Annotated in this window: 37 protein-coding genes and 1 pseudogene; 10 read left to right on the top strand and 28 right to left on the bottom strand. The window is 44.8% G+C overall.

The window, feature by feature from the left end; all coding sequences use genetic code 11:
* A partial coding sequence (locus AC5RDS_RS11245; RefSeq protein WP_494222346.1) for a hypothetical protein occupies positions 1–193 on the top strand: 193 nt, incomplete at its 5' end.
* Between the two features lie 103 nt (positions 194–296).
* On the opposite strand, the gene AC5RDS_RS11240 is transcribed toward AC5RDS_RS11245, so the two are convergent.
* From AC5RDS_RS11240 to AC5RDS_RS11165, 16 genes and pseudogenes are all read right to left on the bottom strand, one after another.
* Positions 297–998, bottom strand: a complete 702-nt coding sequence (locus AC5RDS_RS11240; protein ID WP_013611486.1) for a phosphoadenylyl-sulfate reductase — start codon at positions 996–998, stop codon at positions 297–299.
* Between the two features lie 74 nt (positions 999–1072).
* Positions 1073–1903 (bottom strand): phosphate ABC transporter ATP-binding protein, encoded by an 831-nt coding sequence (locus AC5RDS_RS11235; protein WP_113028748.1) that lies wholly within the window; start codon positions 1901–1903, stop codon positions 1073–1075.
* 90 nt (positions 1904–1993) lie between these two features.
* Positions 1994–2842 (bottom strand): PstA family ABC transporter permease, encoded by an 849-nt coding sequence (locus AC5RDS_RS11230; protein ID WP_013611488.1) that lies wholly within the window; start codon positions 2840–2842, stop codon positions 1994–1996.
* 16 nt (positions 2843–2858) lie between these two features.
* Positions 2859–3785 (bottom strand): phosphate ABC transporter permease subunit PstC, encoded by a 927-nt coding sequence (pstC, locus tag AC5RDS_RS11225; RefSeq protein WP_013611489.1) that lies wholly within the window; start codon positions 3783–3785, stop codon positions 2859–2861.
* Positions 3785–4798: a PstS family phosphate ABC transporter substrate-binding protein gene (locus tag AC5RDS_RS11220; RefSeq protein WP_013611490.1), complete on the bottom strand. Its 1014-nt coding sequence runs from the start codon at positions 4796–4798 to the stop codon at positions 3785–3787. Before AC5RDS_RS11220 ends, pstC begins: the two co-directional genes overlap by 1 nt.
* 347 nt (positions 4799–5145) lie before the next feature.
* Positions 5146–5310, bottom strand: coding sequence for a rubredoxin (rd, locus tag AC5RDS_RS11215; RefSeq protein WP_013611491.1), 165 nt, complete (start codon positions 5308–5310; stop codon positions 5146–5148).
* A gap of 404 nt (positions 5311–5714) precedes the next feature.
* On the bottom strand, positions 5715–7226 hold the full coding sequence (locus AC5RDS_RS11210) for a beta-helix domain-containing protein (protein ID WP_118404569.1): 1512 nt from the start codon (positions 7224–7226) through the stop codon (positions 5715–5717).
* Positions 7227–7251: 25 nt separating this feature from the next.
* Positions 7252–10077 carry a TonB-dependent receptor gene (locus tag AC5RDS_RS11205; protein ID WP_041557225.1) on the bottom strand — a complete coding sequence of 942 codons (2826 nt, stop codon included), beginning with the start codon at positions 10075–10077 and terminating at the stop codon, positions 7252–7254.
* Positions 10078–10199: 122 nt separating this feature from the next.
* A pseudogene (locus AC5RDS_RS11200) lies at positions 10200–13322 on the bottom strand (ATP-binding protein).
* A gap of 160 nt (positions 13323–13482) precedes the next feature.
* Positions 13483–14091, bottom strand: a complete 609-nt coding sequence (locus AC5RDS_RS11195) for a flavodoxin family protein (protein ID WP_013611494.1) — start codon at positions 14089–14091, stop codon at positions 13483–13485.
* A 76-nt stretch (positions 14092–14167) separates the two neighbouring features.
* On the bottom strand, positions 14168–15016 hold the full coding sequence (locus AC5RDS_RS11190) for a TIGR01777 family oxidoreductase (RefSeq protein WP_013611495.1): 849 nt from the start codon (positions 15014–15016) through the stop codon (positions 14168–14170).
* A gap of 260 nt (positions 15017–15276) precedes the next feature.
* On the bottom strand, positions 15277–16065 hold the full coding sequence (locus AC5RDS_RS11185; protein WP_013611496.1) for a M48 family metallopeptidase: 789 nt from the start codon (positions 16063–16065) through the stop codon (positions 15277–15279).
* 60 nt (positions 16066–16125) lie between these two features.
* A complete protein-coding gene (ung, locus tag AC5RDS_RS11180) occupies positions 16126–16788 on the bottom strand; it encodes a uracil-DNA glycosylase (RefSeq protein WP_195305945.1) in 663 nt (220 codons plus the stop codon).
* A 177-nt stretch (positions 16789–16965) separates the two neighbouring features.
* Positions 16966–19770: an FAD-binding and (Fe-S)-binding domain-containing protein gene (locus AC5RDS_RS11175; RefSeq protein WP_118122175.1), complete on the bottom strand. Its 2805-nt coding sequence runs from the start codon at positions 19768–19770 to the stop codon at positions 16966–16968.
* A gap of 1 nt (position 19771) precedes the next feature.
* Positions 19772–20146, bottom strand: coding sequence for a DoxX family protein (locus tag AC5RDS_RS11170; RefSeq protein ID WP_494222345.1), 375 nt, complete (start codon positions 20144–20146; stop codon positions 19772–19774).
* Positions 20147–20196: 50 nt separating this feature from the next.
* Positions 20197–20412, bottom strand: a complete 216-nt coding sequence (locus AC5RDS_RS11165) for a hypothetical protein (RefSeq protein ID WP_147349906.1) — start codon at positions 20410–20412, stop codon at positions 20197–20199.
* 557 nt (positions 20413–20969) lie between these two features.
* On the opposite strand from AC5RDS_RS11165, the gene araJ reads away from it, so the two are divergent.
* Together araJ and AC5RDS_RS11155 are read left to right on the top strand one after the other, a co-directional pair.
* Complete coding sequence (gene araJ / locus AC5RDS_RS11160) at positions 20970–22127, top strand: MFS transporter AraJ (RefSeq protein WP_046402997.1); 1158 nt, start codon at positions 20970–20972, stop codon at positions 22125–22127.
* Positions 22128–22144: 17 nt separating this feature from the next.
* Positions 22145–22534 carry a VOC family protein gene (locus tag AC5RDS_RS11155; RefSeq protein WP_494222344.1) on the top strand — a complete coding sequence of 130 codons (390 nt, stop codon included), beginning with the start codon at positions 22145–22147 and terminating at the stop codon, positions 22532–22534.
* Here the strand turns inward: AC5RDS_RS11155 and AC5RDS_RS11150 are convergent.
* Positions 22531–22806, bottom strand: a complete 276-nt coding sequence (locus AC5RDS_RS11150; protein WP_013611502.1) for a GNAT family N-acetyltransferase — start codon at positions 22804–22806, stop codon at positions 22531–22533. The two genes, AC5RDS_RS11155 and AC5RDS_RS11150, sit on opposite strands and share 4 nt — an antisense overlap.
* Before the next feature lie 135 nt (positions 22807–22941).
* Here AC5RDS_RS11150 and AC5RDS_RS11145 point away from each other — a divergent pair, with 135 nt between their 5' ends.
* The gene (locus AC5RDS_RS11145) at positions 22942–23334 is read left to right on the top strand and encodes a hypothetical protein (protein ID WP_013611503.1); all 393 of its coding nucleotides are present in this window, start codon (positions 22942–22944) and stop codon (positions 23332–23334) included.
* Here the strand turns inward: AC5RDS_RS11145 and AC5RDS_RS11140 are convergent.
* Positions 23324–24838, bottom strand: coding sequence for a bifunctional metallophosphatase/5'-nucleotidase (locus tag AC5RDS_RS11140; RefSeq protein WP_013611504.1), 1515 nt, complete (start codon positions 24836–24838; stop codon positions 23324–23326). The genes AC5RDS_RS11145 and AC5RDS_RS11140 overlap by 11 nt on opposite strands.
* Before the next feature lie 136 nt (positions 24839–24974).
* Here AC5RDS_RS11140 and AC5RDS_RS11135 point away from each other — a divergent pair, with 136 nt between their 5' ends.
* Positions 24975–25478 (top strand): flavin reductase family protein, encoded by a 504-nt coding sequence (locus AC5RDS_RS11135; RefSeq protein WP_022159692.1) that lies wholly within the window; start codon positions 24975–24977, stop codon positions 25476–25478.
* 124 nt (positions 25479–25602) lie between these two features.
* Here the strand turns inward: AC5RDS_RS11135 and crcB are convergent, their stop codons facing one another.
* From crcB to AC5RDS_RS11085, 10 genes are all read right to left on the bottom strand, one after another.
* The gene (crcB, locus tag AC5RDS_RS11130; protein ID WP_013611506.1) at positions 25603–25980 is read right to left on the bottom strand and encodes a fluoride efflux transporter CrcB; all 378 of its coding nucleotides are present in this window, start codon (positions 25978–25980) and stop codon (positions 25603–25605) included.
* Between the two features lie 25 nt (positions 25981–26005).
* A complete protein-coding gene (locus AC5RDS_RS11125; protein ID WP_013611507.1) occupies positions 26006–27388 on the bottom strand; it encodes an MFS transporter in 1383 nt (460 codons plus the stop codon).
* Positions 27389–27403: 15 nt separating this feature from the next.
* The gene (gene yut / locus AC5RDS_RS11120) at positions 27404–28378 is read right to left on the bottom strand and encodes an urea transporter (protein ID WP_118104659.1); all 975 of its coding nucleotides are present in this window, start codon (positions 28376–28378) and stop codon (positions 27404–27406) included.
* Between the two features lie 18 nt (positions 28379–28396).
* Positions 28397–29314: an urease accessory protein UreD gene (locus AC5RDS_RS11115; RefSeq protein ID WP_013611509.1), complete on the bottom strand. Its 918-nt coding sequence runs from the start codon at positions 29312–29314 to the stop codon at positions 28397–28399.
* Positions 29311–29961, bottom strand: a complete 651-nt coding sequence (gene ureG / locus AC5RDS_RS11110; protein WP_494222343.1) for an urease accessory protein UreG — start codon at positions 29959–29961, stop codon at positions 29311–29313. The genes AC5RDS_RS11115 and ureG overlap by 4 nt, the downstream gene beginning before the upstream one ends.
* Before the next feature lie 22 nt (positions 29962–29983).
* On the bottom strand, positions 29984–30679 hold the full coding sequence (locus AC5RDS_RS11105; RefSeq protein WP_494222342.1) for an urease accessory protein UreF: 696 nt from the start codon (positions 30677–30679) through the stop codon (positions 29984–29986).
* A gap of 42 nt (positions 30680–30721) precedes the next feature.
* A complete protein-coding gene (locus AC5RDS_RS11100; protein WP_217774145.1) occupies positions 30722–31351 on the bottom strand; it encodes an urease accessory protein UreE in 630 nt (209 codons plus the stop codon).
* 86 nt (positions 31352–31437) lie between these two features.
* The gene (locus tag AC5RDS_RS11095) at positions 31438–33156 is read right to left on the bottom strand and encodes an urease subunit alpha (RefSeq protein WP_013611513.1); all 1719 of its coding nucleotides are present in this window, start codon (positions 33154–33156) and stop codon (positions 31438–31440) included.
* A gap of 2 nt (positions 33157–33158) precedes the next feature.
* Positions 33159–33668 (bottom strand): urease subunit beta, encoded by a 510-nt coding sequence (locus AC5RDS_RS11090; protein ID WP_118104655.1) that lies wholly within the window; start codon positions 33666–33668, stop codon positions 33159–33161.
* Positions 33669–33675: 7 nt separating this feature from the next.
* Positions 33676–33978 carry an urease subunit gamma gene (locus AC5RDS_RS11085; protein WP_013611515.1) on the bottom strand — a complete coding sequence of 101 codons (303 nt, stop codon included), beginning with the start codon at positions 33976–33978 and terminating at the stop codon, positions 33676–33678.
* Between the two features lie 724 nt (positions 33979–34702).
* Here AC5RDS_RS11085 and AC5RDS_RS11080 point away from each other — a divergent pair.
* The 5 genes from AC5RDS_RS11080 to tsaA are packed head-to-tail and all read left to right on the top strand — an operon-like array spanning position 34703 to position 40595.
* Complete coding sequence (locus tag AC5RDS_RS11080) at positions 34703–36754, top strand: TonB-dependent receptor plug domain-containing protein (protein ID WP_229039834.1); 2052 nt, start codon at positions 34703–34705, stop codon at positions 36752–36754.
* 12 nt (positions 36755–36766) lie between these two features.
* Positions 36767–37858, top strand: coding sequence for an ABC transporter substrate-binding protein (locus AC5RDS_RS11075; RefSeq protein WP_118122173.1), 1092 nt, complete (start codon positions 36767–36769; stop codon positions 37856–37858).
* Positions 37851–38906: a FecCD family ABC transporter permease gene (locus tag AC5RDS_RS11070; protein ID WP_494222341.1), complete on the top strand. Its 1056-nt coding sequence runs from the start codon at positions 37851–37853 to the stop codon at positions 38904–38906. The genes AC5RDS_RS11075 and AC5RDS_RS11070 overlap by 8 nt, the downstream gene beginning before the upstream one ends.
* Before the next feature lie 19 nt (positions 38907–38925).
* Positions 38926–39681 (top strand): ABC transporter ATP-binding protein, encoded by a 756-nt coding sequence (locus AC5RDS_RS11065; RefSeq protein WP_494222340.1) that lies wholly within the window; start codon positions 38926–38928, stop codon positions 39679–39681.
* Between the two features lie 56 nt (positions 39682–39737).
* Positions 39738–40595, top strand: coding sequence for a tRNA (N6-threonylcarbamoyladenosine(37)-N6)-methyltransferase TrmO (tsaA, locus tag AC5RDS_RS11060; protein ID WP_118104689.1), 858 nt, complete (start codon positions 39738–39740; stop codon positions 40593–40595).
* The last annotated feature ends 132 nt before the right edge of the window (positions 40596–40727 follow it).

Here is a 40727-nt window from a genome sequence, read left to right as displayed (position 1 = left end):
TGATAACGTAAGTCGGAGGTGTTCGTGTTCGGGGACCATTGGAGCTCTGGCGAGTGTCGTCTTGCTTTTTCTGAACGCCCGACCGGTGGTGTCTGACGAACGCAGTGAGGAGTTCCGCCGGTCAGTGAAAGAAAAAGTTAGACGACCGACAGAAGCGACCGGGTCCCCAAACACGATCACCGAAGACGAATAAATAACAAAATAAACCTACATTTAGAGTAAACATGTATATAAGCACCTTTCATTATTAGGTCCGGTAGAAAATTTTCCGACCATCAAGGCAACGAGAAATCCGGTCATTTATGTAATCCACATTCTTTGTGTTCAGGCGACTCCCACCACCAACGTCCGGCCCGGATATCTTCGCCGGGCTTAACAGCCCGGGTACAGGGCTGACAACCGATACTCGGAAATCCCTGATCATGCAATTTATTATAAGGTACGCCGTGCTCACGGATATACTCCCATACCTCGGTTTCTGTCCAATCGATCAAAGGATTCACTTTTATCAATCCGTTCATCCCGTCCCACTCTACCAACTGATTTCCTGTACGGGTAACCGATTGTTCGTGCCGCAATCCGCAAATCCACACTTTCATTCCCTGGAAAGCACGTTTCAGAGGTTCCAGTTTACGGATATGACAACATAACCTCCTGTATTCAATGCTATCGTAAAACAAATTCACCCCATGTTCCGCCACCATTTTTTCCACTTCGTGATAGTCCGGGAAAAATACCTGAATCCGGATTCCATATGTCATATTTGTCCGCCCGATCAGACTATATGTTTCAGGAAACAACCGCCCGGTGTCCAAAGTAAAAATACGGGTAGTCGCATCGATCCCGCAAATCATAGCAGTCAACACCTGGTCTTCAATCCCCAGACTCGACGCCAGAGCAATATGTCCCTGGTATTTTTCCAAAAAATAATCCAATACCTCTTCCGCCTTCTTGCCTTTCAGCTGCTCATTCAACCGTATTACATCCTCTTTCATCATATCCCAATCGATTTTTACTTTCCTCCCCAGCTCCAAGCCCTTAGCTTATAGCTTTTTCCCACTTTTTACTTTTTCTAACTAAATACCCCGGCCAAATATTTCTGTGTCAACTCCTTTTGTGGATTTTTAAAGATTTGTTCTGCCGGTCCGGCCTCGATGATCTCTCCCATATACATAAAGATCACATAATCGGCAATTCGTAAGGCCTGACGCAACGTATGCGTCACCAATACGATAGCATATTCCTCTTTAAGTTTTAAAAACAGATCCTCGATGGTTTTACTCGATATAGGATCCAAAGCCGAAGTCGCTTCGTCTGCCAGGATAAACTGGGGTTCGACAGCTAATCCCCGGGCCAGACAGAGGCGTTGTTGCTGTCCGATAGACATCCGACCTGCCGGAGTATGCAAACGATCTTTCACCTCTTCCCATAATCCCACAGCCTGCAGGTAATGGCGTACGATCATATTCAGCTTCTTCCGGTTACGTATACCATGAATCCGGCAACCGTAAGCGATATTATCATAAACAGACATCGGTAGCGGACAGGGACGTTGCGACAACAATCCCATCTTACGCCGTATATGTGTAATCTCTACTCCCGGAGCATACAATTCTTCCCCGTCTACCAACACACTACCCGAAATATGAACCTCTTCATTCGTATCCAACAGACGGTTCAAGCTCTTGAGCAAAGTCGACTTTCCACAACCCGAAGGACCGATAATACAGGTAATCTTCCGGTCCGGAATAACTGCCGACACCTCTTTCAGAATATGATTGTGCTGGATAGTGACATTCAAATGGTCTACGACAATGTTCGATCTTTTGGAATCATCGGTACAAAATTTCTGATTCGGACGAAAAAAACCTTTTTTCAATTCTGTTTCATTCAAATCGGACATATTATACCATTTGATTTTCTTACCTAAAAACGGAATATTCATATATAGTTACCAGATTACTAAGTTACTCAATTATTTTAATCACGATGATTACTGAATTTTATTCCTGGAGAAACGGTTCGTAATAATCCGTCCCAGGATACTCAATATCAAAACAATAATAGTCAATATCAAAGCGGCGGCATACGCCCTTTCCTGAACTGCGGGTATAGGGCTGCTCAGCTGAAAAAATACGGCCAGAGGCAAAGTGGCTGCCGGCTGTCCCAGGGAAGTCGGGATATTATCCGTATACCCGGCAGTGAACAACACCGCAGCAGCATCTCCGATCGCCCGGCCGATAGACAACAAAGTAGCTGTAGCGATACCCGGAGCGATCTGCCGGACAACCACTTTGATCGTTTCGTAACGCGTAGCTCCCAGGGAATAAGAAGCATTCAGCATATCCTGCGGCAATTCCCGGGCAATCTCATCCATCGAACGGATAAAAATCGGAATGATCAATAGCGTTATGACAATAATACCACCGGCCAAAGAGGTCTTCAACCCCAAATAGATCATGATGGTAAAAGCAAAAGCCCCGTATACGATCGAAGGGATTCCGAAAAGCACATCATACGCCAGTCGGGCGAACGAACCCCGTTTCGAATTTTTTTTCAGATATACATTCAGATAAAACACGACAGGAATACTCACCGCCAGACCCAATACCGTAGAAGCTCCCACAATATACAACGAACCGACGATAGCATTCAGCAACCCTCCTTCTTTGCCGATGTAAAACCCGCCTCCCGGCAAAGAGGAAATCATTTCCCAATTCATGGCTCCCCAGCCGTTTTTGACGATGGTATATAAAATACTGCCTACAAACAAAAATACCAGTAATGTTGTCACCAACATCACCACTTTCATAGCCTTCTCTTCAATAAATTTCAATTTCATGACATCGGTTTTTCGATCATACCAAATTCCGTTCCAGCTTTCTAAGGATCAGGCGGGAAGCGATATTAAAGACAAATACGACCACAAACAAAATCAAAGCGGCAAACATCAATGCCGATTCATAAAGCGGCAATGACAACATTTCCCCGTAGTTATTGGCGATCAATGCCGGCAACGGATAACAACCGTCGAATAACGAGTCGGGAAGTTGTACAATATTTCCACACACCATCAACACGGCGATCGTCTCCCCCATAGCCCTCGAAATAGCCAGGGTCACCGAAGCTACTATCCCCGGGAAAGTCTTCTTCAGCAATACATATTTCGTCGTCTGCCAACGGGTTGCTCCCAAGGATAAGGAAGCTTCCCGGTATTCCTTAGGAACAGAAGAAAATAATTCCACAAACAAACTGATCAGCAAAGGCAGGATCATGATCCCCAATACAATACCGGCAGCCAGTGTGGAATAACCTGTAGAATATTCCACAAAGTGTGGAGCCAACCGATCGGAAATCCAGGGGACTACGACTAAAATACCCCACACTCCATAGACGACCGAAGGCAGACCGGCCAAAATATCGAGAGCCGGAAACACCACCCTTTTCACCCAACTCTTAGAATTTTCCGTCAGGAAAATAGCGGTAAATAACGAAACCGGTAAAGTCCAAAGGATAGCGATAGCCGTCACCCAAAGGGTACCCATAATAAACGGCAGGAAACCGAAATCCCCGCGCATCGGTTTCCATTTCGCTCCACTAAGTAACTCCCACAGGGATTTGTCGTGTAAAATAGGCAAAGATTTCAGCACCAGACCAATACCGATCAGCACGACCAACAACACAGACACTAACGTAAAAGTCAACATCATTGATCCGGCCATCTTATCTTTGATCAGGCGGATCCTGGAAGTTTTTTGTACAATCTTATCTTCTTCCTCCATCATTATTCCTGCAATTTGAATAATTCTTCTTCCAATATATCGGATGAAAGCCCGATATATCCCACTTCAGGAGCATATTGCTGCCCATCTGTCAAAATAAATTCGAGAAAAGCAAGCACTTCCGGTTTCATCGGTTTTCCATTCGAAACCAAAAACAGGTTCCGGGCCGGTGGGCTGGGATATTTCCCTTCTGCAATAGCAGCATTCAATTCTGTACTAGTGGCATAAAAATCTTCTTCCGGATCGATCTTTCCATTGCCGTTCAAATCCAAGGGAATCACTGCGATATGCCGATAAGGCTTTTTAGAATTGATATCGTAAGCATAGGCAATATTATTAAATCCGATCCCTACTTTGTCACGTTGCACCACAGAAGTGACTCCGGGATCTCCGAATACAGCGGTTCCTTCCAGATCCTCTTGTTTAGCTCCTAACCAGGCAGCAAAAGTTTCTGCAGCACCGCAAGCATCCGAGCGGGTATACACATGTACCGGTATCGTACTGCCCGTCCCCAGCACATCGCCCCAGGTCCGGGCTGTGGTATGAATCCACAGATCCTGAGCCACCTGTTGCTTTAAACCGGTCGCTAATATCTGATCGATCAAAGGATTATTCGAATTAATAGTAGGTACGACGGCATCCTTCACCACCGCTATCGGGAAAGCCCCTTTTTCCAGTTCCTGCGGATAAATATCCCGGGAGACCATTCCAAGGTCTACCACCTTAGCCAAAGCATCGGTAATTCCTTTACCAGCCCCACCGGCAGAAATATCGATCCTCACTTTAGGATGGATCTTACGAAACTCTTCCGCCCATTTCACAGCCATAGGATAAAGAGCAAAAGCTCCGGATAATTGAATCTCACCTTGCAACTCCCGACGTAATTCCCGCCTGTATCTCAATCGTTTAATCCATCCCTGTCTTTTCTCCTGTGCCTGTAATTCATCTGCAACTCCGGCAACCAATACAACAGATAAAGACAAAACTGCAAAAACTACACGTATATTCCGCATCATATTTTATTTAAAATACCAAATCTTCAACAATTTATATGCCAAACCACTATTATTCATTTACTTGGCATATTTATCGAAAAGCTATGCAAAGCTATTCATATTCTGTTAAATAACAATACCTATCCAACGCTATTTTAATAAGCTTTTTTACTTATTTCACACAAAAATAGCTCCCTTTCGGGGAGCTATATCCATGTATTATTTCTAACACATTCAATGAGGGATTGCCGACCTCTTGTATCTTTATGACTTTAACCGCCAAACGACCAGGTTACTAAATTTGAAATAACATGAAATAAAAACTATTTCAAGCCACAAGGTAAACACTATTTATTTACAATCCAAAATTATTCTTCATAGGGTTCGAATTCATCTTTACCGACCCCACACAAGGGACAGACCCAATCATCAGGCAAATCTTCGAAAGCTGTTCCCGGTTCGATGCCAGCATCCGGATCACCTTGTACCGGATCATAAACGTAATCACATACAGTGCAAATGTACTTTTTCATGGTTCTATGATTTAGTGATAAAACTATATTTCCTATATTATACGATCTATCGGTTAAAAAGATATATTTTGTCGTCTAACATCATACAAATATGCAAATTTCAATTGAAGAAAAACACAAAAAACGAAAAAGTTTCGAGCCTCACGGCGGGAAACTTTTCACTACTAACTAACCTAATACAAACTTATGAAAAAAAAATGTCTTCTAAATCTTAACGCCACAAAAGTAAGCTTGCAATATGACAAGTTCGTGACAAACTCATGACGTTACTGTTAAATGTTAAAACAAAAAGGATGCCGCAAAAGCATCCTTTTTTCAATTTCGCCGAAATATTACTACTTATTCACATCATTTACAAATTGTAAATCTACGGGAGTAAATTCGCCTGCAATTTTAACAATTCATTAATAAGAGGTATGTTGCGGATCAAAATTCGTCCAACCGCTCATCCAATTGTCCGCCTCCTTGTCACTGGCAAAAGCACCGATATAAGACACTTTGTCAAAACCACTGCTCAGCAAAACATCGGTAAAATCGGCAGCTCCCAGTAACGGACTTCCAGTCAGAGGGCCGTAATTCGGAGAAGCTGCCATACTATTGGGTTGGCTCAACTTCAGATCGGCAATAGCCGGATAAGCGACATTCACCGTAGCTGTATTAAAATAAGTCTCAGAAAATGCCGTCTGTGTGGCATCGATATTCGTACCGTCCGTACACAAACCTCCTTGCAGGCTCTTATTTTTATCACTTCCTAAAATTCCCATTCCTGCAAAAACGATATGATTCAGTTTAAAAACCTCGTTTTTAGCTGCCTCCTGAGTCTGAGAACCTTTATCGTTCTCGATCAAAAGTCCGACCGGATACCCCATAGCGACCGAATTAAAACAACTCAGATGAGAGTTGCGGCGAATTTGTATCGCAGCCTGGAATTGCCCTAACCGTGAACCGTTATTGGGGTTCAGGCCATTTCCTTTGATATACTCTGTGGTATTTTGAAAAGCAGGATCCTGCCCGACCGGTCCGACAAAAGTCACATTACTGAAAACTGTTTTTGTAAAAGGTTCCTGAGTCGTTCCATTTCCATTATTATCACTCTCGAAACCATTGGAAATAGACTGATCGGCAATACCCGGATTCCGTACTCCCAGACAAAACTGCACTTTCCCTGAAAAACCGTTATCGGTATCGAAATCATCATCCCATCCGTGATAGGCCACCAGATATTTACAATTTACCGATCCGCCGAACCATTCGAAGGAATCATCGTTCGAATAAGACACCTGTACATGGTCGACCTGCGTCCCCGATCCGACACTTCCGAAAGTCACCCCGTTGATTTCCTGGTCCGTATCAAAAGGATTACCTGCAAATTCGACCCGCACATAACTCAATACTCCTGAATTATCCGCATTGTCATTTCCTCCGTGCTCGGTACGCAATCCTCCTTCAATAGTCATTTTTCCCTGATTATTCACCGCTTTTCCGCACAGGATAATACCTCCCCAATCTCCGGGTTTACGCGAACCGACAGGTTCGTTGGAAGTAAACACAATAGGAGCATCCTGTCTACCCCTGGCAATCAGTTTACCTCCAGGCTCGGCAATAATCGCTGCTTTGGTGGCTTTATCCCCTTTTATGACCGTACCTGCTTCTATTTCGAGCGACGAACCATCGGTAATATACAACCACCCTTTCATCACATATACTCCCTTGGGCAACTTATAGTTTCCGTTTATCTCCATCTCATCCGCCCCATTGCCCAGCTGAGTACCGTTTTCAAACAGAATATCACTCAGATTATCTCCATCATCATCGCCGTTATCCCCATTACCGCCGTTATCATCACTACAAGCAGTAATTCCAAGGGTTAAGACAAGCATTAAAAGCATCTGCCATTTCTTCAAAATTGTTTTCATAACGATTAAAATTAACTTTTATAGATTACAAATGAATACTCACACTTAAGGTAAAGGATCTCCCCGGTGCAAAACGCTTTGTGGTTTGTTCCCTTTCCACGATCTGTCCATTCGCGTCTTCAAACCTGGGAAATTGTTTAAACACAGCATCCTGCCCGATGACGTCCTTCGCATTTAGTTTCACCTCTACTTGTTTTCCGAACTTTTTGCTCAATACAATATCGAGTGCATCATGAGGCATTTCGTACATATCCGGGATATCGTTATTGATAGATCCTCCCACACTCATATCCGACCGCCCGATTCCGACAATCCTTTTTCCTATCCGGTTATAAAGCACTCCGGCCATCACGCCTGCTTTTTCCGTCTGGTAAAACAACCCTGCATTCACCAGGTAAGGCGATTGGCCCTGCATCGGCCGGTCATGCTCCAGGCTATTCTCACTATCGAAAGAAACTTTACTCTTTATCCACGACCCATTCAGGTTCAACATAAAATTCCGCAAACCGATAAATTCCAAATCTTTACGAATATCTACCTCCACACCATAATTCCGGGCCTTATCGGCATTTTCAAAAGTATAGGTATAACTTCCGCCACCATCCCGGAAAGTCCATTCGATCGGATGCCGGAAATGCTTGTAAAACAAAGCTACAGATACCGATTCGCCACTAGCCGGATACCATTCGTAACGTAAATCCAGATTATGAATATAGGCCGGTTTCAAATCCGGATTTCCTTTTACATCACTGAACAATTCGAAATCTTCGTACACAGACGACGAAACTTCCCGAAATTCCTGCCGGTTCACCGACTTACCGTAAGCAAAACGGATCAATTGTTTATCTGTCAGATTATAACTGACATTCACAGAAGGGAAAAAATCGGTATTGTCAAAGTCAGTGTCTTTAGAAATCCAGGCATTCGAACTGATATAATTGGTCAGTGTCATATTCCTGTTTTCCAGCCGTACCCCTGCATAAACATTAAAACGCTGCCAGGGGATATTCAAAGCCAGATAAGCCGCATACAACAGATTATTCCCTTTATAACTATTTTTATTATCCGTATCATCATAGAGATAAAGCTTGTCAGCTCCGAAATTTTCTGCCTGCAAAATATTTTCCACCACCGGCTCATAAGCGAATCCTGCAGGCATATGATCTTCATAAAACCGGTAATAATAGGCCCGGTTTTTATAATCTCTCTTACAATACTCTCCATATACCCCCGCTTTCAGGGTCGGCGTAAATCCTCCGCTTTCATTGAAAAGATAATTGTAATTCGCACCGAAAGATACAATGTGTTCATCCAAACGCAGGAAATCCCTATAGATATCGTTTTGGTCGATCCTCATTTTTCCATAGTTCACATCCCCTACGATATCGTTTTGCTGACGCTCGATAATCCGCCTGTCCGGCTGGTTTTTATTTGCATACGAATAACCCAGATTCCAATCCAGTGTCCCTGCCGGCAAATCGTGGACTCCCGAAAATTGCCCACAATAGGTACTGCGGCTGCCATAAATATATTCTGCTTTTTCCTGAATATATAAAGAGCTGATATTCTGCCAACCACGACGTTCGGTATATCGGTTACTTCCCAATTGGTTAAAAATATTCCGGAAATAAAAACGGCTTTTACTCCCCGTAAAGGCCAGATTCAGCATCGCCCCCAACCTGGCGTTCCGGGTATATTGGTTATCGGTATATTTATACTGATAAATCGGCTCATCCTTTACTTTGTTATACACACCGAAACGGGAGTTTTCCATGCCGATATAACTTTTACCGGTATTGCTATAATTCAAGGCTCCGGTTAAAGCCAGTTTCCTGTCTTCTCCTCCCTTGAACACCTGGCCGAACATGAAAGAGAAACGCTGGTCGGGAAAGGGCTTTTTATGCCTCACTTTCCAATCATTGTTAAACCCCTGTTTTGTCATCTCTTCCACCGAAGCCGCATCTTCATTATCGAACACTCCTTTTATCCCCCCTTTTACCATTCGCATCCCATTGTCAAATCCAAGCCAATCGGTTGCACTTCCCTTATTGTATTTGAAATTCCTGAAATGAGTCCGATCATTCACACTAACCCCATAACTCAGCATATATTGATTTTTTTCAGGAGTATCTTTCGTACTGATTTTGATAAAACCTCCGGTAAAATCGGCCGGAATCTCCGGAGAAGGCGACTTCATGATCATAATATTCTCGATCTGGGCACTAGGAACGATATCGAAAGAAAAAGCCCTCGAATCCGCCTCCGAACTAGGAACAGCACTATTATTGATCCATACATTATTGTATCGCTGGGATAATCCCCGGGCAATAACGAACTTATCGTCGATAATCGATATTCCCGGAATACGTTTTACAACCTCCGAAGCATCCCGATCCTGGCTTTTGGTGATCAGCTGACTGGAAACCGCACTCATCACTACAGGCGAAGCCTTAACAGCATTCACCATGGCCACCTCGCTGTTCATCTTACGGACAGCCCGCACAGTCACTTCCTCCAATGCTTCGGTAGCAGCTTCCAGCACGATCTTCAGTTCCACGGTACGATCGTCCGTTATTTCAACCCCTTCCACCTTCAAAGTAGTATAAGACAGACAAGAAACATGCAGATTATATTTCCCTGCCGGTATCCCGGAAATCGAAAAGCTACCATCCAGATCGGTAGCAGCCCCTTTCAGCGTCTGCTCGAGCATAACAGCAGCACCGATCACCGGTTCCCCACTGTTTTTATCCAATACTGTCCCTTTTATAATCCCTTCAGCTTTCAACAATGCTGTGGGACAGGCCAACCCGATAAAACCAAACAAACAGACCTTAAAAAACACACTTGACATCCAATTCATCATTTGCAATATTATATCTTAAATTCCATTGCAAAGATGAAAAGAGGATGTTACAGACTTGTAACGAAGCTGTTAAGTAAAAATGAATAGAAAAACAGGATTTTTCCGATTGGTCACATAAAAACGACATGCCGTTGTAGTATCGAAGTAATCTTCGGCCGTAGCTGACCGGCATTTATAGGCTTAGACATATAGGCATTAAAACCGTTGTCCATAGCCTTCTGTTCATCCGATGCATAAGCAAAAGCAGTCACCGCAATAATCGGCACTTGCAAAGAGAACTTCCGGATCTCACGGGTGGCTTCATAACCGTCCATCACCGGCATATTGATATCCATCAAAATCAACTGCGGTTCGTATTCCCGGTATAACTCAATAGCTTCCTTCCCGTTCCAGGCATGCAAAAGATGGTAATCCTTTCCCAATATCGATTCGATCAGTTTAAAATTACTCCCGTTATCCTCAGCCACCAAAATAGTCAGGGTCTTTTGTTCGATCCGCATAGGCTCGATCTTTTTTTCCGCCTGAAATTTTTCTGCCGGAGCAATAAAAGGCAGGGTAAACCAAAATGTCGCCCCTTCACCGGTTTCTGACTGTAAGCCGATTTCTCCCCCCATATGCTCTACCAACATTTGGCAAATCGAAAGCCCGAGGCCTGTCCCCTGAGCAAAGCTGTTCAGCTTGACAAAACGTCCGAAAACAGCATCCTGCTTATCCCGGGGTATCCCACAACCGGTATCCCTGACGTAAAAATACAACTGCCCACTCTCCCACAGTTGATAGCCGAAGCGGATACTTCCCTCTTCTGTAAACTTAATGGCATTGGTCACCAGATTGATGATCAGTTGGGACAAGCGGTTTCGTTCCAAATGGACATAACATTCCTGTAAGCCGGGTTCGAAACAAAGTTGCACTTCTTTGGCCGGATCTAATTTTAAACGCAGGGAATTTTCCAGTTCGTCCATCACTTTATTCAGCTCAAAATCAGAATAAACAAACTCCATCGTTCCTGCTTCGATCTTTGATAGGTCCAAAATATCACTGATCAGTTGCAACAACAAAGCATTGTTGTTCTCGATGATACTCACATACTCTTGTTTTTCCTGTCCCTCTTCAGCAGAAGCCAAAATTCCTGAAAAACCGACAATGGCATTCAATGGAGTCCGGATCTCATGACTCATATTGGCCAGGAAGGCCGATTTCAAACGGTTCGATTCCTCTGCCCGTTCCTTAGCCGACAATAATTCGGCTTCTATTCTTTTCCGCTCGGTAATGATCAGCGAAGAGCCAACCAAAGTCAGAGGCTTCCCATATTCATCACGGGTTTCGACTGCCGCCTGAGCTTCAACCCAATCTATCCGGTAATGGTCATTCACTTTGTCGATCACCCGGTATTCCTCTTTCACTTTTGCAATACGCCCTTCGATCAGGTCGGCATAAGCTTTCTTCACTTTCTCCAGATCTTCCTTATGGATTTTTGAAAAATATTGCCAGTCCGGCACAAAAAGTTGCTCTTCATCCACCTCCGTCTCCTCCCTGCTTAATTCGATTGGCCGGTTGACATCACAGAGAATCGTATGAGCCTGTAAATCCCACTTCCAGGGCACAATATTCGCAACATCCAATGCCATGGAAAGCTTTTGGTTGGTCAAGCCCAACTGTTTCTGGGCATGATGAAGCTCCGTACTATCCACGCAGAATATATCTACCCCATGGCCGTCTTCTGTGACATTTACTACGACGTCGTAAAAAATATCGATTTTTTTATAGTAATAGGGGAAAGTCACCGACCGTTTCTCCCAAAGAGCTATATTCACAAAATGCAGAAATTACGGCATCGACTCCGGAAAGACCTCACTCCCCAGTTTCCCGATAATCTCTTCCCGTTTGAAAAAATTATTTTCAAAATAACGATTTATATCTAAATATCTCGTATCGACAACCTTTCCTTCTGCATCCTTAATCAGCTCTTCATGCATATAAAGGATCGGCATATTATCGATCAGATCCAAGTACCTCTCATTGGCCTGCAATTCTCTGCGTTGTATCATTTTTATCTTTTCCAGTACCCGCAAACGATGATATTGGAAAATTAGCAATACCCCCACTAAAAGAAAACCGATCCCGATCAGTATATACTTATATTTCTCCCAAAAGGTAGGCGGCATATTGTAAAAAACAGTTCCCGGCGGACACAACTCAGGATCGAGGTTACGCTGCAACAACGATTGATAATTAAACACAGGCGTCCCTTTCGGGCCATAGTAAAAAGGGATATCACGTGCCTGACGCCCACCGATAATCTCCCTGATCGTTTCGCAAAGATGAGCGACATAATCTGTTTTATTATAAATAAAACCTCCGATAATTCCTCCTTCCTCTTCGATTCCGACATTCTTAAAAGAAAACAACGGCACCGAAGAAGTGGCTATAATCCGATGGCTGTTAGCATACAACACGGTATTGCCGGCATAAACTCTTTTTTGAAACCAGGATGAAAATAAAATACCCGTTGTCCGGACATCTATCTGATTTAAAATAGTGAAAAGACTATCGATACCGATATCCCTGGAACATAGAAAACGGTATTTCAATTCAGGATATCCGGACTCCATCAAATGTTTCAGATCATAATCATTCTGCTGACAAATATAAGTTTCATCACCGATATACAATACTTCCTTCATACCGGGAATCAACCGTTTCATCAAATCCAGGTTTTCTTCGAAATAGACCTGGATCGGCATAGAGGTCATATTATATTTACCCTGCCAAGCGGTCAAGGGCATACGCTCTTCCGGAGTCAGCGGTTGTTTTTTCAACACCATATCCTTATTTCCGGCATAATCCCGCTCTCCACACAATATGATCGGGATATCCGGCCACTGACGATCCAAATCCTCACACAGAATAAAACTGGCTGTCCCCAATAATACAATCAGTTTCGGAGGACGGGTCTCAAAATCCTTAAAAATATTTTTCTCAAATGCAGCCAATTCCTCTTCACCATCCATCATCAACATATTCATATGCTCGGTATATACCCCCAATTTTTCATCTTGTGAAGCCATACTGACAATCGGATAAATCATGCTGTTACTCCAAGGAGTCGATTCCGTATAAGTATTGATTATCAAGACATAGTTAACATCTCCCTCAACATTTTTACCACACAAGGTATGCACACAACACAAAAGGCAGGCAATCCAACATGCCGTCCTGTAAATATTTTTCATAAAAATTTTAAATTTTCACCCTATTTTATATATCAGGATGCGTAAAAGTAAGGAGAAATAACCATACAGGCAAGAAAATACCCCAATATAAAAGTCCGGATACTTTAAAAAACAAGGACTTAAATGCTCGTCTTTCAAGTTACCCGAGGATTTAAAATTTTCATCGTATAAAATTAGTCATGACCCGAAGTTCCGGTTCCGGCCGTTCTTCCCGTTTCACTCCTTTCAGCAACCAAGCCATATTCCGGCCCAGCATACGCATAGTCTGAAGTCCTTCGGCATCCTCTGTTGCTTCTCCGGGCCGCATCCCATGAACGCTATTCCAGTATTGCGAAGAAACTACCGGCATATTCAGGATAGTAAAATATTTGTTCAACCGGTCGAAAGTGGCACTCGCCCCACCCCGGCGACAAACAGCCACCGAAGCTCCGGCTTTGTAAGCCAACAATTCCGAACAGGAATAAAACACCCGGTCGAGCAATGCACAGAGCGCCCCGTTCGGACCGGCATAATATACCGGCGAACCAACGACGATACCATCTGCTTCCTGCAATGCTTCTCTGACCTGATTATAAAGGGTGTCCTGAAATACACAATGTCCCAACTCTGCACACTTATTACAAGCAATACACCCTTGCACCGCTTTTATCCCAAGTTGGATTATCTCCGTTTGTACACCTTCTTTTTCAAGTGCCCCCGCTACTTCCGAAAGGGCGATAAACGTATTCCCTTTCCGGTGAGGACTTCCATTTATTAAGACGACTTTCATGGCTATTCATTTTTATACCTGCAACAAAATTAAAAAAGAATCATCGGTCTCTCCCATTTCAACCGAGATATTTACTCTATATACGCTTAAAAAAAGCCTCTACAGTAGGTGCCTGAAACTGAAATTCCTTTTCCAGCAAACGGGTAGGTTTCACACATTGGCCCTCGGTCAGCAAAACAGCCCCCTCCCCATAAAACAATCGAAAAAAAACAGTCGGGAGTTTTACGGTTAATCGGGCATGATACCGTCGGGCCAAAGCAGCGGTAAAAGCAGCGTTAGTCGTCTGCTCCGGCGTCACAAAATTAAAAACCCCACTCCATCCGGGCTGGTCGATCACAAATCCCATTGCCCCGATCAAATCAGTTAGAGCAATCCAGGTAAAAGGTTGATTCCCGGACCCGATCACCGTTGCCAATCTACTCTGCAAAGGACGGATAAGTTGCAGAAAAGCCCCACCCTCAGGGGATAATACCACCCCAAAACGCGTAATGATCAATCTGGCCGACTTCCGGATCAGTCCAGCCTCTGCTTCCCAAGCCCTACACAATCCGGCCAAAAAACCATCGCTTTTCACATGACTATATTCATCGTAACAGCCCCTGGAAGGGTAATATCCTACCGCCGAAGCCGAAATAAAAAGCCGAACCCGGTCAGTCCGGTTAATCGCATCGACCAGCATACGTGTAGGAATGATCCGGCTATCGTACAATTCCTGTTTATATGCCGTCGTCCAACGATGATTGACAGGGGCTCCTGCCAAATTAATAACGACATCCATTCCTTCCATCAACTTTGCCAAATGATCGGCATTTCCCCGACCGAACCATTTCCGTCCAAGTCCTGTCACTTCATGCCCCTGTCCCGATAAATAACGGGTTAAATGTGTACCGATAAAACCGGTCGCTCCACTAATTGCAATTTTCATCTGCTTGTTTTTCTGAGTTGAACGGAAATAACTCAGTAAAGTTTTTGAACAATCGTTATTCCGCAACTACAACCTCAAAAGAAATAAACAGACGAAAATATTTTTTATATTTTATCCATATGACCAACCTTGAAACACGCAAACCATCACAGTTCGTAACGGTATCTCCCGGAACAACAACAAAAGATCTTCGGGCACTTCATCAAACTCAATCATTTCTCACGCCACACCAGCCCCGGCCCCGCCGTTAGTCAGGGATTCTATTTATTCAGATAAGCATCCGCTTTCTCTTTCATCCGGGACGCCCGTTTGGCACTATCGGGATGACTAGAAAACATCTGCTGAAATTTAGATGCCTTTTGTCCCTCGGACAAATTATTCAACTTCTCCAGTGCATTAGCCATCCCATAAGGATCGAAACCATGTTTGATACAAAATTCAAACCCATATTCATCGGCTTCAGTTTCTTGTTTTTGTGAAAATTGAGCATTCGACAAGGCTTGGGCAATCTCCCCCAGTTGTGAATCGGTCAATTTTTCCAATACTCCTCCTGCAGCTCCTGCCGCGCTCTTTGCAGCAGCAGCCAAATAGGCATTTTTCATGGCATCCTTACTGTCGGTATGTACGACATGACCGATTTCATGACCGATAACTGCCATCAGTTCGTCGTCATCCATCAGGTCCATCAAGGCCGAAAATACCCGAATACTCCCGTCTCCGCAAGCAAACGCATTGATATCCACCACCTCATATACCTTATAGTTCAATTTCAAACCTTCTATCTCCCCTACTTTTTTCATCAGCGAATCCAAACGTTTAGAATAAGCCGATCCGGGGTCTGAAACCGGATTTTGCTCATCCATCCATTTCACCGACTCACGGCACAAAGCAGCTACATCCTCATCCGACAAGGTAATGGCAGAAGCCACTTCCGAAGCCGCATTCAACACTTTCTTCGTATTGATCGTACGGTTTCCGATTTTTATCTGAGCCTGTCCCCAGCTCACACTTCCGGCCAACACCAGAACCACTAACATCCATTTTTTCATTTCCTTCCTATTTTTCATATTAAACCGCACAAAAATATAAAATAGTTCTTATAATCAGAATCACCACTCGATTTCTGCCAATCCTTTACTCCGGAAATAGGCATTGGCTTTACTGAAATGCTTGCATCCGAAAAAGCCCCGGTCTGCAGACAGCGGGGAAGGATGGGGAGCCGTCAGTACACAATGCCGAGTACGGTCGATAAAAGCCCCTTTTTTCTGAGCATACGCCCCCCACAACATAAACACGATATGCTCCCGTTCATCATTCAGTCGCCGGATCACGGCATCCGTAAACTCTTCCCAGCCTTTTCCCTGATGCGAACCGGCCTGATGTGCCCGTACGGTCAGAATGGCATTGATCAATAATACTCCCTGATCCGCCCAGCGCTCCAAACGTCCCGAACAGGGAATAGGCTTCCCCAGATCGTTCTGTATCTCTTTGAAAATATTTACCAACGAAGGCGGGAAAGGAACTCCGTCCATCACCGAAAAGCAAAGTCCGTAATACTGCCCCGGCTCGTGATAGGGATCCTGCCCCAGAATGACTACCTTTACCTTTTCAAAAGGACAAGTATTGTAAGCATGAAAAATCCGACTTCCCGGAGGGAAAACCGTATAACGCGCATATTCCTCTTTCACAAATCCCACTAAATGCTCAAAATAGGGTTTATCGAACTCTTCCTGTAATTGTCTCCGCCAGCTTTCTTCTATTTGTACTTTCATAGTAATTTGAAATCACAGACACCACTACATATTTCATTTATTTTTGCAAAAATAACATAATAACCACAAATAAAAAAATGAATACAGGGAATCGGATCTGCATTCCCTGATTCGGTTGAAAGATCACCTTTACAAAGAAAAAAATGCTCCATGCATATTTACACCAGGACCTCATACCTACGTTCCCTGGTCCTGAATTGTCTCATCCACCAGATAAACGATCGACTCATACGGTTGTTCGATATGGTCCTGCATCGCAATCTCACAGGTCCGTGCCAAAGAATAACAACCGTCGAACGATTCATGGCCAATTTCATCCCGTTCATCCCGGGTTGCCGAATCAGACAACTCCGGAAAAATGAAACCGCGGTCACCGGAAGCCCCGCAACATCCCCAATTATCAGGTAATATAACTTCCCGGGCACATTTACGGGCAATATCGAGCAACACCGGAGTAAGTCCCATGATCTGACAGGAACAGGTCGGATGAAGTAAAATCCGATTTTTCGGGCGAATAACTTTGATTCGGGGTAAAACAACTTCTTTGAGCCATTGTGTGATATCCATGATTTTCAATTGCTTGTATTTCTCCCGGTTTTCGGGGGTAAGTATGTCCCCACCGGTTTCAAACAACAGTGTATGTGTACACGAAGTGGTATCACAGAATATCGGAATCCGTCCTCCGCCCGACCATTTATAAAAACTTTCTATCGTACGGTTGGCGGTCAACCGCTGTCCCGCAGGATTTCCCTTATGTTCCCAAATCTGTGAACAACACAACCCATGCGCCTCTTCTGGCAGACTTACCCGAATCCCGGCTTTACCGGCCAACCGCAGTACTACTGTGATCAAATCGTCTTTATGCAAACCCGAAGCACCGAAAATACGGGTGACACAAGCCGGGAAATAAACAAAATCGGGATTCGCTTCTTCCCGGTAATGTAATTTTCGGGGCATCGGAAAATGAGACGACCAATGAGGCACCTGATGCGATATCCTGTGTAAAAAATCGGTAGCCCAAAGCAGAGGATAAGGTGAAATAACCCGTTCCGTACCTACAGCCACCTTCAACATAGCACGCAGGTCGGTTTCCACCGCTCCGAAATGTTCTGCTCCGTAGTGCAGGATATCCGACTCTGCGGGAGTTGCCTTTTTAGCCCGGATAGCATCGGTGACCACAGCCGTGCTGATCCCCATAGGACAAGGCACCTGACACATCCCATCCGCCGCACAGGTCTGTTCGCCGATATAGTCATATTCTTTTTCCAGCTCCCTGCTACCGGTCCGTTCAATAATTCGTCGGGCCTGCAATCGCTGGCGAGGTGTTAGCGTAACATAACGAGAAGGACAAACATGCTCACAAAACCCACATTCGATACATGTATCGGCCTTTTTATAGTTCAACTCCCCGGCAAAAAGTGTCATCTTCTTGATCGAATGTAAATGGGCATCCGGATCTTCATTCAGGATCACTCCTTTATTCAGTATACCCTTCGGATCTGCCAGTCTTTTCAGTTCCTGCATCATAGCGTAAATTTCAGTTCCCCACTCCCGCTCGACAAAAGGGGCGACAGCACGCCCGGTACCGTGTTCACCTTTTAGCGAACCGTCGAGCGAAAGTACCAGTGTGACCATTCCTTCCATAAAGCGGGAAAAGTTATTGACCTCGGTTACAGTCTCCATCCCCGAAGTCACCAAGGGATGTACATTTCCATCGCGGGCATGTCCGAAAATAGAACCTTCATAACCATGTTTTCGGAATAACTGCTGTAATCCTCCAACCAGATCAGCCAGTTTTCCAACCGGAGCAGCCACATCTTCGAGTACCACGGCATTACCCGGAATACGAGCCCCTGCAACACAAGGAAAAATGCCGTTACGGACCTCCCACAGCTTTTCCCGCTCGCTCACCGTATGGGTGAACTCTTCCATATCGACCATACCATCCAATTTCTTCAGCCGGGGCTGTAGACGTTTTACCATATCCTGCATTTCTTCCGGCGACTGTGCACCATAATCGATCAGCATAGCTGTCGTCCCCCGGGGTAATTCCGGACGGTTTCCCAGGCTGCTGAGGGCAGCATAATCCATCATCTCTACCGATACCGCCCCACTTTCTCCGAGGAGAGCTGCAGAAGCCGCCGCTTGCGTAGCATCCTTGAAATAAAGCATCGCCGAACTATACACAGGCATCAGCGGCAAGGTGTTCAACTCCGCCGAAACGATAAATCCCAAAGTACCCTCCCCACCGATCAGCAGATGAGCGAAAATATCCATCGGGTGTTCGAAATCGACGAAAGCATTCATGCTGTACCCGGTTACATTCTTGATCTTATATTTTTCGATAATCCGGTTACGGATTTCATCGTTCTTCAGGATTTGTTCCCGTATCCGCAACAACCCCTGACATAACCATTCTTCCTCCTGCTCAAAGCGTTGCCGATCAGCAGCAACACTACTATTGTAGCGATGGCCGTTAGCCAACATAAACTCGATAGCACTTAAAGTATGGTAGGAATTATAACGCGTTCCGGTCTGCATCCCACTACTGTTGTTCGAAAGTACTCCCCCCATCATGGCCGCTATAGCCGAAGCAGGATCCGGCCCGATTCTTGTCTGGTATTTTTTCAATATCATATTGATCTGATGAGCGGTCAACCCCGGCTCAAACCAGATTTTCCGTCCATGATCACGTACCTCGCTTTTCTTCCAGGCCGTACGCAATTCACAGATAATCCCTTCATTAACACTCTGTCCCGACAACGAAGTCCCTCCGGTACGGAAAGTGACGTTCACCCCGGCTTCCGAAGCGATAGCCAGCAACTGTTGTACCTGCTGCGGGGTATCGGGCCGAACGATGATTTCCGGTTTGATATCGAAGTAAGAACCGTCCCGGGAATAAATCTCCCGGTAAAGATCGGAAGCGAGAATCTGGTGGGTATCGAATATTCCACCCAAGCGATGTAAAAGTTGTCTGTTCATATCATCCCCGATTTTTACGCCTATACCACATTTCCCCATAAGCAGCTACCTGTAACGACCCGCCGATCAGCCCCAACACCGAAGCCATCGAAAGCCAAGAACTAACCCCATGGAAATCAGGCAAAATTGCAAAAAACAGAACAAAAAACAGCAAGACCGATGCCAGTACTCCGCTCAAACGCGTCAGAATATTGGTAAAAAAACTCAGTGCTACCGCCCACCAACAGATTCCGATCAAAATCACCCATACCACCGGACGTCCTACGCCCTGAGGTACCATAGCCGCATCTGCAGCAGTATGTGTAAAATGCAAATACCCATAAACAACATAGGCCAAACCTAACATAATCCGGCCAAAACTTAAAACAGGTTTCATCGATATCATATTTACTATTTACCGATTAAACCCATTCTCCTCCCGATTTGTTACAGCCCATCGTAAAAAAATACTCCAAATCCATCTACTTCGATTTCAATTTTCGGACAGACAATTTTACCTCCGTTAACGCAGATACCTCTCAAAGTTACCTGACTATCCTTCACATTCAAGTGAACCAGAACTCCATCAGCGGTGAGTCGGCAATCGGCCGACCAAGAAATAACCAAATCAGCTCCAGCCGCCTCTTCCGGAAAGAAAGCCATCTTCTCCCACTCACAACTATCGCAGATCGTCAATAAATCGGTTTAACATGATTATTTTCCATCCCTTTGCCGATTAGAATTCACATTTACAAAAAACATATTCACCTATCGTGTGATGAAATTATATTCCTAAACCGAAGATGTCTTTCACTTATTTAAATCCCCCCTGAGGACCAGATTTAATAATCCAATTCCACCCTACCAAACTATAAAATAAGTCGCAATATCAAGAAAAGAAGGATCTATTTTATCACTTCCGATTTTTTTAATTTTAGGTTTTGTATAAAATCACAGGGACTGCGTATATCATTATAATCCCCTACCCCGACAAATCAAGGTTATTGGTACGTTTTAAAAGCGTCTAAACCAATCCCCTTCCCTAATCACAACCACCCCGGCAAACTTCAGAACCCCTTGCTTTCCCTGTAACTAAAAACCATACTTCTATCCACCATCCGGAGTATACCAAACACTTAGATACAACTTTATTTTTTGATATAGATCAAATTCTTCTGTAAAGAAACGTATTATTTTTGCACTCCGAAAATTTGATTACAATGAAAAAGAGTCTTATCGCTTTAGCTTTCGGCACATTAGGATTAGGGATTGCCGAATTTGTCATGATGGGCATTTTGCCCGATGTTGCCAAAGCTTTAAATATCAGTATCGCTACTGCAGGGCATCTGATATCGGCTTATGCGATCGGGGTATGTGTAGGCGCTCCGCTTCTGATCATCGCCCGCAAATATCCGTTGAAAAATATTCTATTGGTATTGGTGAGTATGATTATGCTGGGAAATATCATTGCAGCTTCTGCGCCCAACTATTGGATTTTGATGTTGGGGAGATTTATCTCAGGTTTACCCCACGGTGCTTATTTCGGTGTCGGTTCTATCGTTGCTGAAAAACTCGCCGACAAAGGAAAAGGATCGGAAGCCGTATCGATCATGATAGCCGGTATGACGGTGGCTAATTTATTCGGTGTACCCCTGGGCACTTCGCTGAGTGCAGCGATTTCCTGGAGGATGACTTTTTTATTGGTAGGCGTTTGGGGAGTGCTTATCCTCTACTATATCTGGCGCTGGGTGCCTCAGGTAGAAAAACTACCCGATACCGGTTTCAAGGGACAGTTCCGTTTTTTGAAATCACCGGCTCCCTGGTTAATCTTAGGAGCGACCATGCTCGGTAACGGAGGTGTATTTTGCTGGTATAGCTACATCAACCCCTTACTGACTCACGTGTCCGGCTTTCGTCCTGAGAGTATCACGCTATTGATGGTATTGGCCGGCTTCGGAATGGTCGTCGGCAACCTGGTCAGCGGCCGGCTTTCCGACCGTTTCACCCCGGGACGGGTAGCAGCTTTCACGCAGGGCAGTCTCTCCATTTTACTGTTACTGATCTATTTCCTCGCTTCTATCTCCTGGTTGTCGGTCATTTTAATGTGCCTCTGTACTGCCGGACTATTCGCCCTTTCGAGTCCTCAGCAAGTTTTACTCATCCGTTTCTCCCCCGGAGGAGAAATGTTAGGGGCAGCCAGCGTACAGGTCGCTTTTAATCTTGGAAACGCTATCGGAGCATATTGCGGAGGATTACCGTTACAAGCCGGTTTAAGTTACCGCTATCCGGCATTGCTCGGAACCTTCTTTGCCCTCGTCGGTTTTATACTACTGGTCCTTTTCTCCAGAAAATATGAAACTGCCCGGCAACATGTATAAAATAATTTCAACACACCATGAAAATTACACACATCGGAATCTGGACCAAACAATTAGAAGTATTGAGGAGTTTCTATACCACCTATTTTCAAGGGAAGTCCCATGCAAAGTATATAAATCCGAAAAAAGGTTTTGAATCTTACATGCTTCATTTCGAAGGAGGATGTACATTGGAAATCATGTCCCGGACAGATGTAGACCAGGTACGGAATAGTGAAGACCGGGAATTCATCGGTTTAGCCCATCTTGCCTTTTCAACGGGGAGTAAAGATCAGGTCGATCGACTGACAGAGCGTCTCCGGCAGGCAGGGTACAAGGTCATCGGAGAACCCCGCACAACCGGAGACGGTTTTTACGAAAGTGCGATTCTGGACCCGGACAACAACCGGATCGAAATCAGTGCTTAACTGATCAAATCCCGATAATTCGTATGCCTCAATAAAAAGGCTTGAGCAAAAGCACAGTTCGGGATCACACTATAATGGTGATCCCGGGCATAATCCAGTGCGTACTTCATCAAAGCCGATCCAACTCCCATACCTTCCATCGGTATCGGAACAAGGGTATGAAATATATCCATCACTCCATCCTCCAGGTCGTACTCTACAAAAGCCATCAAGCCGTTTCGGTCGTATTCGAAACGATGGCGCTTCTCATCATGCTTCACATTATATTCCATAGCTTCTCTTTTTAAATAAGTCACACTGATGATACGTTTTCTACCCTTTACTGTTACACGATATTCCGTCAAGAAACGCCGGCAACAGAAATGAAAGTTTTCCGTATAACAAAGAAAAAAGGATAAAACGAGACTATGAATCCAGGAATCGATATTGGGGAGAGAATACGGCTTGTGTTTAAAAAGACAGGGTGGTCTGTAGCTTATTTCGCTCAGCAAATTCAAAAAGACAGAACCATCGCATACAACATTTTTAAACGAAAAATCATAGATACGTCATTACTTTACGATATTTCCATGGCATTAAACACGGATTTCTTTCAATATTTTTCCGATTGCCTGGCAGAAAATAACAAACTTATCCGCATGGAAAAAGAAAAAAAATCTTCTCCTCATCCGGTAAAAAAGAAAAAAATCCTCTTAGAACTGGAAATCACGGAAGAAGAATACGGACATTTCATGAACCATATATTGAAAGCGGGACAAAATCCCGGTTCTGCCCAAGAACCTGATTCTTCTAATCGGTAAATTTGATCCGACCATCCACCCGGGGGATTATTTTTCCCTTCGTCTGAATATATTCGATCAGCACATCCGATAGAGAGCGGGAGGTATTTTCCCTCCCTGTAATATTTTCCAATCCAGCCTCATAGCCATCTTTCCCGGCCGCAACATAATCACAGGTAGCCATATAATACATTTTATCGTCTTCAATAGGCCGGCCGGCTATCGTCAATGTTCTCACCCGCCCGGAATCGTAAACCACCCGTACCTCACGGGACACCTGAGCAAAAGCTCCGTTGCCCAAAGGGATAGAGGCGATATAATCGAACAATCGCCGGACTTCACTACCGGATAAGGCTACCACCTCGAGGACGTTATCAAAAGGTAATACGGCCAAAACATCTCCTTTGGTTATTTTACCGGCAGGCAGGCTTTCCCGGATACCACCGGAATTAGTCAAAGCAAAATCGACCTTCAGATTCAACTTCCCGGCCTTCCATTTTAAAGCATCGGCTACCAGATCTCCCAAAGCCGTCTCGCCATAACGGGCCAGATTCTCTCCATCCTGAAAAAGGGAAAATTCTTCGGTAGCCTCCCCTACGACGGTTGCCAAATCCTTCTCCGCCGCTTCGACATAAGGCCGCAATTGCAGGCTCAAAACAGAATCCGGCTGAAATCCTTTTATCAATACCGGTTTCCAATAAAATCCTACAAAACGTCCTTTTTTCATTCTTATAATACCTTCACCGACGTATCTTCCACTCTGATTAGCCGTAACGATCGTCGTCTTATGGATATGCTCCGGCCGCTCGATAAAAGAATGTGAATGTCCGTCGACCAAAATATCGATACCGTCTACTTCCTGTGCCAATCGGTAAGAAGTGATAAAACCGGGTGCCGACTCGGTAAATCCGAGATGAACCAGACCGATAATCAGGTTTACCTGTTGCTTTTTCAATAACTTAACCACTTTCCGCGCCGCCATCACCTCATTTTCGAAAGTCACTTCCCCGGCATGGATACTGACATTTTCTGTATTCTTCGTAGTCAATCCAAAGATTCCTATTTTCACTCCTCCTATTTCTTTGATCAGATATTCTACTCCCAACGGAGTTCCATTCCGTTGGATATTAGACGTCACAAAAGGAAATTCGGCCCATTGCATCTGCTTCAACAAAACGTTCAGGGGTTTATCGAATTCATGATTCCCTACAGTAACAGCATCATATCCCATGTAATTGTAAGCCAAGATATCGGGCTTTGCATCCGCCCTATTCGAAATAGCTTGCCCGGTATTGATATCCCCGGCATCGACCAGGAGCACATAAGGATTCTTCTCCCTCACCATCCGGATAAAAGTAGCCCGCTCAGCCATTCCCCCCACACTATCCACAGGCAAAATGCTACCGTGACTATCATTGGTATTCAAGAGTATGATTTGATACTCCCGGTTATTTTGATAAATATACAGTCCTAAAACGGCAATGACTACCACCATAGTCATCCCCCATATCTTCAGCGCTCTCATTATTTTTACTTTAATCGGTCATTCGTCACACCAACCTTGTTCGGCAGCCAAAGATAGAATAATCTATCGAATATTTCTTTGATATTCTATTCACAATTTAATAACTTTACCCACGTGAACACAAAAACAATAAATGATGCAAGAACTAGCAATAAAAGATCTGACTGAAAATTTTTTTGAAGCGATCGGTAAAGAATGGATGTTGGTGACTTCCGGTTCAAAAGAAAAATTCAATACGATGACAGCCAGTTGGGGTGGTATCGGTTTTCTCTGGAACAAAGCAGTTGCTTTTATCTTTATCCGGCCCGAGCGTTACACTTACGAATTTATAGAAAAGAACGACATGCTGACACTTTCTTTCCTGGGTAGTGGTAACCGTTCTATATACAACATTTGTGGAAGTAAATCCGGGCGTGATACAGACAAAATCAAAGAGAGCGGACTGCTTCCCCTAACGACCCCGGATGGTAACGTGACCTTCGAACAAGCCCGTCTGACCCTCGAATGCCGCAAACTATACGGCCAATTGTTATCTCCCGAGCATTTTATCGATAAAAGTCTGCCAGACAAATGGTATGGAGCACAGGGAAATTTCCATAAAGTGTATGTCGTGGAAATCCTGAAAGTATGGGAGAAATAAGCGGTTCAATATAGCCACAGCAGGATTCGTAAAGTTTATAAAGCTTCGGTTTCGCCCAATCGTCACATACCGATAAGATCCGATACTTTACAAACTTTACGAATTTTATAAACTTCGGACTGATTCAAGCCGGTTTTACGACACTACGTCCTAACCATACTAAAACAATTCCCAATACAATACTCAATACCAGATAAGCCGAAAAATACCCCCAATGTTTATTCTGCATCAGTAAAAACATGTCGTCGGCAAAGGACGAAAACGTAGTGAAACCACCACAGAAACCGGTGATCAGAAATACATTCATATTGGCAGAAATCAGGTGAGCTTTTTCAGCCATACCGAAGAATATTCCGATGACAAAACTACCGATAATATTCACTGCAAAAGTTCCCCATGGAAAAGGAGAAGAAAAAACATAATGAGCTAATTTACCTACCAAATAACGCAGGCAAGTACCGATAAATCCTCCTGCCCCGGCAATCAACATCGCTTTAAACATAGTTTCAAATTTTATAATTTAACAATTAAACTTTCTCCGGTAAATGCTTCAATACCAAAGGTCCGACAAGCAGGGTAATCACTCCTCCCAATACGAGCACAGCAATCGCTACGATTAAAACCAGTTTACCTCCCCCGAGTTGCAGTAACGGAGGGATAATAAAGGTAGCGATAATAGCCCCCAATTTACCTAATGCAGAGGCAATCCCCTCTCCACTCGCCCGCTCCTGTAAAGTATAAATCCGGCTCGGTAATTCGAAGGTGGAAAGATGCGGCCCGGCATTTAAAGCCAGTTCAAATAATAAGAATCCGCCTAAGGTCACTCCCAACGGTGCCTGATAGATATACCCTAAAAGGGTGACGAATAATCCGAGAGCACAAAGAAAGAAACCGAAGGTCTGGGCATGGAGCAGGTTCAGTTTTCGGACGATAGTCAATCCGATGATAAACCCCAACATAACGAAGACGTTGATATAAAACGTAAAACGCAAAGATTCGACCACCCTGGGGAAAGCTTTGCCGCTTTCGGGAATCAATCCTAAGGTCAGTAACAACACAGGAGTAAATATACCGATACCGTATACTCCCATGCCTTCACATCCCCACGGAATACCGCTGAGAACAATCCGTTTTATATTTCCCCGGGCAAAAATATCCCGGCGGGAAGATTGGGGCCGGGTTGTCTTATCTTTTTTACTGGCCAACTCACCGATGTACACATCCTGCCCCAGAAAATGTTTGACATTCTTTTCAGCTTCCTCTACTTTCCCATGAAGAGCCAGCCATTCAGGGCTCTCCACAAACCAGAGACGAGCCAGAAAAGTGACGACAGCAAAAAATGTCAGAAATAAAAACAAATGATTCCAAATCTCCGGATCGGAAGATTCTTTCAATACATACCAAGCCACCAGGATCATCCCGATATTTCCTAAACCAGAAGTAGCCTTGGAAATTCCCAACATGGTCCGCTTCCATTTTTTAGGCATAATCTCTGAAACATACGAAGGATCTAAAGCATACGCCCCGCCTATCGCAAAACCGATCAGCAGCAAACAGACCGTCAATACCACCAGAGAATGACTGAAATAAACACCCAGCGAAGCCCCGGCAATGACCAGCGGACAAAGCCGGAAAAAGAAAAGATACCCGTATTTATCACTGAACCGCCCGAAAAACAAAGACCCCAGCATTATACCGATCAATCCGCAAGCAAAGATAAACCCCTGCAACCAGGGAGATAATCCAGGATGATGGGTCATGGCGATCAAGGGAGCGATAACACCCACCAAAATAGCCAATGCCCCACCAAAAAACTGTCCGGCAGAGGCAATCATTAAAATAAGGATATGCCCTCTACGTAAAGGCATCGTATCCATGTTATATTCCGGTAATTTTTGACTCTCTACCATAAATCTGAAATTTCTCTATCCTTGTTGTAATATCTTTTTATCCAGATTCAGATGCGGCCACAGGAACAACCAGGTTGCCACACAAAACGGACCGGTCAATGTCGGAATCCCCAACGGAGAAAAGAAAGTATCCATACCGGCCTGAATAAATACGGTAGCGAAGATTCCCAGCAAAGTCCAGATGGCGGTCCGCCAATTGACCTGATAAAAAGTCATTCCCAACGCTATAGCAGTAAGCACCGGACTAAAGCTGAACAAACCGTTGGCGATATCCCCACCGTTACATTGATACAAAATGGCAACGGCCAATGCCAGGGCAGATCCGATAGCAGCCCAAATGGCAGCCCAATAGTTGCTGATCGCCAATCCGATCAAAAACAACAATCCGGTCACCCAGGATTTGATCAGAAAAACCTGCCCGATTCCAGTCAGCCAATAGATCACCAAGTCTTTAAAACCGGTATCGAATGCCGAAGAAAAATTACCGGGCAATTCGGGAGCACCTAATCCGGAATCGGGCAGTCCGTGCATAATCCGCGCAGCCATCAGTACGAACCAGGTGGTCAACACAAAAGGAAAAGTAAACGAACTCACTTTATAATGAGCCAATAAATGGTTCAATCCGACCATGACCCAGGTTGTCATAGAGGAAAAGATAACAATGGCCAACCACATTAAGGGTACATTCCCTAAAAATGTCGGTAAGGCACATCCGACCAAAACCCCGTTGAATCCCCAAAGTCCGGCAGTTCCTTTCTCTGCGGGATACCTCAGGAGATATCCGGTAATCGTGGACATAAATACACCGGCCAAAGCCCCCCAAGCCACTGCCGGATTACCCGTTACATAAGAGCCGTAGAAAATCCCGGCTAAAAAGAATAATCCGGTCCAGGCATTATCCTGGAACATCACCTGTCCTGTTCCTTTACACAGGATTTTCCAAAAACCAAAAGAAAATACTCTTGGCAAAGTTGCTGCTTGTGTTTCCATAATTTTTGTTTTTCATTTTTATCTCCAGGCAAACTCTTCAGGTAAAGGTTTACCCTTGACTTGCATTCGTACAGTTGAACAAAATTGCCGGACAACTTTCTTCACCGGAGAGGTTTCTTTCCCCAACACTTTGAATATCAACCCACAGTCATTCGGCAGATGACTTATTCCGACTGCAATATCTTCCTGACGGTCGATATAAGCTTTTGTCTGCTCATAAATCCGGGAAGTTTCCTGAGGAGGAGTCAATACAACGACATTGGCAAAAACATCATAATCATGCATCGTTCCGATAGCCCGTACAGGATTCAGGAAAGGCTCGGCAACCAATTTCTCACGGAACAGAAGCGTACCGTCGGGTCGGTGGGCCCGTGTACAAACCGATAGCAAGTCGTATTCGAACAATTCCCCTTCTCCGTAATATTTCCTTCCTCCCATATAGATCTCCGAATAGAATAAAGTCGCAGTCGGATCGATTTCGATATCCGTATCAGTAATATAACGACTGTGACGGCAAGGGATAGTCGCTTCGGGCATATATTCAAGATAGGCATTCTCTTCCAATACAAAGCACTGTTTCAGTCCTGAAAAATTATATACCATCTCGGCAATTTTCGTTGCTGCACCGGTAGATATATAGGCATAAGCATCCTTACGGACGGTAAAACGGTTTTCATAGCGGTCCCCATCCACATTCGGCCCTCCTGACGACAGAATATAAACACAGGGCATTTCAGGCATCCCCTCGTCAAAGTACAATTCTTGCTGTACAATGAGCGGAGCCCGCCTGTCCCAATGCCGCATAACCGACTTCTTGTCTTTATCCAACTCGAATACCAGATCCAGCGAACCGAATTTTCCCGGTGCACCTAAACGCATCGCCTTCGTCGGTTCGAGATAAGGCTTCAATTCTCTACATGTCGTATAATCGTTCATACTTTCATCTCTTCAACCTCTTTTTCCGAAACACAGTCGAACAAGGCCATATCCCGGATCAGAGTAACCAACTCTTTAATACCTTCACCGGTCATACAATTGGTGAACACAAAAGGCTTTCCCGGACGCATCAATTCAGAATCACGGCGCATTACTTCCAGATCGGCATGTACATAAGGAGCCAGATCGGTTTTATTAATGACCAGTATATCCGAATAGGAAATTCCGGGACCGTCTTTACGCGGGATTTTATCACCGGCAGCCACATCGATCACATAAATAAAAAAGTCCACCAGCGCAGGACTGAAAGTCAAAGTCAGGTTATCTCCTCCCGATTCGATCAATACGACGTCGCTATCGGGAAATTTAGTTTCCATTTCCTCGACAGCGGCAATATTCATCGAAGGGTCTTCCCGTACGGCCGTATGGGGACAAGCACCGGTCTCGACACCGATAATCCGTTCTTCTGCCAGATAACCTTTCAACATTTTACGGACATGTTTGGCATCTTCGGTGGTCACGATATCGTTGGTAATAATCAAAACCTGTAAACCCAATTTCAAAAAATAAGGAGTAATGGCTTCGATCAAAGCTGTTTTCCCGGAACCAACCGGTCCGCCGACGCCAATTCTGCATGTATTGCTCATAATAATTTCAATTTTTTAGATTTTAATTCATAAACATCCTCATCTTCCCTTTTTCATGCAGCGAAGCGATGACGTCCATTTCGGGGGCAAAAGCCTGCATATCTTCAAAGTTCAGTTCACGCACGATTTTATAATTTTCTGCCGCCTCCGTACAAAGCCGGTAAAGGATAGCCTGGGTCTCATAGTGGGAAACTTTGACACACCGTAAAGCCGCATTGAGAATCATATTGATCGCTCCATACTCGATAGCCACGAACAGATCTTTCTCTGTAGAACCATTTTGCTGAAAATAAATCGCTTGTGCTACAGGATAGGCTCCCGGTGTTCGTTCTGCCCGAATATCTTCCAACCAACGGCTCATCCAGGGACTATCGGTAATCTGAGTACAAATTTCGGCCATTTTTTTCCCCATACGGATCAACATCAGCCGGGCTTCCGCATTCATTTTACAAAGGATGATTTGCCGGTCAGCCTCCAGAATCGTCTTATAGTTTCCGCCGGCAGCAGCCCGAAAAGCGATCAGGGCCGCTATAGCATCACTGTAAATGGTCTGACGGAGAGCCGTACGGGTATATTGTTCAAGCGTTTGAGCATCGTATACGATCCCTTCGAATGCAGCCGTTTCCAGCCCATTAGAAAAAGAAAACGTCCCCACCGGAAAAGCAGAATCCGAAAATTCAAGTAAACGCATCAATCGGGTAATCTCATCAATCATCATGTTATATTTTCAGGGTTAAGATTTCGGTAGTTTGTATAGTAATCATGAATGTACCTCCCCGTATTCATGCCGGTGGGAATGTTCGTGATCGTGTGTATGATCGTACCCGTGTACGGCATCGTGATGATGGGTGATCTCCTGCGAACTTCCCCCGAACAGTTGCCTGATTTCATGTGGTGCCAGAAAAGGGATCACTTCCAACCCGGTCTGAAATTCATAGGTAATATCTTCAAAATGATGGGTATCCATTACACTGGTCATCACCTTCTTGTCTACAGTCAAAGGGATATATAATTTTGTACCCTTCACGATAGCCGGCCAATGTTGGTTACCAACGGCATGCCCAAGTTCGACACAACGACGAATAATCTCTTCAGGTGTTTTCGCTGCAATCTTTTTCAATTCGACGACCAATACCGGTTTCAATGCGATACGTATCACGATGGCCACTTTCCGCTCCGGGTCATATTCGAGTATATCCCCATTTTCGATCTGACTGTGACGCTTCAAAGCGACGGCATATTCCTGTCCGTCCGAACCTTTAGCAATGAAGCGACTTTTCTGAGCCGTCCATTGATCCAGCTCCAGGTATTCGATTTTTGTGTTTTCTAATTTCTCCGCCCATTGCGGGTCAGTTGTCATATTTCCTATGACTTCAGAAAATATTTTCATAAAAAGAATTTTATAGAGGAAGTGCAATCGAAAGGTTACAAAGGCACTTCCTCATCGGTGAATAAATTGTTCGATAAACCTTCGGATCAACTAAACCAATAGAGTTGTGCCAAAGAGAACTTCTGTGCCGGTTTAACATAAGCCTGCCGGCCATCGATAAACACTTCAAAAGTCTCGGGATTGACATCGATCTTAGGCATATTTCCGTTGAGTACCATATGTGGTTTACCGATCTGACGGCAACCGTGTACCGGATAAACGATCCGTTGCAACCCGTATTTCTCTTTAATACCGGCATCATGAGAAGCCCGGGATACAAAAGAAATACAGCTCTTCGGCATAGCCGAACCGAAGCTGCCGTACATCGGCCGGTAGTATACAGGCTGTGGTGTCGGCAAAGAAGCATTCGGGTCACCCATATTCGCCCAGTTGATCATTCCCCCTTTGATGACTAATTTAGGTTTAGTACCGAAAAATGCCGGTTCCCACAATACGAGGTCGGCCATTTTGCCTTTCTCGACAGACCCTAACACTTCCGAGAAACCATAAGTCAAAGCCGGGTTAATCGTCAATTTTGCCAAATAGCGTAATACCCTGAAGTTATCGTTATCAGCAGAATCCTCTGCCAACTTTCCCCTCACCTGTTTCATATAACTTGCCATCTGGAAAGCACGTAAAAAGTTTTCACCTACACGTCCCATAGCCTGAGAATCGGAAGAAATCATCGAGATAACCCCCAGATCGTGCAGTATATTTTCAGCAGCCTGAGTTTCGGGACGTACCCGGCTTTCTGCAAAAGCAACGTCGGACGGAATTTTCGGATTCAGGTTGTGACATACCATAATCATATCGAACAACTCAGCCTGGGAATTGATACCGAACGGCAGCGTAGGATTGGTAGAAGACGGAAGTACATTCGCCAGAGAAGCCACCTTCAACAAGTCGGGAGCGTGTCCGCCACCGGCACCTTCAGTATGATAAGTATGAATCGTACGTCCATCGATAGCAGCGATCGTATCTTCCACATATCCGCCTTCGTTCAACGTATCGGTGTGAATAGCCACCTGAACGTCGAATTCATCCGCTACAGCCATCGTAGCCCGAATAGCAGCAGGAGTACTTCCCCAGTCTTCATGAATTTTAAAACCACAAGCACCGGCTAACATTTGTTCAACCAACGGACGACGAACAGAACAGTTACCTTTGCCCAGAAAACCGTAGTTTACAGGCAGGCCATCGATGGATTGTAACATCCGTTTCATATTCCAGGTACCGGAAGTAATAGTCGTACCGTTGGTACCGTCGGTCGGTCCGACACCACCACCGACAAGCGTAGTGACTCCATTACTCAGGCAATGGTAGGCTTGCTGCGGTGCGATCATGTGTACGTGACCGTCGATAGCTGCAGCTGTCAGAATCAGATGTTCTCCCGAAATGGCATCGGTAGCAGCTCCTGTTACCAATTCAGGGGTAACTCCCCGCATGATATTCGGATTGCCGGCTTTACCGATTCCGGCAATTTTACCGTCTTTTACTCCGACATCCGCTTTGATCACCCCCAATATCGGGTCGATAATCGTTACATTAGTAATGACTAAATCCAACGTACCCCCTTCTGAAGTCGTAGTATTTGCCAAGCCCATACCATCCCGTAAGGTTTTACCACCTCCATAGACTACCTCATCGCCATATACACAAAGGTCTTTTGTAATTTCAACATACAGATCGGTATCTCCTAAACGGATTTTATCACCTACGGTAGGGCCGTAAAGGTCGTTATATTGTTGTCTTGATATTGTTGCCATAATTACTTCGTTTTTTGATTCTTTTTCTGGAGGTCAGCTTCTGCACCGGCTTCATCTATGATTTTAAAACCCAAATTTTTTGCATTCCCGATGGCCTGAATCCGTTTCGGATAATAAGTCGGAGCATCTTCATCTCCGGTAAATCCTTGTACCAACCCATTGAATCCCATAACATACTGTTTACCGGAATAAGCGACGACTTCAACCTCTTTTTCATCACCCGGTTCAAAACGTATAGCTGTTGTTGCCGGAATATTCAGGTGACAACCGAAAGCTTTTGCCCGGTCGAATTCGAGATACCGGTTCACTTCGAAGAAATGGAAATGCGAACCGACCTGAATCGGACGATCACCCGTATTGTGGACAACAATCTTTGCTGTATACCGACCTTCGTTGTATTCGATCGGCTCTGCACTCAAAATCTCTCCTCCGACTCCCACATGTTGTTTCGGAGTAAAACCCGGTACAATGGGTGCTTGTTTCGGAGTACCTGCCTTATTCATATCTGCCATAATCTTACTATTTAATCGGTTGATGAATACTTACCAGACGGCTACCATCGGTAAAAACCGCCTCTACCTGAATCAAAGAGATCATGTCGGCCACTCCCTCCATCACATCATTTTTGGTCAATACTTTTGTGGAATCGGTCATCACCTGTTCCAGGGTTTTTCCTTCGCGAGCTCCTTCCAAAGCTGCCGAACTGATGTAGGCTACAGCTTCCGGATAATTCAGCTTCAACCCTTTTTCCTTACGCCGTGCGGCAATTGCACCTAATGACAATAACATCAGCTTGTCAATTTCTTTCGGTGTTAAATGCATAGTTTTCCGTTTTTAAATGTTAAATAATATTTTTTAATACAGAAGGAGTATCTTTTTTCCTTCCGGCCTTAACACGAGAACTACGCTGGAATTTTAAAGTTGTTTCAAAAAGAGAAATGTTATTCCGGTATTTAGACTACCTTAACCTTAGAGAGCATATGTCGCAAATACATATAGCATTCATTTTCATGTATATACATTCACATCTATCCATTCATAATCCGATAAATATTAAATTACTTTAATTTCCGGGTGAATAAAACCAAACCTTTCCCGGGTGCGTATGAGTTTAAGTAATCTAAACAAAACACGATGAATTCAAAAAGATCAGGGGCTGTCCGGTTGCCCTTAAAGGAACCCGTAATCCTAAAATCCGAACACGATCCTTTCCTGTATGGCAACATTGCCAAGAGAGACGTGATAGAAACTATCAGCAGGAAAGCCATATCGTCTCTCAGTAAAGAAATTTCAGAAAATTATAAACCAGGATTACCAGGTATCACCTTTAAGCTACAGGCCCTCAATCTGCCAGCGCCCTTATTCCCTGGAAGAAGTTATCATTACGGGGTTCCGAACGCAATCCCCCTCTCATACAAAACCCGGGAAGTATCAGCGTCATCTTCCCGCCAGTGACCGATTACAGAACCGACACTCGTTTTTATACTAAAACCGGTCGGTTATTCACTCACGTTTCAATTTTTCTGAAATTTCAATGTATTTTCTTATGACAACTCTAAAACTAATTATACTCTTATGCTGTAGCTCAACGGTAGCGATAAGTTATGGCCAGACTTCAAAAGCAGATACGACTTTACGCCTGGAAGAAGTCGTCGTTACGGGCTCGGGAACCGAACGTCCGATCAGTCAGAGCCCCGGCAGTATCCATGTCGTCACCCCTTTGCTCCTGCGTAACAGTCCGGCCCAAAGTGTCGACGACATTCTTTCGATGCTCTCAGGAGTGAACACAACACGTAGTGACGGGATCAGCAATATGCACACCAACGTCAGTATCCGGGGATTGGCCGGAGATGAACAAGGCCGCACGCTCGTCCTCTTCGACGGCATTCCCATCAATACTTCGGACGAAGGCTCGGTAAACTGGAATAGTATTCATATAGACAATGTGCAGCGTATCGAAGTATTCAAAGGTCCGGGATCCTCCTTATACGGCAATAGCGCTATGGGCGGAGTCATCAATATCATCAGCAAAAGACCGGTTTCGCCCTTCTCGCTCAACGCCTCGGGTTCCTACGGGAGCCTGAATACCTGGAAAACCGATCTGGGCCTATCCAGCCGGATAAACGACAAGTTCGCCATTTTTTTATCCGGTTATTACAACAAAAGCGACGGCTTCAACAACATCCCGGATAGCCTCCGCACAGAACCCGACTATAGTGTCGCCCGCTTTATGAAAGAAGGGGGATTATATGCTAAGGTCCTCTACAATCCGACAGCCCTATTCAATGTCGATTTAGCCTATGACCTGTACAGAGACAAACGGGGCGAAGGAGAAAAAATCCAAGCTCCCGACGGCGAGTACCGCCATTTCAATCACAACCGGGTCCAAAGTCGTTTTTACGGGGAAAAAGGAAAATTTTCTTACCAGGCAGCACTTTATTTTCAACGCCAGGATTATTTCAAATTGGACGAACGGACAAAAGGCGGAGATTATCAGCGTTTCGATGTAAAATCTCACCGGGACGACTGGGGAGCGATCATGCACCTGCGACTCGAAGGACGTCACAATGCTTTTGCACTCGGCGGAGAATTTAAGAATGGAAGCATCGACGGAGGAGACCATTACGTCACTTCGACCGATGAAGTACTCAACAAAGGCTCCATCCGTATCCTCTCTGTATTCGCCCAGGATGAACTCAGTCTTTTCAACAAAAAAATCTGGTTACAGGTTGCTTTACGTTACGACAATGCTTATTTTCATAAAGGATGGTTCGAGGCTAACGGAGAAAATGTCTCCGATTTCAACACTTACAACGGAAAGCTAAAAAATAACCGTTGGGAACATCTCTCCCCCCGGGTAGCTCTGCGCTATAACCCCACCCGAGCCATATCTGCCTATATTTCTTATTCTCAAGGTTTCCGGGCATCTATTCTGGACGACCTTTGCCGTTCAGGATGGATGTGGGTAGGACCTAAGATCGCCAATCCGGAATTGGGACCGGAACAGATCGATAATTATGAGATCGGCGGTACGTTCCGGCTCACCAAAAACTTGTCTTTCTCCCCTTCTCTCTACTATGCTAAAGGAAAAGACTTTCTGTATTATGTAACTACAGGAGAAAAAATGTGGGGAAAAAGAGATATATTCCAACGGCAGAATGTTTCTAAAGTCGATGTAAAAGGCATTGAAGCCGACCTGAATTATATACCGTTCAATGGTTTGAAAATCAACCTCAACTATTCGTATAATAACCCGAAAGTCAAAGACTTTAAAGAAAAACCGGAACTGAATAATAAAATACTGACCTATGCTCCTAAAAACCAGATAAAGGGATATGTGCTGTGGACCGGCGGGATTGCAGATGTCATGTTCCGGGGACGATATAAATCCAAACAATATACCACCGAAGATAATTCGGCAGCCATCGATGGCTTTACGATTTGGGATGCACAGGTATCCAAATGGTTTTTCGACCACCGGCTTTATGTCGGTGGGGAAATCATCAATATGTTCGACAACAGACACATGAACACCAAAGATTATATGTCCGCCGGTCGTTTAATGAATATCAAAGTGGCTGTTAACATCAACCGATAAAAATCACGATATATGAAATGGTTGCACTATTTATTTATTGTCAGTCTTCTCCTGTTTTCGTGTAAGGGGCAGAACGTTAAAAACAAGCGTCCTACCCGGCTTTTAACCGATGCATTACAAAGGGAAGTGGCGCTGCCCGATACGATCCGTCAACTGGTCTGTATCCGGTCTTCCGCGATCCGGTTGGTTACTTATGCGGGAGGAGCCCCGTTGATTTGCGGAGTGGAAGAACAGGAAACACGTCCCAATGAATTTACTCATATTTTCGCCTATCCCGATCTGGCCAGGCTACCGATCATCGGTCCGGGTATGGGGGGAGATCCAGAACTCATTATGGCAGCCGGACCGGATGTGATATTTATGACTTCGACCACTGCCGGAGAGGCGGATGCTCTGCAGAAACAGACGGGAATTCCCGTATTTACCATTGAATACGGTGATCTGGGTAGAAACCGTCCGACATTTTACAATTCACTTCAACTGATCGGCCAGGTCCTGCATACCGAAGACAAGGTCGATTCGCTGATCGGTTTTATCGATGAGCAGATTGCAGATCTTCAAGCCCGAACCGCCGGTACAGATAAATCTGCCAAAGTCTATGTCGGCGGCATTTCCTATAAAGGACAAAAGGGTATCACTTCTACAGATCCTTATTATGCTGCCCTGGATTATCTGGAAGCCGACAATGTGGCTTCTGAACTCGATTCGACCTACGTATCCCCGATAACAGGGACCTATATCGACTGGGAACAACTGATCGACTGGAATCCCGATGTGATCTTTATCGATGTCGGCGGTTGGCCATTGGTACAGGAAGATTTTAAAACCCGTCAGGGACTCAACCGCCTGCTTAAAGCCTATGAAAACAAACAGATTTATACCCTTTGGCCCTATAACAACCATCATTCCAATTTCGACGTCATGCTAGTCAATGCCTGGTATGCCGGTAAAGTACTTTTCCCGGAACACTTCGGGGAAATAACGATGCGCGGCAAAACCGACGAAATTATGACGATGTTCGTCGGAGCTCCGATTGCAGATTCTTTGCTCCAACATTGGGGTCCCTACCAAAATATTTTCGACGGAAAAGAAAATCATGAGTAACGAAGTTTTAACACAATATAAAAGGTACCGGGCCAGAAACCGCCGCTTTATCTCTGCGATGGTTTTATTATTGGCCGTTACCGGTATCGTCTCCCTGATCATCGGTTCACACCGAATCGGTTGGCAGGAGCTATGGGCGATCGTACAAAACGAAGGCACGGAAATGAACCGGCAGATCTTGTTAAATATCCGGTTACCACGTATGCTGGCAGCCGTAATTACCGGGATTATCCTATCGCTATCAGGAGCGATCATGCAAATTTTGTTACGCAATCCCCTGGCCTCCCCCTATACGCTGGGGATATCCAATGCAGCAGCCTTCGGAGCCTCGTTCGGGATTGTATTTCTGGGAGCCGGAGCCGGCATTACCCGGTCTTCAGACCTCTTTATGATCACCAATCCATATGTCATTACCCTTTCAGCCTTCTTAGGCAGTCTGTTGGGATTGGCTATCATTCTGATCATCATCAGGGGCAAACAGGCCTCGGTCGAAACGATCATCCTTTCGGGAGTGATCATTAACTCCCTGTTCGGTGCCGGCATTGCGGTCATGCAATACGTAGCGAACAACGTACAGTTGGCTTCGATCGTTTTCTGGAACTTCGGCGATCTGGGACGTAGTGACTGGTCGAAATTACTCTTTTTAATCGTCGCACTGATTCCGGCCCTGATCTACTTCTATCTGAAACGCTGGGACTATAAGGTGCTTTGTTCAGGCGACGATTATGCACAGAGTATGGGTGTCTATCCGCAACATACCCGGATGACCGGGATGGTCGTCACCTCGCTGATCACTGCCGTAGCTGTGTCTTTTTTCGGAGTGATCGCCTTTGTCGGACTCGTCGTTCCCCACATCGTCAGGAAATACATCGGAGATAACGAAGAATTTTTAATTCCCGGTTCTGCAATCTTCGGAGGAATGTTTCTGTTACTGTGTGATACGGTCGCCCGCACGATCCTCTCCCCGATCATTCTACCGGTCGGTATACTGACCTCATTTTTAGGGGTCCCTTTGTTTTTATTCCTCCTGACCCGGAAAAAAAGATAACTCAGTAAAATCTAAAGATATGATACAAATTAAAGTCAAAGACCTATCGTTCAGTTACAGTGGCTTCCGGGCATTACAGGATATCTCCTTCGAGGCAGGAGCAGGTGATATGCTGGCGATCATCGGACAAAACGGCTCGGGGAAAAGTACTCTCCTGAAATGTATCAGCCGGATATTGAAAATCAATACAGGCCATATCGAAATCGGGAATATTTCCCTCTCAGCCCTTTCTGCGTCGAAACTCTCCAGGATAGTCGCCTATATTCCCCAATCAACAGACACGATCAGCGGGATCAATGTGTTCGATACGGTACTATTGGGACGTAAGCCGTATATTCACAGCAGACCGGCTCCGGAAGATATGGAATTGGTCAGCCGGCTACTCACCCGTCTCGAACTGGATGAAGTCGCTATGCGTAATCTGAACACCCTGAGTGGCGGACAACAACAAAGAGTATTCATTGCCAGAGCTTTAGCCCAACAGCCCTCCATCCTGCTATTGGACGAACCTATCGCCAACCTGGATATCAATCATCAGATGAAAGTGATGAAACTATTGCGGCAACTGACCCAAGAAGGTATCCTGGTTATTATTACCATCCACGATATCAATATGGCTGCCCGCTTTTGCAATAAGGCACTTATGCTGAAACAGGGCCGGATCTTCGCCTCCGGTATGCAATCCGTCTATACTCCGGAAAATATAGAAAACCTTTACGACATCCAGGTCGATATCCTCCGTCATAACGATTGTATCTGTATAATACCTCAATAAAATCAAAAACAATGAATTTTTTACATTTTACCACGAATCTTTTACCTATTGTGACTATGATTGTTCTAGAACCTATCGGTTTCGTACATAATACATGTACCACCAGCCAAGCACCTGAGTTTATAAAAAAAGAAATTTCAGAAATCGAGATTCTTCCCGAATATTCGGAAGGTTTACAGGATATAGAACAAGCTGAATACCTCGATCTTGTATTTTCTTTTCATCATGAAAAGCGTACCGAACTGGTCACCCGCATCCGTTCCGGTGAAATGAAAGGTGTATTTGCTTCCCGTTCCCCCAAACGCCCGAACCATCTGGGAATAACTACCGTAAAACTGATTCGGCGGGAAGGTGGCAAATTGTATGTCGAAGGAGCCGATGCTTTAGACGGTTCTCCGGTGATCGATATTAAATATTGCGATACCTCTGTCTTCGACCAAAAACATGTTCACCAAACCATTCAGGCAGATTCGCCCCGCATCGACATTGTCCGAAATATCATGCAGAATGAAACCGATGAGTTATTATTAAAAGCTGCACAATTCCATGGACATATCTGTCCCGGCTTAGCTTTAGGAATTTTGGGGGCAACTCAGGTAATGCAACAATTATACAATCAGCAGGAAGATCCCCAAGCGTATACTTTAACGGCAGAAATGCAAAATTGTCCGATCGACGGAGCGATGTTTATCACCGGTTGCACACCGGGTACACACCGTTACCAGCAAGGCGATCCGGAAAACATGTGTTTTTACTTAAAAAATAAAGCCGGAAAAGGCTGGAAAGTCAGTTTCGACCCCAACAACCGGGAATATATGAACCGCCATCTCCCCGCCGACTTGTCAACTTCCGCGAAAGGTTTCGCCACCCTTAAACTCGATCCTCACCAACTGTTCACCATCGAAACACTATAGTTCACGGGGGAGGGAAGCGATTGATCGCTAAAGACCCGCCCCTGGATGTCCGAAAAAAAAAGCGAGTCACTTTCGTAACTCGCTTTCACAATTCGGCGCCAACCTACTCTCCCACCATAAGGCAGTACCATC

Source organism: Odoribacter sp. (assembly GCF_985060555.1).
Note: the sequence above shows the minus strand (reverse complement) of the source record. Positions and strands in the feature narration are given on the sequence as shown.

Bases quoted from the DNA above. Each gene is read 5' to 3' on its own strand.
- AC5RDS_RS11240 (WP_013611486.1), bottom strand. From the start codon at position 998: ATGATGAAAGAGGATGTAATACGGTTGAATGAGCAGCTGAAAGGCAAG.
- AC5RDS_RS11235 (WP_113028748.1), bottom strand. From the start codon at position 1,903: ATGTCCGATTTGAATGAAACAGAATTGAAAAAAGGTTTTTTTCGTCCG.
- AC5RDS_RS11230 (WP_013611488.1), bottom strand. From the start codon at position 2,842: ATGAAATTGAAATTTATTGAAGAGAAGGCTATGAAAGTGGTGATGTTG.
- pstC (WP_013611489.1), bottom strand. From the start codon at position 3,785: ATGATGGAGGAAGAAGATAAGATTGTACAAAAAACTTCCAGGATCCGC.
- AC5RDS_RS11220 (WP_013611490.1), bottom strand. From the start codon at position 4,798: ATGATGCGGAATATACGTGTAGTTTTTGCAGTTTTGTCTTTATCTGTT.
- rd (WP_013611491.1), bottom strand. From the start codon at position 5,310: ATGAAAAAGTACATTTGCACTGTATGTGATTACGTTTATGATCCGGTA.
- AC5RDS_RS11210 (WP_118404569.1), bottom strand. From the start codon at position 7,226: ATGAAAACAATTTTGAAGAAATGGCAGATGCTTTTAATGCTTGTCTTA.
- AC5RDS_RS11205 (WP_041557225.1), bottom strand. From the start codon at position 10,077: ATGTCAAGTGTGTTTTTTAAGGTCTGTTTGTTTGGTTTTATCGGGTTG.
- AC5RDS_RS11195 (WP_013611494.1), bottom strand. From the start codon at position 14,091: ATGAAAGTCGTCTTAATAAATGGAAGTCCTCACCGGAAAGGGAATACG.
- AC5RDS_RS11190 (WP_013611495.1), bottom strand. From the start codon at position 15,016: ATGAAAATTGCAATTAGTGGAGCGACCGGTTTTATCGGTACACATTTA.
- AC5RDS_RS11185 (WP_013611496.1), bottom strand. From the start codon at position 16,065: ATGAAAAAATGGATGTTAGTGGTTCTGGTGTTGGCCGGAAGTGTGAGC.
- ung (WP_195305945.1), bottom strand. From the start codon at position 16,788: ATGAAAGTACAAATAGAAGAAAGCTGGCGGAGACAATTACAGGAAGAG.
- AC5RDS_RS11175 (WP_118122175.1), bottom strand. From the start codon at position 19,770: ATGAACAGACAACTTTTACATCGCTTGGGTGGAATATTCGATACCCAC.
- AC5RDS_RS11170 (WP_494222345.1), bottom strand. From the start codon at position 20,146: ATGAAACCTGTTTTAAGTTTTGGCCGGATTATGTTAGGTTTGGCCTAT.
- AC5RDS_RS11165 (WP_147349906.1), bottom strand. From the start codon at position 20,412: ATGGCTTTCTTTCCGGAAGAGGCGGCTGGAGCTGATTTGGTTATTTCT.
- araJ (WP_046402997.1), top strand. From the start codon at position 20,970: ATGAAAAAGAGTCTTATCGCTTTAGCTTTCGGCACATTAGGATTAGGG.
- AC5RDS_RS11155 (WP_494222344.1), top strand. From the start codon at position 22,145: ATGAAAATTACACACATCGGAATCTGGACCAAACAATTAGAAGTATTG.
- AC5RDS_RS11150 (WP_013611502.1), bottom strand. From the start codon at position 22,806: ATGGAATATAATGTGAAGCATGATGAGAAGCGCCATCGTTTCGAATAC.
- AC5RDS_RS11145 (WP_013611503.1), top strand. From the start codon at position 22,942: ATGAATCCAGGAATCGATATTGGGGAGAGAATACGGCTTGTGTTTAAA.
- AC5RDS_RS11140 (WP_013611504.1), bottom strand. From the start codon at position 24,838: ATGAGAGCGCTGAAGATATGGGGGATGACTATGGTGGTAGTCATTGCC.
- AC5RDS_RS11135 (WP_022159692.1), top strand. From the start codon at position 24,975: ATGCAAGAACTAGCAATAAAAGATCTGACTGAAAATTTTTTTGAAGCG.
- crcB (WP_013611506.1), bottom strand. From the start codon at position 25,980: ATGTTTAAAGCGATGTTGATTGCCGGGGCAGGAGGATTTATCGGTACT.
- AC5RDS_RS11125 (WP_013611507.1), bottom strand. From the start codon at position 27,388: ATGGTAGAGAGTCAAAAATTACCGGAATATAACATGGATACGATGCCT.
- yut (WP_118104659.1), bottom strand. From the start codon at position 28,378: ATGGAAACACAAGCAGCAACTTTGCCAAGAGTATTTTCTTTTGGTTTT.
- AC5RDS_RS11115 (WP_013611509.1), bottom strand. From the start codon at position 29,314: ATGAACGATTATACGACATGTAGAGAATTGAAGCCTTATCTCGAACCG.
- ureG (WP_494222343.1), bottom strand. From the start codon at position 29,961: ATGAGCAATACATGCAGAATTGGCGTCGGCGGACCGGTTGGTTCCGGG.
- AC5RDS_RS11105 (WP_494222342.1), bottom strand. From the start codon at position 30,679: ATGATGATTGATGAGATTACCCGATTGATGCGTTTACTTGAATTTTCG.
- AC5RDS_RS11100 (WP_217774145.1), bottom strand. From the start codon at position 31,351: ATGAAAATATTTTCTGAAGTCATAGGAAATATGACAACTGACCCGCAA.
- AC5RDS_RS11095 (WP_013611513.1), bottom strand. From the start codon at position 33,156: ATGGCAACAATATCAAGACAACAATATAACGACCTTTACGGCCCTACC.
- AC5RDS_RS11090 (WP_118104655.1), bottom strand. From the start codon at position 33,668: ATGGCAGATATGAATAAGGCAGGTACTCCGAAACAAGCACCCATTGTA.
- AC5RDS_RS11085 (WP_013611515.1), bottom strand. From the start codon at position 33,978: ATGCATTTAACACCGAAAGAAATTGACAAGCTGATGTTATTGTCATTA.
- AC5RDS_RS11080 (WP_229039834.1), top strand. From the start codon at position 34,703: ATGACAACTCTAAAACTAATTATACTCTTATGCTGTAGCTCAACGGTA.
- AC5RDS_RS11075 (WP_118122173.1), top strand. From the start codon at position 36,767: ATGAAATGGTTGCACTATTTATTTATTGTCAGTCTTCTCCTGTTTTCG.
- AC5RDS_RS11070 (WP_494222341.1), top strand. From the start codon at position 37,851: ATGAGTAACGAAGTTTTAACACAATATAAAAGGTACCGGGCCAGAAAC.
- AC5RDS_RS11065 (WP_494222340.1), top strand. From the start codon at position 38,926: ATGATACAAATTAAAGTCAAAGACCTATCGTTCAGTTACAGTGGCTTC.
- tsaA (WP_118104689.1), top strand. From the start codon at position 39,738: ATGATTGTTCTAGAACCTATCGGTTTCGTACATAATACATGTACCACC.